We start from the raw sequence: 55,645 nt of genomic DNA, 5'->3' as shown, positions 1-55,645 counted from the left end.
CGCCGCGGCGTACGCGTCGCGGGGCATCAAGATGCGCTTCACCTCGGGCACCGGGTCCGAGGTGCAGATGGGCAACGCCGAGGGCCGCTCCATGCTGTACCTGGAGATCCGCTGCATCCTGGTGGCCAAGGGCGCCGGCGTGCAGGGCCTGCAGAACGGCTCGATCTCGTGCATCGGTGTTCCCGGTGCGGTGCCGGGCGGCATTCGCGCGGTCGCCGCCGAGAACCTCATCGCCTCGGCGGTCGATCTCGAATGCGCGTCGGGCAACGACCAGTCGTTCTCGCATTCCCCGATGCGGCGCACCGCGCGGCTCATGCCGCAACTGATGCCGGGCACCGACTTCGTGTGCTCCGGGTACTCCGCAACGCCGAACTACGACAACATGTTCGCCGGATCCAACGTCGACGCCGAGGATTTCGACGACTTCAACACCCTGCAGCGGGACTTCCAGGTCGACGGCGGCCTGCGCCACGTCAAGGAGTCCGAGATCCTCGCGGTTCGCCACCGTGCGGCCAAGGCCTTGCAGGCGGTGTTCGGCTACCTGGATCTGGCACCGATCAGCGACGACGAGATCGACGCCGCGGTGTACGCCCACGGCAGCAACGACCTGATCCCGCGGGACGTGCTCGAGGACCTCAAGGCCGCCCAGCAGGTGATGGACCGCAACGTGACCGGCCTCGACGTGGTCAAGGCGCTGGAGTCGACCGGGTTCTCCGATATGGCGAACAACGTGCTGGCCGTTCTGCGCCAGCGTGTCTCGGGTGACATGCTGCAGACCTCGGCGATCCTCACCCGCGACCTGCAGCCGCTGTCGGCGATCAACGACCGCAACGACTACGCCGGCCCCGGCACCGGGTATCGGCCGTCCGGCGCGCGGTGGGAGGAAATGAAGCGGCTGCGGCACGTGACCAGCGCGGCCAATCCGGAAGTGGAGGTGGACTGACCATGTCGACAGTCGCGGACACGCAGGGTGCGCGCACCCTGTCCTTCACCGAAATCGGCCCCGCCGAGCGCGGCTCGCGCTCCGATGAGGTCGTGGTCGCCGTCTCGCCGGCGTTCGCCGACTTCTTCAGCAAGACCATCATCGACCTGCCGCATGCGGAGGTGATCCGGCAGATCCTGGCCGGCATCGAGGAGCAGGAGGTCACCGCCCGCTGCATCCGCGTCCGGCACAGTTCGGACCTGGCCGTGGTCGCCCACACCGCGGCCCGGCTGTCCGGGTCGGGCATCGGCATCGGCCTGCTGTCGCGGGGCACCACGATGATCCATCAGCGGGATCTGCCGCGGTTGTCCAGCCTTGAGCTGTTCCCGCAGTGCCCGTTGATGACGCTGGAGACCTACCGCACCATCGGGTCGAACGCGGCCCAGTACGCCAAAGGCGAGTCGCCGCAGCCGGTTCCGACGCTCAACGACCAGATGGCCCGGCCGCGCTGGCAGGCGAAGGCGGCGCTGCTGCACCTCAAGGAGACCGAGCAGATCGTCAAACAGGCGAAGCCGGTCGAGGTGGCGCCGCAGTTCTCCGAGGTGCTGACGGGCTGACGGAGGTCGTGTGGTGATCGTCGTCGGCGTCGACATCGGGAACTCGACCACCGAGGCCAGCGTCGCGCGGGTCGGTGCGGACGGTGCGGTGACGTTCCTGGGCAGCGCGCTCACGCCGACCACCGGGGTGAAGGGCACCGTCAAGAACGTCGACGGCGTCGCCGCCGCGGTCAGCCGGTCCCTCGCCGAGGCCCGCATCGCGCTCACCGAGTTGGACATCGTCCTGCTCAACGAGGCGACGCCGGTGGTCAGCGGCCTGGCGATGGAGACCATCACCGAGACGATCATCACCGAGTCGACGATGATCGGCCACGACCCTCGCACACCGGGCGGCCGCGGCCTGGGCATCGGTGTGGCCGTGGAGTTCTCGGCGCTGTCCGGCATCGCGCCGGGCACCGAGGTGGTGGTCGTGGTCCCGTCGAGCGTCGACTTCGAGGTGGCCGCCCGTACCGTCAACGCGGCCTGCGCGCGCGGGGTCGAGGTCCGCGCGGCGATCCTGGCCAACGACGACGCGGTGCTGGTGGTCAACCGGCTCGACACGCGCATCCCGGTGATCGACGAGGTCTCCCGGATCGATGCGGTGCCGTTGGGGATGCTGACCGCGGTGGAGGTGGCCGGGCCGGGGCAGTCGATCCGCACCCTGTCGAATGCCTATGGGCTGGCGACGATCTTCGGTCTCGACGCCGACGAGACCCGGCTGGTGGCGCCCGTGGCCCGGGCGCTCACGGGCAACCGTTCGGCGGTGGTGGTGCGCACCCCGTCCGGTGACGTCGGTGACCGCATCATCCCGGCCGGCGCGCTGGACCTGATCGGGGAGCGCAGGCGCGCTGTGGTCGACGTCTCCGACGGCGCGGCCGGGATCATGGCCGAGGTGCAGCGGGTCGGCCCGCTGGTCGACGTGCTCGGCGAGTCCGGCACCAACACCGGCGGCATGATCTCCCATGTCCGCCAATCCATGGCCGACCTGTGCGACCACCCCCTGACCGATGTGCGCATCGGTGATCTGCTGGCCGTCGACACCGTGGTGCCGCAGGAGGTCCGGGGCGGGATGGCCGGTGAGGTCGCGCTGGAGAACGCGGTCGCGCTCGCCGCGATGGTGCGCACTGCCCAGAGTGGGATGCAGGCCGTGGCCGACGCCGTGGCGGCCCGGTTACGTGATGCGGGTGCGGCGGGTGTCGACGTGGTGGTCGGCGGCGTGGAGGCCGAGATGGCCGTGCTCGGCGCGCTCACCACGCCGGGCACCGACAAACCGCTGGTCGTGCTGGACCTGGGTGGCGGCTCGACCGACGCGGCGCTCATCACCGCCGCCGACGACGTCGCGACCGTGCACCTGGCCGGGGCCGGTGATCTGGTCACCAAGCTCATCGACGCGGAACTCGGCATCGACAACCTCGAGGTGGCCGAGGAGGTGAAGCGTTCCCCACTGGGCAAGGCGGAGAGCTTCTTCCACGTCCGCCTGGAGAACGGCACCGCGCAGTTCTTCGAGGCCCCACTGCCGACAACGGCGTTCGGCCGCGTCGTGACCCTGGGCGAGGGCGGGATGACCCCGGTGCCCACCCGACACTCGATCGACCGGGTGCGGGCCGTGCGCCGAACCGCCAAGGAGCGGGTCTTCATCGTCAACGCGCTGCGGGCGCTGCGCTGTGTGGCGCCCGACGGGGACCTGCGCCGGATCGGGTTCGTGGTGCTGCTCGGCGGCTGCGCACTGGACTTCGAGATCCCCGAACTCATCGCCGACGCGCTGGCCCCCTACGGAATCGTGTGTGGCACCGGCAATGTGCGGGGCACCGAGGGACCTCGCAACGCCGTCGCCTCCGGCCTCGTCGCCGCCCACGCGGCGCGGTCGACCCCGATGGACGCCGGCGTTGGCGCGTGAGGGCGGACAGCCGGCCAAGCCGGCGATCGTCGTGCTGAGCGCCGCCGACGGGCCGGTCGAGCACGCGGTGCTGGCCGGGATCGAGGAGGAGGGCGTCCCGTACACCGTGCAGCGGGTGACCGACGGCCGGGCCGCCCCGGAGCTCGCCCGCGACGCCGCGGGCCGCGCACCACTGGGGGTGGGCGTGGGAGTGGACACGCGCGGTGGCGTCTGCGCGCACCAGGACAAGCTGCCCGCGCCGGTGCCCGGCCTGATGTCGGACGGTGCCGACCCCGATGTCGCCAGGGCGCTGGGCCACAACGCAGCGCGGATCGTGGTCGGACTGCCGCTCAAGCGGATCGCCGACGGCGGCTGACGTATGTTGTCGTCGTGCTGCGCGTGACGAACGTCGATCTGGGGACTGCGAATCGGGTGGTGGCCGCCGTGCACGCCGAAGCGGCGCGGCGGTCGGTGCTCGTCTCGGCGGCGGTGGTCGATGCGGGCGGGAACCTCGTCGCGTTCGGCCGGATGGACGGCGCCGAGATCGCCGGGCCGGTGCTGGCGGTCGACAAGGCGTTCACCGCGGTCGCCAACCGCCTGGCCACCTCCGAGCTCGGTCACCTGGCCGCGCCGGGCGGTGAACTGTTCGGCCTGCACGCCAACGCCGGCGGCCGGTTCGTCATCTTCGCCGGCGGTGTGCCGCTCGTGGCCGGGGCAGAGATCGTCGGCGGGGTCGGCGTCAGCGGCGCCAGCGCGGACGACGACGAGGCGTGCGCCCGTGCGGGCGCCGCGGCGCTGGCCGACGTCCCTCGCTAATCCCGTTGCTGCACAAGAGCGGTGACCCACCGGGCGGCCAGCGTGACCAGTCCGGACTGAGGGTAGGTCACGTGCGCGTCGAAGTCGCGGCCCGGTGAGCAGATCGGGTCGTTGGTGTTGCACAGATCCGCCGTGCGCGGTCCGAACACCGGGCTCAGGCGGGTGAGGGGCTGACCGACCCGCGCCGACGGGTTGCCGAACACGGTGACCGCGGCGATGTGCGGGACCGCGGCGGCGGGCATCGGTGCGGCATACCCGAGCCCCGCGACCGGCGAGGTCGTGACGATGTCCATCACCGCAGCGCCCTGCGAGTACCCGCCGAGGACGATACGGGTGTCCGGGCACCGGACCGCCGTGGACTGCACCCGCCGGCTCGCGTCGGTGGCGCCCGCGCCGATCTGCAGGAAGTCCCATGACGCGGGGTAACGCACGGCGTAGGTGCCGACCGACATACCGTCGACCATCGGGCGCAGGGTGTCGACCAGCGCCGTGCCCACCGCACCGATGCCGGGCGGTTCGTCGGTGCCGCGGGCGAAGATCACCTCGATGTCCGGGCACGTCGCGGCGGCGGCCGCCGGCGGCCCCGCCACCACGCCCAGGCCCGCGAGGACGGACATCACCGAAGCGAGGATCAGCGCGTGCGCGCGTCGGGTCACGCTGTCGCCGGACACGGCCTCTCCTGGGTGTGGGTCTGTTGCGGGATCGGTGTACCCGTAATCCTCAGACGTCACTCCAGTAACACGACCAGTGGGCGGCGCATTCCGGCTTCAGCGGCGCCGCTCGGGACCGAACAGGCGTCGGAGCACCGACCGGTGGGGATCGGTCCGCTGCTCCTCGAGCAGGAACGCGATGCCCCGCTCGATCGCCGCCTTCGTCTGATCGCGCAGCTGTCCCACGGCGCGGTCGTCGGTGGTCGCGATCGACGCGGTGTCGATCGCTTCACCGAACCAGTAGTACTGCCGCTCCGGGCGGGGAATCGGGGTGGGACCGATGCCCCGGACGATCGGGAACAGGTCCGGGCTGCCCGAGATGCGCTCGAAGAGCCGCTGCGCCGGTGCCAGGACCGGATGGTCGGTGTCGATGAGCACGTCGAGCGCGTCCTCGGCGCCGACGGTGGCGAAGGGGACGACCGGGTAGCCGTGTCGGACGGCCAGCCGCGCGAACCCCATTCGGTTCTCCCAGATCAGCCGGTACTTCTCGCCTTTGCGCTTGGCCACCTCGCGGCCGCCGCCGGGGAAGACGAGCAGGGTCTCGCCGCGTTCCATCAGGACGTCCGCGGTGTCCGGGGTGCCGGGGACGACGCCGGCGGACAGCAGCAGGTTCCGCCACCGGGGCAGCTTGAAGTGGGCGTGGTTGCCGAGCACCCGGACGCCGATCCCGCGCTCCCACAGTTCCGCGCACAGCAGCGGCGCGTCGAGCAGCCCGATCAGCGTGTGGTTACCGACCAGCAGGACGCCGCGGTCGGGCAGGTTCTCGATGCCGTGGACCTTCGGGTTGACCAGCCTGCGGGCCGGTTCGAGCAGTCGCAGCACGCGGGCGAGCGTCTCCGGCGAGGGTGGGGCGGGCACGGCGGCGTCGGTCATATCGCTACGTGCACCCCGCCATCGATTTCTAAACGCCGGTTCGCCCCGGCGCGCGAACGGGTAAAGGTGGCCATGCCCCGTGATGCAGGCCTGCCCACGCCGGACGGCAGCGTGCCCGGTTACCTCGCCGTACCCGCCGGAGCCGGACCGTGGCCGGCGGTGGTCGTACTGCATGAGGTGTTCGGCCTCAACGATGACATCCGGCGCATCACCGACAGGTTCGCCGCCAACGGCTACCTCGCCTTCGCGCCGGCATTGTTCGGCCGCGGGGTGAAACCGGCGTGCATGGTCGGCGTGTTCCGGTCGCTGGCCACCGGGTCGGGTGCGGCGGTCGACGACATCCTCGCCGCGGCCGGGGCCCTGCGGGCCGACGCGCGCACGACCGGCAAGGTCGGCTCGGCCGGGTTCTGCATGGGCGGCGGGTTCTGCCTACTGCTGGCCGGCCGAGGGGTGTTCGACGCGGCCGCACCCAACTACGGTCCGTTCCCGCCGGCCACCGGTGTCCCGGTCCGCTCGTGCCCGATCGTCGCCAGCTACGGCGCGCGCGACCTCCTGCTCCCGGGTGCGGCGGCCAAGCTCGAGAAGAGCCTGGCGCCGAGCGGGGTGGCCCGCGACATCAAGGAGTACCCCGGGGTGGGGCACAGCTTCATGAACCAGTGGGGGATGCCTTCGCCAGTGCGCGTCGTGGAGCGGATTGCGGGAGTACACCATTCATCGCCACAGGCCGAGGACGCCTGGCGCCGGATCCTCACGTTCTTCGACGAGCACCTGCGCTGATCGAGAAGGGGCCGGGCCGCCGGTTTGCCGCCCCTTGGCAAGCGCCACTAAGTTCCGTGAGGTGACGTCCTTCACTGCACGCGCTCTCGCTCGATGGTCCGCGCCCGTCCTGGCGGCGGCCGCCGTCGCCGGCCTCGGTGTCGCCGCCGTCCCCGATCAGGTGGGCCCGGCCCCCGCGGTACAGCTGGCGAGCGATGCGAACCCGCTGGTCGGCCGCCCGTTCTACGTCAACCCGGCGTCGAAGGGTAAGCGCGCCGCCCAGGGCGACCCAGACCCGTTGCTCAACGCGGTGGTCAACACCCCGACCGCGTACTGGATGGACCACCTGTCGACGCCCGCCGTCGACGCGAAGTACATCGCCGACGCGCAGGCCGCGGGCACCATGCCGATCCTGGCGCTGTACGGGATCCCGAACCGCGACTGCGGCAGCTTCGCCGCGGGCGGGTTCGGCTCGGCCGGGGCGTACCGCGGCTGGATCGACGGCGTCGCCGGCGCCATCGGCGGGGGACCGGCCGCCGTCATCCTCGAACCCGACGCGCTGGCCATGGCCGACTGCCTGTCGCCGGGCCAGCAGCAGGAACGGTTCGAGCTCATCCGCTACGCCGTCGACACGCTCACCCGCAACCCCGGCACGGCGGTGTACGTCGACGCCGGCCATCCGCGCTGGGTGGCCGCCGATGTGATCGCGGGCCGGCTCAACCAGGTGGGCATCGAGAAGGCGCGCGGGTTCAGCCTCAACACGGCCAACTTCTTCACCACCGAGGAGTCGATCGGTTACGGCCAGGCCGTCTCCGGGATGACGGGCGGCAAACCCTTCGTCATCGACACCTCACGCAACGGAGCCGGACCGGTCGAGGGCGATCCGCTCTACTGGTGCAATCCGAGTGGCCGCGCGCTGGGCGTCGCACCCACTACGGCCACCGGACACCCGCAGGTCGACGCGTTTCTGTGGGTCAAGCGTCCCGGGGAATCCGACGGGTCGTGCCGCGGGGCGCCCGGCGCGGGCACCTTCGTCAACCAGTACGCGATCGATCTGGCGCGCAACGCGGGCTGGTAGCGCCGGAACACCGGGCACCGGGGTGGGGACAGCCCTACGGGCGCACGCAACATCTTCGCCGAGCTCATGCTCCCGCCCGATGCCGGCCCGCGGATAGCGGGGGTGCGACGATAGGCCCATGTCCGCCACGCTCGTCGCGAAGAACGTGGCGGGCGGATTCGCCCACCGCACCCTGTTCGAGAACGTCGACCTGACGGTGGCGCCGGGTGATGTGGTCGGCGTCGTGGGGGTCAACGGCGCCGGGAAGAGCACCTTACTGCGGATCCTGGCCGGGGACCTCGCCCCGCTCGAGGGGGCGGTCAGCGTGGCGCCGCCGGACGCATTCATCGGGTGGCTGCCCCAGGAGCACGAGCGGGTGCCGGGGGAGACGGTGGCCGCCTACCTCGCGCGCCGCACCGGATGTGCCGCCGCGACGCAGGCGATGGAAGTGGCCGCCGCGGCGCTGGCCGACTCGGACCAGGCTGCCGATGCCTACGCGGCAGCCCTGGAGCACTGGCTGGCCACCGGCGCCGCCGACCTCGAGGAACGCCTCCCCGCGGTGCTGGCCGACCTCGGCCTCGACACCGATGTGGTGGCGCCGGAGTCGACGATGATGACCGCGCTGTCGGGTGGGCAGGCGGCGCGGGTCGGGCTCGCGGCGCTGCTGCTGTCGCGGTTCGACGTCGTCCTGCTCGACGAGCCCACCAACGATCTGGATCTCGACGGGCTGGACCGGCTGGAGCGCTTCGTGCGCGACCTCCGCGGCGGCGTGGTGCTGGTCAGCCACGACCGGGAGTTCCTGTCCCGCAGCGTGACCCGGGTACTGGAACTCGACCTCGCCCAGCACACCTTCACCGTCTTCGGCGGCGGCTACGACAGCTACCTCGAGGAACGCGAGGTGAATCGGCGGCACCGGCGCGCGCAGTACGAGGAGTTCGCCGAGAAGAAGGCGGATCTGGTGGCCCGCGCCCGAACGCAACGGGAATGGTCGAGCCAGGGTGTGCGCAACGCGATGCGCAAGGCGCCCGACAACGACAAGAACCGCCGCCGGGCGCAGACCGAGTCCAGCGAGAAGCAGGCGCAGAAGGTGCGGCAGATGGAGAGCCGCATCGCCCGCCTCGAAGAGGTCGAGGAGCCGCGCAAGGAGTGGACCCTGCAATTCCGCATCGGCACCGCGCCTCGGTCCAGCTCGGTGGTCGCGACGCTCGACAATGTCGTTGCCCGCCAGGGCGGTTTCCGCCTCGGTCCGGTGTCGCTACAGGTCGACGCCGGTGACCGGATCGGGATCACCGGCCCCAACGGGGCCGGAAAATCCACGCTGCTGCGGCTACTGCTGGGACGGCGGCCGCCCGACGAGGGCCGTGCGAGCCTCGGCTCGAGTGTCGCGATCGGCGAGATCGACCAGGCGCGTGCCGAATTCGGCGGCGCCGACCGTCTCGTCGACCGATTCGAGCAACGGGTGCCGTCATGGACCACCGCCGAGGTGCGGACGCTGTTGGCGAAGTTCGGCCTCGGTGCCGACCATGTGGAGCGCGCGGTCGACGAGCTGTCGCCCGGTGAGCGCACCCGCGCCGGCCTGGCTCTGCTGCAGGCCCGGGGGACCAACGTGTTGGTGCTCGACGAGCCGACCAACCATCTCGACCTGCCGGCCATCGAACAGCTCGAGCAGGCGCTCGACTCCTACGACGGTGCGCTGCTGCTGGTTACGCATGACCGCCGGATGCTGCAGAATGTCCGGCTGAACCGCTCGTGGCGGGTGGCCGACGGCCGGGTCACCGAACTGTAGGTCGGCGCGGCGGCCGATCCGGCGGCGCCGCTGTGCGGCTGCGGACCGCGAGCAACGCGAACGCGATCACCGCGGCCCCGCCGAGCACGGTGTCCCAGGTGATGTGCTCACCCAGCAGTACCGCGGCCCAGCAGATCGTCATCACCGGTTGCGAGAGCTGGATCTGGCTCACCTGTGCCATCGGCCCGATCGCCAGCCCGCGGTACCAGGCGAAGAAGCCGAGGTACATGCTGACCGCGGCGAGGTAGGCGAAGGCGGCCCACTGGGCGCCGGTGCCCTGCGGTGGCTGCTGTGCCCACGCGAGGCCGGTGAGAGCGACCATCAGCGGTGCGGCCACGACGAGCGCCCAGGACACCGTCTGCCAGGCGCCGAGCTCGCGGGCGAGCAGCCCTCCTTCGGCGTACCCGACCGCCGCGGCGACGACGGCCGCGAGGAGCAGCAGGTCCGACCCGTGCACACTGCCGAACCCGCCGCCCTGCATCACCGCAAATGTCACGGCCGCAATCGATCCCAGCGCCGCGGCAACCCAGAAGGCCACGGGTGGCCGCTCGTGGGAGCGGAGAACGGCGACGACCGCGGTGGCCGCAGGCAGCAGCGCGATGACGACGGCGCCGTGACTGGCGGATGCGGTGGTCAGCGCGTACGAGGTGAGGACCGGGAATCCGATGACCACGCCGGCGGCGACGACGGCCAGCCGGTACCACTGCCTGCCCCGCGGCAACCGCTGCCGGGTGATCAGGAGCGCCAGACCGGCGAGCCCGGCCGCCACGACCGCGCGACCGGCACCGACGAACAGCGGTGACATGGCGCCGTCGGCGACGACGACCCGGGTCATCGGAACCGTGAACGAGAACGCGAGAACGCCGAGCAGTCCCCACCACAGACCGGCACGCGGGGTGCGCGACGCGCCGGTCCGCACGGTGCTGAGGCGTTGGGTCACGTCGCCCGATGTTAGCCAGCATCGGGCCCGCCAGTTCGGTGCGACTGGCTTTCTTCTCGCCCGCCGCTATCCGGCTGTGTCGGAGCGTTTGTCGCGTGGCGGAGCGGCCCGCAGTGAGCCCGGGTGGGCCTTCGCGGTCGGGTCGCGGCGGGTCTTGATCAGGCTGGCGACCGTGACGACCACCAGGATCGAGATGATGACGCCCAGGCTCAGGTAGGTGTCGATCTCGGGAATCTGCGGGCTGATGTCGACGTGACCCCAGTGCAGGATCAGCTTGATGCCGATGAAGGCCAGGATGATCGACAGTCCGGTGGACAGGTACACCAGCCGGTCCAGCAGACCCTTGACCAGGAAGAACAGTGCGCGCAGACCCAACAGCGCAAAGGCGTTCGCGGCGAACACGATGTAAGGCTCGCTCGTGACACCGAAGACGGCCGGGATCGAGTCGAGCGCGAACAGCAGGTCGACGCTGCCGATGGCGATCAGCACCGCGAGCAGCGGGGTGGCCACGCGACGGCCGCCGGTGTGAGTGAAGAGCTTTCCGCCGTCGTAGTCGTCACTGATCGGCACGAAGCGGCGGGTCGCGCGGATCATCATGTTGTTCTCGACATCGGGATCCTCGTCGCGGTGCCGGAACAGCTGCACGGCGGTGTAGATCAGCAGCAGTCCGAACAGCAGGAACATGAACGAGAACAGCGACAGCAGCGTCGCGCCCACGGCGATGAAGATCGCGCGCATGATGAGCGCCAGGATGATGCCGAAGGTCAGCACCTTGTGCTGGTGTTCCTCGGGCACCGCGAACGTGGCCATGATGATCACGAACACGAACAGGTTGTCGACCGACAGGCTCTTCTCGACGATGTAGCCGGCGAAATACTGTGTGCCGAAGTCACCGCCGTAGGTCGTCGCGAACCACACGCCGAACCCGACCGCGACCAGGATGTAGAAGACCGACCACGCGGTGGCCTCCCGGAAGCCGACCCGGTGCGGCCGCGCCGCGGCCAGGATGAGATCCACTGCCAGCAGGGCGACGATCACGCCGATCGTCACACCCCAGGTCAACCCGCTGATCTCGAGCAACTGTCTGGTCCCCGCCTTGTGAGTAGGTGGCCGTGTGCACTTTCCTGGTTACCAGACGCCGCGGAGTGGAGTCCGGCGCGATACCCACTGAGCTGGTGTTTCCCCGTGTGCCCGTCACGAATTGGGACGCAGCTCACGTCCGGCGGCCGCGGCGGCGGGCAGCCGGTTCGACCGGCGCACCGCCCACACGACCACCACCAGGGCGACCGCCGCCAGCGGATAGCCCATCGCGATCCGCGCGAACGCCAGCCATCCGGTCGCGTCCTCGCCGTACAACCAGTTCTGCACGGCGAAGCGGGCGGCGAAGACGGCGACCAGGGCCAGCGTCGCGAGGTCGAAGGCGAGCCGTGCGCGCCGGTGCGCCCGCCAGGCCGAGCCGCCGGCACTGAGCGCACTCCAGATCACGCCGACCAGCGGCCGGCGCAGCAGCACCGAGGCGAAGAACACCACCGCCAGCACCAGGCTCATCCAGATGCCGATCAGGAAGTAGTCCTTGGCCTCACCCGTCTGGTAGGCGATGAACGCGGCGATCGCCACGCCCAGCAGTCCGGACAGCGCCGGCTGCAGCGGCGCCCTGCGCAGCAGCCGCCACCCGGCGATGCCCGCCCCCGCCCCCACGGCCAGCGTGACCGCGGTGTTGAGCCCGGCGACCGCGTCGGCCACGACGAACACCACGCTCGGCAGACCGGCGTAGACCAGCCCGGCCACGCCGCCCATCTGCGCCAGCGGTGTGGGTCTGGCCGGTGCGTCGGCGCCGGTCACGCCCGGCCCCCGAGGTGCCGCGCGAAGAACCGCTCGATCGTGGTGTACATCTCGATGACGTTCTCGGGGTTGACGGCGCCGTGGCCTTCGGTCGTTTGGACGAGGTACTCGACCTCCACACCGCGGGCGCGCAGCGCATTGACGAGGTTGTCGGACTCGGCCTGCACCACCCGAACGTCGTTGGCACCCTGGATGGTCAGCAGCGGTGTGCGGATCTGATCCACCCGGGTGATGGGCGAGCGGGCCATCATGTCGGCCAACTGCTGGGGATCGTCGGGGTCACCGACGTAGGTGTGCCAGTTGTTGGCGAGATGCGGACGCGCGATCGGCGGCAGCGTCCGCATGAAGTTGGCCAGATCCGAGATGCCGACGTAGTCGACGGCGGCGGCGAAGACGTCGGGGGTGAACGTGACGCCCACCAGGGTGGCGTATCCGCCGTACGAGCCGCCGAAGATCGCGACGCGGTCCGGGTCGGCATAGCCCTGCTCGACCGCCCAGTTCACGCCGTCGATGAGGTCGTCGTGCATCTTGCCCGCGAACTCGCCGACCGCCGCCTTGAGGAACGCCTTGCCGAATCCGAGCGAGCCGCGGAAGTTGACCTGCAGCACCGCGTATCCGCGATTGGCGAGCATCTGGACCCCGGCGTCGAAGCCCCAGCTGTCGCGGTACCACGGCCCGCCGTGGACCGTGAGGACCAGCGGAAGGTTCTTCGGTTCGACCCCGACCGGCAGGGTCAGGTACGACTGCAGCTCCAGGCCGTCGCGCGAGGTGATCGTGACCGGCCGCATCGGTGCCAACGCCTCGGGATCGAGGTGCGGCAGGGGGCGGAACAGCAGGCGGCTCTCGCCGGTGTCGTGGTCGTAGAGGTACGTGGCGCCCGGGTCCCGGTCATGGTTGAAGCCGACCACCCAGCGCCGGCCGGACTCGTCGGACGACAGCCGCCCGAGGTCACCGTCGGAGAGCTTCTCCAGGTTGGCCAGCACGTCGGCGAACGTCGGGTCCAGGGCGCGAATCTCCTGCCGCTCACCGTAGTAGCGCACGCCGAGCAGTTCCCCGGTCCGCCGGTCCTGGATGAGCGGCGCGGGCAGGATGGGGCTCACACTCCCGCGCGGGTCGACGTCGAACTCGGGGTGACTGTCGACCTCGGTCTCCTCACCCGTGGCCAGGTCGACGCGCACCAGGCGGGTGCGATCGGTGTCGCGGTTGGAGCCCATCCACACGCCCGTACCGTCCGGGGTGATCACGATCGGGAAGATGCCCAAGGGGTAGTCGCTGCCGTCGAATACGCCGATGCGAGAGAGGCTTCCGGTTGCGCCGTCCCACCGCGACAGTTCGAGGTCACCGGCGGGGGTCAGCGCGGTGGCGAACAGCGCCCCGGTGTCGCCGGCCAGCCAGCCGCTGACGTGTCCGGGATTCTCCGCGATCAGCGTGAGCGCACCGGTGGCGATGTCGAGGTCGTAGACGTCGAACAGCGTGGCGTCCCTGTTGTTGAGCATGACGGTCGTCGTGCCGTTCTTCACCTCGCGGACGGGTACGGCCATCGCCCCCGGGAACGGGGTGAGGTCGACGACGGCGGCGTCCGGATCGTCGAGGTCGACGCGGTAGACGTGCCAGTTCTCGTCGCCGTTGTTGTCCTGCAGGTAGATCAGCCAACGCGGGTCGTCGGTCCATTCGAAATGCATGACGCTGCGGTTGTCGTCTGCGGTCACGCAGCGGGCCCCACCGGATCCGTCGAGTGCCTCGACCCACACGTTGAGGCGGTTCTTCCACGGAGCGAGGAAGGCGAGCTTGGTGCCGTCGGGCGAGATGGTCGCGGCCGCACGGGTGGGTGGGCTGAAGAAGTCCTCCACCGGAATCAGTTCGGGCAGTGCCATGACGGTCCTTTCGAGTTCAGTGGGTGGCGGGGCCACCGAGGCGGCCGTTGGTGGCGTCCCGGATGGCGCGGTCGACGAGCGCCAGGGCTTCCTGCTGAGAGACCCTCTCCCTCTCGAGGATGACGCGCCGGCCGACGTCCTCGTCGACGACGCGAAACGCCCCGGCGACCGCCGCCGCGCAGAGGCGAACGGTGAGGTCGTCGGCGGGTAGTTGCAGCCGGCGCGCCACGATCGGGACGAAGTCACGCTCCATCGCGTCGTGCACCATCAGGTACGCCGTGCGCAGCGCCGGCTCCGTCGCCGAGAGCGTCAGGATGCGCAGAGCGCTGACCTCGTCGGCGATCTCCTGCTGGGTGAGCGGATGTTCGGCCATGTCGCCGGCCATGTGGTCGGCGAGCGACAGTTCGGCCGGCCACCGGTGTGCCAGAGCGATGAACCGCTGCGCCGACGCCGCCAGGACCGGCTCCACGCAGCTCTCCTTGGTGCGGAAGTAGCGCCAGATCGTGCGCGTCGAAAGCCCTGCCGCGGCGGCGATGTCATCACCGCTCGTCGACGACACCCCGTGCTCCCAGAACAGGGTGCACGCGTGGCGCGACACCTGCAGGCGCGCCTGCGCCTGCCGGTCATTCGTCGCGTTGTGCATGTTGCGGGCCACGGATCGGTTCACCTTCCTGTCACTTAGTGACATCCACACTGTGTCACTAAGTGACAGCTCGGTCAAGTGACGAAGGGTCTTGACAACCTACAACCGGACGGTTGTATGTTTATTACGTGGCCGATGACGAGGACCGGGCGGACGCCCTGTTCCACGCGCTGTCCGACCGCACCCGCCGGGACATCATGCGGCGGGTGCTGGCCGGGGAGCACTCGGTCTCCGCACTCGCGGCGAAGTACGAGATGAGTTTCGCCGCAGTGCAAAAGCACGTCGCCGTGCTCGAGAAAGCCGGCCTGCTCACCAAGCGACGCAACGGTCGTGAGCAGTTGGCCAGTGGCGACGTGTCGGCGGTGCGGTCGGTGGCAGCGATGCTCACCGAGCTGGAACAGGTCTGGCGTGGGCGCATCGCACGCATCGACGAGCTCATCTCATTCGATTCCACCCAGGAGGACTGAACCATGCCCGTCACCGACGTCACGCACGATCTCGACACCCTGACCCTCACGATCACCGCCGACTTCGCCGCGCCGGTGGCGCGGATCTGGCAGGTCTACGCGGATCCGCGGCAGCTCGAGAAGATCTGGGGCCCGCCGACGTATCCGGCCACCGTCGTCGACCACGACCTGACACCGGGCGGTCGCGTCACGTACTTCATGACCGGCCCGGAGGGCGACAAGCACGCCGGCTACTGGCAGATCGAGACCGTCGACGAGCCCAACGGCTTCTCGTTCCTCGACGGTTTCGCCGACGTGGATTTCAACCCGCAGCCCGAAATGCCTGTGTCGAAGAACGAGTTCGCCTTCGCCGAACACGACGGCGGCACCCGCGCAACGTATGTCAGCACCTACGAGTCGGCCGAGGCGCTGCAGCAGGTGCTGGACATGGGTGTGGTCGAGGGCGCCTCGTCGGCGATCAACCAGATCGACGACCTGATCGCCTGACCCCGCCGCTCGCCACGAGGGTGCGGTCGCTTCGGACGAGTGCGGCCCCGGCGCCGACGGATGCGAACAGGACGAATGCGGTTGTCGCGCCATGGGTGTCGATCAATGCGCCCGCGGCGGGGGCGCCGACCGCCTGTCCGATCGCGAGCATGAAGAACGACAGGCCGACCCCGAACGACGTCGAGTCCGGATAGACCTGGGTGCTCCACACCAGCAACAGTCCGGTGAGGCCGATGTACGCCGCGCCGAAGATGCTGACCGACAGGACGATCGCGAACAGGTGCGATGGGGCGAGCGCAAGGAGGGCGGTCGCGCCAGACATCGCCAACGTCGCGACCACCCAGGCGCGCCGAAGTCCGATGCGGTTCACGAGGTCGCCGCCGAGTGCGCCGGCAATGCCCGCGGCGCCCAGGACGGTCCAGGCGAGGGATGCGACGGCCAGGCTCGCACCAGCGGTGCTGATCAGGTCACGGCCGAAACTCCACACCGCGATGCTGCCGAGGCCGGTCAGTGCTGACGCGGCCGCCAGCGCAGCGGTGCCGGGGCGCCACCGGTTGTCCGGCGCCATGCGCGCAGTCGACGTCGATGCGCCGTCGACGCTGACGGCCACCCACGCGGTCGCGGCCACCGCCAGTCCGGCGTAGAGCCCCCAGGCGAGTCGCCACTGGTCGAACAGCGCGAATGCGATCGGCCCGGAAATCAGTACGCCGATGCCGGTTCCGGCGTTGACGATGGTCTGGGCGCGGTCGGCGACGGCGCCCGACATCCGCTGCGAGATCGCCTCGGCCAGGGGCGGCGATGCGATACCCGTGCTGGTGCCCGCCACCAGGACGCCGGCCGCCAGCAGCCACGCGGTCGGAGCGAGCGCGACCACGGTCATGCCGGCCGCCGCGACGGCGCCGGCCCCGATCGCCACCGGACGCGGGCCGAAGCGGCCGGTCAGACCGGCGCTCACCGCGATCGCCACGCAGTAGCCGACGTAACCGCCTGCTGCCATCGCGCCGACGAGGGCGGAACCGAGGCCGAACTCCTCGGCGAGCACCGGCGTGAACAGCCCGTACCCGAACCGGGCGAATCCGTAGCAGCACGCGATGAGCACAGTGCCGGACGCGACGAGGGAGTAGAACGATCGTTGCACTCAACCTATGCTGGCAGCATGGCACCGAATAGGCAACCAGCCCGCGAACGGCTGCTGCGCGCGGCCGACGGGCTGTTCTACGAGAACGGCATCGCGGCCACCGGTGTCGACGCCGTCATCGCCGAGGCGGGCGTGGCGACCGGATCGCTGTACAAGAACTTCCGCGGCAAGGACGACCTCGTCGCCGCGTACCTCACCGACCGCGACCAACGCTTCCGCGCGTTGTGGGACACCCACGTCGCGGCGGCCACCGACCCCGTTGATCGCCTGCTGGCGATCTTCACCGCGACGCAGGACTGGGCCCGGCGGGCCGGCCTGGGCCGGGGCTGCGCGCACGTGGCGGCCGCGGCGCAACTACCGCCCGGCCATGCCGGCGCTGCCGCCGCCGCGGAGCACAAACGCCATGTCATCGCCCGGCTCGCCGAGCTCGCCCAGGATGCCGGGCTGCGTGACCCTGACTGCGCGGCAAGCGATCTCGCCCTCGTCTACGACGGCATGCTCGCCGCGATGGCCGTCGGGGTGGAACCCGACCCGATCGGACGGGGCCGGCGGGTGGCCGAGTACGTCATCGCGCGCCACACGCCCGAGCGGGCGTCGTAGGGCTACCCGACCGCCGGTGGCGTGCCCCAGAGTTCCACCACGTCGCCGAGGTGGCGCAGCATGACGTAGGTGTAGCCCTCGCGTTCGGCCTTACCCGAGTATTCGTCGTACGCGGCCCGCGCGCCGGCCTCGTCGCCGTCGTAGACGGTATCGGGCACCGGCGGCACGCCGGGGTTGTCCGGATCGTCCAGTTCGCCGATCTGCACGGTCCACATATCGTCAGCCATGGCCGCCAACCGTATCGTGTTGCCGAGCGGGCGCCTCGAAGACGTTGCCCGCCGAGGCTTCCGCAGTGCCCGGTGCAAACGCGACCATGCGCAGGAACGGCCCGATCACCGCGTCGTAGACGGCGGGCAGCATCCGGTAGGCGGCGATCGCCGGGCGGTTCATCCAGCCGACCTGCCGTTCGGAGGAGCGGGTCCGGTCGGTGGCCCGCAGAATCGCCGCGACGATCGTCTCCGGGGAGACCGCCGTCGGCGGGACGCGGGGAGTCTGTCCGGTGTAGTTGCCCGCGGTTCCGTACACCGGGGTGTCGACCGGCCCCGGGTACACGCCGTGCACGCGGACGCCGGGCAGGTGCCGGTTCTCCTGCCGCAACAGGCGAACCAGGCCGTTCAACCCGAATTTGCTGACCACATAGGCGGATTGATACGGCACCGCCACCGCGCCCAGCAGTGAGCCGATCAACACCAGGTGACCGCTCCCGGTCGCCTGGAAGTGGGCCAGCGCGCTGCGCGCCACGTTCGCCGCGCCCAGCAGGTTGGTGCGCACGATGCTGTCGAACACCTCGACGGGAATCTCCTCGAACCGGCCGAAGGCGGTGATCGCCGCGCACTGCGCCGCGACGTCCACCCGCCCGAACCGTCCGATCGCCGCATCGAACAACTGCTGCACCTGATCGGCGTCGGCGATGTCGGTGGGCTGCACCAGCACCCCGGTCGCGCCCGCCGACCGGCACTCCTGCGCCACCTCCTGCAGGGTCTCCTCCGAGCGCGATGCCACCACCACACACGCCCCCCGGGCGGCGTAGCCCAGCGCGGTCTCCCGGCCGATGCCCGACGACGCGCCGGTCACCACCACGACGGGCGCGTGGCCGTCAGCCACGGCTCGGCACCCCGGCCTCGGCGATCTGCGTGGGCGCGTCCGCCTCCTGCGGCAGAAGTTCGCGAACCTGCCGGTTGTGCTCGACGGTGTTGAGCAGACGCAGCACCGCGGTCGCCGCCACCGGGGCCCAACCCCCGCGCAGGCTGGCACCCAGCGAAGCGAGAACCGCGACCGGCGCCACGAGCGCGACGGGGTCCCGGCGTTTCTGGCGCACCCGGTCGAGCGCCATCGGGGTGCCCGCGGCGAGGTTGGTGGCGATCACCGCGGCGTCGACCGCACCGGCCCGCCCGACGCCGACCGCGCGGGCCAGTGCGGCGGCGCTCCACAGCAGCAGGCTGACGTCGTGCACGCGCTGGGCCACCCCCCGTACGTCGCGTGAGGGCGCACTGCCATAGCCGGTGGCCGCACTGAGCCCCACCGTGCCCTCGGCGAGGCCTTCGATGAGTTCGCGCGCACTCTCCGTCGACGACCGGGCGGGGATCCACCCCAGGTCGCGACGCGCCTTGGTGGTGTCCATCACCGGGGTGGCGGTGGCCACGTCATACCAACCGGGGGTGAGGGCCAGCAGCCGCATCCGGTACAGCGCGCTGACGGCCGACCGGAACGCCCGCCGACTCACACCGACGGGCCGTCCGCCCACCAGCGCGGCCAGTGCCTGCGCGTCGAGCACGTCGGCGGCGATGTTGAACGACCCCGCCACCCGGCGCGTAATGAGCTTGACCACGGCGTCGCCGACGTCGTCGGCGTGGACGAACTGCAGCGCCAGCCCCTGCGGCAGTGGGACCACCGGCACCAGGCGCCTGCGGAGTGCGCGCAACGCGGCGCGCGGCACCAAGGGGCCCAGATACAGCGCCTTGATCATCCAGGCGGCTTGCCGCTGTACCACAACCGTCGGCCGGAAGCGGCCGACCACCACGTCGGGGCGGTCGGCGACGAACCGGTCCAGCATGCGCTCCACCTGCACCTTGTGGCGGCTGTAGGTGGAGGTGGCCTGTCCGGTGTCGGGCCAGTCCTCCTTCACGGGTCCCGGTGCCGGGCCCGGCGCGTAGATCCCCAGGCTCGACGCGTACACCAGGTGCCCGACCCCCGCCGCGACCATGGCGTCGAGGAGTGCCTGGGTGCCGAGCACATTCGCGCGGTACAGGTAGTCCTCGTCGGCCACCGGCTGGATCGCCAGGGCCAGGTGCACGACCACGTCGGCTCCGGCCAGCGCCGGCGCGAGCTCGGTGGCCGCGGCCGGGGAGGACAGGTCGACGGCGTGCCAGCGGACGCGCGCGTAGACCTCACCGTGTGTCGGTGGGCGCCGGCACACCCCGACGACCTCGGCGTCGGGGAGCTGTGCGGCGAGCGCCCGCAGCACGCCCGTCCCGACGTTGCCCGAGGCGCCGGTGACGACGATGCGCCGTACGTCGGCGCTCATGAGCGCGATGGGGGGGAGGCGGGGAACCGGTGACCGGCGGTGCTGCGCATCGGCCGGGCATACCCGGGCCGGCTCGGCGGAAACGACGCGAAACTGTCGAAGACGTGACGTCCGCCGGCGCGCTGGCATGGTGGGGAGATGACCGATGCACAGGCACCCACCGTCGTCGTCACCGGAGCGAACGGGTTCGTCGGCGCGCGCACCTGCACCGCGCTCGCCGAACGCGGGGCGCGCGTGCGCGCCCTGGTCCGCCGGGCGGGGGCCGCGCCGGCGACCGACGGTGTCGAGGAGTGGGTGGGCGAGTTCGGCGACGCGGATGTCGCGGCCGCGGTGGTCGACGGGGCGGCCGCGGTGGTCACGACCGTGCACCCGATGGGCTCGGACCGGCGCACCCAGCACCGGGTGGCCGTCGAGGGCACCCCGGCGCTGGCGCGGGCGGCCCGCGACGCGGGCGTCGGACGCCTGGTGCACATGTCGACCGCGGGGGTCTACGACCGCTCGCCCGGGATCGGTGACGTCGACGAATCGGCCGCGCTCGTCGGCGACGACGGCGGTGACTATCCCGTCACCAAACGCGACACCGACGCGGCGCTGGCCGCGGTGGACGGCCTGACCCGCGTGTTGGTGCGCCCGCCCGCCATCCTCGGGCCGGGCGAGACGTCGATCTGGAACACCCTGCGTCCCGCCGCCATGGCCGCCGACGAGTCCGCCCGCACTGCCCCGGCACAGAAGACGTTCGCGTGGGTGCACGTGGACGACCTCGCCGCGCTGTTGGCCGACCTCGCGACCGGGCGGATCGCCACGGCGACCGATCTTGGCCGCGGCCCGGCCGACGGCGGCTGCACGGCGGTCAACGTCGCCGGTGGTCCGGCCACCCAGCGGGACTACGTCACCACGGTCGCCGACGCGCTGGGTTTCGCGCCGGTGTGGCTGGACGAACCGGCCTGGACCGGGCAGATCGTCGCCGACCGTGCCCGCGGCTGGGGGTGGACGCCTGCGGTCGAACTGGCCGAGGCGCTCGACGAGCTGCGGGCCGGGCTGCGCGCGGCGAAGTAACAGTTTCAGACCGGGATTCGCGAACCGCCGCAGTGACCTCGCGGTCGATCTAGCCTCGACGCGTGGACGTATCGCATAGCGAATCCAGCGAATATCTCGCCAAGCGCACGCTCAAGCAGGGCACCGCGGGCTGGCTCCTGCTCGCCGGCCTCGGCGTCGGCTACGTGATCTCCGGTGACTACTCGGGGTGGAACTTCGGACTGGCCGAGGGCGGCTTCGGCGGTCTGCTGATCGCGGGCGTCATCATCGCCGGCATGTACCTGGCCATGGTGCTGGGCATGGCCGAGATGTCGTCGGCACTGCCCGCCGCCGGCGGCGGCTACACCTTCGCCCGCCGCGCGCTGGGCCCGTGGGGCGGATTCGCGACCGGCACGGCGATCCTCATCGAGTACGCGATCGCGCCGGCCGCGATCGCGACCTTCATCGGCGCCTACGTCGAATCGCTCGGGCTGTTCGGCATCACCGACGGCTGGTGGGTGTACCTGGCGGTGTACCTGCTGTTCATCGGCATTCACCTCAGCGGTGTCGGTGAAGCGCTCAAGGTCATGTTCGTCATCACCGCGATCGCCCTGGCCGGTCTGGTGATCTTCGCGATCGCGGCGATCGGCAGCTTCGATGCCGCCAACCTGACCGACATCGCGCCCACCGACGCCGCGGGCGCCTCCTCGTTCCTGCCGTTCGGCTACCTCGGGATCTGGGCGGCGGTGCCGTTCGCGATCTGGTTCTTCCTGGCCATCGAGGGGGTGCCGCTGGCCGCCGAGGAGGCCAAAGACCCGTCCCGCAACGTCCCCCGCGGAATCCTCGCCGCCATGGGCGTGCTGCTGATCACCGGGGCATCCGTGCTGGTCCTGGCCGCCGGTTCGGGCGGTGCGGAATTGATCAGCGCGTCGGGCAACCCGCTGGTGGAGGCGCTCGGTGACACCACCATGGCCAAGGTGGTCAACTACATCGGCCTGGCCGGGCTGATCGCCAGCTTCTTCTCGATCATCTACGCCTACTCGCGTCAGCTGTTCGCGCTGTCGCGCGCCGGGTACCTGCCGAAGCGGTTGTCGGTGGTCAACTCCCGCAAGGCGCCGACGCTGGCCCTGGTCGTCCCGGGCATCATCGGCTTCATCCTGTCGCTGACCGGGCAGGGCGCGATGCTGCTCAACATGGCGGTGTTCGGCGCCGCCGTGTCCTACGTGCTGATGATGGTCAGCCACATCACGCTGCGGGTCCGCGAACCCGACATGCCGCGCCCGTACCGCACCCCGGGCGGCATCGTCACCACCAGCTTCGCGCTGGTGATCGCAGCTTTGGCGGTGGTCGCGACGTTCCTCGTGGACAGCACCGCGGCCACCTGGTGCCTGGTCGTCTTCGCCGGGTTCATGGCCTACTTCGGGTTCTACAGCCGCCACCACCTGGTGGCGAACTCGCCCGACGAGGAGTTCGCCGCGCTGGCCGCCGCGGAGAAGGACATCACCTGATCCGCGAAACGAAGTAGCCGCAGTCGGCGATACACCTATGGGTCGGGTCGAAGTGTGACCTGAAAGGGGCGCGACGTGCGTCCAACATGGATTTTCGCGACATCGATCGTCTCGCTGGCGACCGTGCTGTTCGGGCCGGCCGCCGCCGCACAGGCCGAGACACCGCAGGAGACCATCACCCGCCTGCAGCAGGCGGGTTACACGGTGAACATCGACCGGGTCGGCAGCCGGCCGATCGAGGAGTGCGTCGTGACCGGCGTGCGCAATCCGCAGACCGTGATCGAGCGCGTGCGGGTCTACGACGGCAGGGACGACGAGGGCAGCATCGACTGGGACACCGTGCCCGTCGTCAGGAGCAGGTCGATCTCGGTGTCGCTCAACTGCGCGTGACGCCGGTCATCGGCCCGCTCAGTCGGGCAGGGAATCGACCCCGGGTACGACGATCGCGAAGAGGTCGGCGACCGCGGCCAGGCTGGCCGACTGCATCGCCGCGGCGGGCACGGTCGTGTCCACCGCGGGCAGCGGCCGGGTGGCCGTCGTCGAGGCGACGATCGTCGGCGCGTAACCGAGATTGAACGCGCCCCGTGCGGTCGAGTTGACGCACATATGGGTCATGAAGCCGGCCAGCAGCAGGTTTGTGGCGCCAAGGGCCTTGAGTCGCTCGTCGAGGTCGGTCTGGACGAACGAGTTCGGGAAGCCCTTCACGACCACGGGTTCGTCGCCACGCGGCGCGACCTGATCGACGATCGCGCCGGATTCACCGCGGATGTCGTACAGCGAACCGGGCCCCATGTCGTGCTGGATGTGGATCACCGGGATACCCGCGCTGCGGGCCCGGTCCAGCAGGGCCGCGGCCTGATCCAGCGCCGGCTGGACACCTTCGAGTTCCATCTCGCCCCGGGTGTAGGTGACCTGACAGTCGATCATGATCAGGGCGGAGTCCCTGAGGCTGGGCGGCGTGGCGGGCAGCCCTGCCAGGGTGCGAAGCGTTTCGCTCATCAGTCGTTCCTTTCGATGCGGACCGGTCCAGCGTGCCGTCGAAGCGTGGCGGGCAACAGTGGCACGCAGGCATACTTTCGTTGGATCCAGGCCAAGGAGGAGGGCGGTGCGCATCGCGATCTACGCCTTCGACGGCGTGACGACGTTCCACCTGGCGGCGCCGCAGATGGTGTTCGACGAGATCGGACGGCTCGAAATAGCGGGCGACTGGACCACCGAGCTGTGGTCGATCCGGCCGGGAAGTATCCGGACGGCCGAAGGCTATTCACTCGGCCCGGTGGCGGGGCCGGACATCCTCGACTCCGCCGATCTGGTGATCATCCCGGCCTGGCCGGTCGATACGCCGCCGATCACCGACGAACTGAAGACCGTGATCGTCGGGGCCCATGGACGCGGAGCCGCCATCGCCGGTCTGTGCCTGGGCGCCTTCGCCGTGGCGGGCAGCGGATTGCTCGAGGGCCGTAGCGCGGTGACCCACTGGCAGGGCATGTCGCTGTTCGCCGAACGGCACACCGACGTCCATCTCGACAACAACGTCCTCTACATCGACCACGGGGACGTGCTGACCGCTGCCGGAACCGCGTCGGCGATCGATGCGTCGTTACATGTCGTGCGCAAACATTTGGGCGCGGCCGTGGCCAACCGGGTGGCCCGCAGCCTGGTGGTGGCGCCGCACCGCGAGGGAGGACAGGCGCAGTACATCGAGCGGCCGCTGGCCGAATCGGAGGCCACTGATCCGATCACCGGGGCGCTGCAGTGGGCGCTCGCTCGCCTCGACCAACCGCTGTCGGTCGACGAGTTCGCCGCGCAGGTCAACATGAGCCGCCGCAGTTTCGTCCGGAAGTTCCGGCAGAGTACCGGCACGACACCGGCCCGATGGCTTGTCGAGCAACGGCTCCACCACGCCAGGGCGCTGCTGGAGACCACAGAGTGGGACCTCGACCGGATCGCCGGTGCGTGCGGGTTCGGCAGCAGCGTCACGCTCCGGCAGAACTTCGTCGCCGAGTATGCGACCACGCCGTCGGCGTACCGGCGGCGCTTCACCGAGCATTCCGGTTAGCCGCATCGTCGCGGACAATCGGGTGATGACGATGAACTATCACCCGGCGATGCAGAAGGCTCGATTCGCCGACATCCCGGCCGATGTACACGGGCTGATCGCGAAGCGGACGGCGAATCTCGAGGGCGTCGCCGCCACGCAGGTCACGTTCGACGCGGGTGCGCGGTGGTCGACCGACCTCAAACCGCACGCCGGCACGGAGTTGTGCGAGCTGCCGCATGTGGCGGTCGTGATCAGCGGCTCGCTCGGCGTGCGGATGGCCGACGGCTCGGAGGACGTGTTCTCCAGCGGCGACGTGATGCTGCTGCCGCCGGGCCACGATGCCTGGACGGTGGGCGACGAGCCCTGCACATTCGTCGAGATCTCGCGCGGCAACGACTACTACGGCTGAGGCCTTTTCGCGCGCGTAAGCGCCTGACCTGTGAAATCGCTTGCGGCACCGCGATTGACGCACGTGCTACCCAACCGGCGCGCCGCCGAAACGTCAATGTGAGCAACCCCAAGGCGCTCGACACGGCGCGGTCATGATCCGTACGGTCGGGTGCCATGGATGTGCGGATGCTGGCTTTCGAATGGACGGAGACGAACAAGCACTGGCTCATCGAGGTTCCGCTGCGGATCGCGATCTACATCATCGTGGCGCTGATCGCGCGGTACTTCATGCACCGGATGATCGACCGGGCCACCGGCCGGCGGCGGAAGCCCGGCGAGGCGTCGTCGGCGAAGCCGAAACTGCTGAGCCACCTGCGTGAACGCATGCCGGCCACCGCGAGCAGCGTCCAGACCGCCGAGCGGCGACTGCAGCGCGCACAAACCATCGGCTCGGTGCTGAAGTCGACGGTGTCGATCGTCCTGCTGATCTGGATCACGCTGGCGGTCCTCAACGTGGTCGGGGTCAACATCGCGCCGTTCATCGCCTCCGCCGGTGTCATCGGCCTGGCCATCGGCTTCGGTGCGCAGAACCTGGTACGCGATTTCGTGACCGGCGTGTTCATGCTGCTGGAGGACCAGTACGGCGTCGGCGATGTGGTCGACCTCGGCGAGGCCGTCGGCGAGGTGCAGACGGTCGGGTTGCGGATCACGACGGTCCGCGACATCGACGGCACCCTCTGGTATGTCCGCAACGGTGAGATCGCCCGCGTCGGCAACATGAGCCAGGAGTACGCGGTCGCCCGCGTCGAGGTGCCGGTCGCGCTGACCGCCGATGTGGCGCGCGCGGAACGGGTCGCCACCGATGCGGCCGAAGCCGCGCTGACCGACCCGACCCTGGCCGAGAAGGTCCTGGGCGAGCCGGAGATGTTGGGTGTGGAGGAGTTGGCGCCCGACCTGTTGACGTTGCGCATGACCCTCAAGACCCGCCCGAACGCCCAGTGGGCGGTGCAGCGCCGACTCCGTCGCGCGATCCTGCAGGCCTACGACGAACACGGCATCGACCTGCCGTATCCGACCGGACGGGCCTTTGCGGCAGTCGGCGAGTGAGGCCGGACCCTGCACCCGCGGCTCAGGGCGCCACGCGGCGCCACAGGTCGTCGAAGGCGATCGAATCGAAGAACGCCGTCGCCCGGACGATCCGGTCGTCAGCCAGCTGCAGAATCCACGAGTAGGTGTTGCGGTAGGGGACGCCGTCGGTGGCGGTGCCCTCCGCGTCGAACACGGCCACCACCGTGTCACCGTCGGCGTACATGTCCCGCACGGTGGGGGTCAACCGCTGCGACATCCGGGCGTTGAAGGGCCGGATGACGTTGGCGAGGAAATCCTCCTTTCCGGTATAGGTCCTGGCGGCCAGTGAATTGCCGGTGATCTCCCACGTCGCGTCGTCGGCGAGGACGTCGTAGGGGCTGCCGGTGCCGTCGGTCCAGGCCTGGAAGCCGCGCTGCACGGTGGCGAGGTTGCGCGCTTCGAGGTCATCGTGGGTGGTGGCATGGGCGGTGGTCGCGGGCAGCGCCAGGATCAACCCCACCGTGACCCCCGCCAGGCGGGCCGCTGTGGACAGGTGACGGCGAAGTGCCATGTGCGTGCTCACTTCTCGTCGTAGACGATGACGGCGCGGCCGAGGACGTCGCCGCGCGCCATGGCGTCGATCGTGTCGTTGACGTCGTCGAAGCGCACCCGTGTGACGGTGTGCTTGATCTGGCCGGCGCGGGCCAGCGCGAGCACCTCGGTGAGGTCGTTGTAGTTCCCCCAGAACGATCCGTAATAGGTGAATTCCCGCGACACCAGCGGGAACAGCGGGATGTCGATGCGGTTGCCGATCAGGCCGACCGATGCGACGGCGCCCTCGGTGGCCAACAGGGAGAAGGCCAGCCGGATGGCGTCCTCGGAGCCGGCACATTCGATGACGGCGGCCAACTCCGGCCTACCGGTGAGGCTCTCGAGCTCCGCGGCGACGGCTGCGGCGTCCTTGTCGCGCACGTTGATCGCGTGATCTGCGCCGTTGTCGAGGGCGATCTTGAGCTTCTCCTCGCTTCGGGCGAACGCCACCACGTCCGCCCCCGCGCCGAGCAGCTTCGCGTACTGGGTCGCGTAACTGCCGAGGCCGCCCACACCGCTGACGGCGACCGTGCCGCCGGCGGCCAGGTGCCCCGACTCCCGCAACTTCTTGATGCCGCGGTACGGCGTGAGGCCCGCGTCGGTGAGCGGGGCCAGCGTCGCGGGGGACAGCTCCCCGGTGGACGGCATCTTGATCAGGTACCGGTAGGGGACGGGCAGGTACTCGGCGTAGCCGCCGTGTGGCCCGAAGCCGGCCCAGACGCCGTGGGCGCACAGCTGTTCGTTACCGCCGTGGCACTGGCGGCAGGCGCCGTCACCCCAACTGCCGTAGACGACGATCTGATCGCCCTCGGACAACCCCGCCGCCGCAGGTACCTCCGAGCCGACCCGGTCGACCCAGCCCGCGATCTCGTGGCCGGGAGTGATGGGGAAGTTCATCGGCAGGCCGGTGTCGAAATATCCGTCGATCAGCTGGAAGTCGGTGCGGCACATGCCCGCCGCGCCGACCTTGACCAGCACCTCGTCGGGGGCGATCGCGGGGACGTCGATCTCCTCGAGGCGCAGGGGCTGCTTGTAGCCGTACATGCGGGCTGCCCGCATCTTCATGACGGTTCCTCCTGGGTGCTCGCGCAGCGGGGCGTTACACGCACATCTTGGGGAAACGCGGCGTGGTTCGTATCCGCCACTGCACAGTCGACGCCGCGTCGGTCACCGGGCGTCGTCGAGGACGTGCGCGAGCTGGCTGCGCGACCGGATCCCGAGCTTGGCGAAGACCTTGCTGAGGTGGTACTGGACCGTGCGGGCGCTGATGAACAGCCGGGCGCTGATCTCCGGATTCGACAATCCGTCGCGGGCCATCCGGGCGATCTGCGCCTCCTGCGCGGTGAGCTGCCTGCCGTCGGCGGGCGAGGACCGCTTGCGGGCGGACTCACCGGTGGCGAGCAGTTCGCGGCGCGCCCGCTCGCCGAACGCCTGCAACCCGATCTCCTCGCACATGGTGTATGCGGTCCGCAGTTGGGCCCGTGCCTCGGTGCGGCGCCGCCGTCGCCGCAGCCACTCGCCGTACACCAGGTGGGCCCGGGCCAGGTCGGGCCGGAACCCGGTGCGGGACAGCCGGTCCACCGCGTCGCGGTAGTGATCCTCGGCTGCGGCGTCGGTGCTGACCAACGCGCGGCAGCGGGCCTCGATGCCCAGCGACCAGTCCGTGCCGCTCGGTGTGGTCATCGCGGCCAGCCGCGCGAGGGTGTCGCGGGCCGTCTGCAGTTCGCCGAGTCGCGCGGCCGCCTCGATCTGCTCGATCATCGCCCAGGTCGACGAGGTGCACCCGCCCCGATCGTCGATGCCCAGGCGACTGCAGTCCAGCGCGGTCCGGTAGTCGCCCAATCCGTTGTGCAGCAGCGCGTTCGCCCAGTACGCGACGTTGAGACCGACGCCTTCGCCGCGGCGGGTGGCGCCGGCGATCGCCTCCTTGATCAGCACCTCGGCGTGGGGCCGATCGCCGCGCCAGCCCGCCAGTCCGATGGCGGTGTGCGGCGTGCTGCTGGTGCCGGTGGCATCGAGCACCGTGTGGAACTCCGCGAGCAGCGCGTCGGCGGCGTCGAAGTCGCCGCACACCATCAGCGAATACGAGTGGGCGTTGAGCGCCATCGGCAGCTCGCCCAGCGCCCCCATCTCCCGGGCCAACTCGACGTAGCGTCGCGACATCGCGGCGAGGCGGTGCTCGTCCCACACGTGCGCGGCGGTGACGCAGGCCAGCCACAGCCACCGCAGTTCCTGTTCCGGCGGCATGGCGTCGCCGAATCCCGCGAGCGCGGCGCGTAACAACGGCAGCCCGTCGGTGAAGCCGACGTGGTGGTTACGTGCCATCCCGTCGAGCAGTAGGTCGATCGGCAGCGGCGGATCCGGTGCCGGGGGCGCCCCGACCGCTGCGCGCGCGACGTCGAGGACATCGCAGCCCTGGGCCAGCCGTCCGGCCAGCAGCGCCGCCGCCAGCGCCTCGAGATACGTGCCGCGGGCCATGCGGACGTCGATGTCCTCGAACCGCGCCGCGGCCTGCAGCAGCAGGGGCGCCGCGTCATTGCCGCGGTGGGTGATGAACGCCAGCTGGGCCCGGACGAGGTCGGCGCGGGCCTGCTGTGCGGGGTCGAGGGGCAGCGCTTCGGCGACGCCCAGCAGGGCCGCGGTCTCACCGGTGGCGCCGGAGTGCGCCATCGCCGAGGCCGCCGCGATGGCCCGGTCGGCGCGCCTGCCCTGGTCCACCGACAGCGCGGTGGCGCGCTGCAGGAACGCGGCGGCCGCGGCGAGTCCGCCCCGGTTCTGTGCGCGGGCGGCGCAGCGCTCCAGCTCGGCGGCCACCGATTCGTCCGGTCCGGCGGCGGCGTGGCCGAGATGCCAGGCCCGTCGGTCCGGTTCGAGATCGGCGTCGGTGACCGTGGCGAGTGCCCGGTGGATCGCGCGCCGGTCATGGGTGGACGCCGACCGGTAGGCCAGTGAGCGGATCAGAGGGTGGCGGAACGTGATTCGCTGGTCGAGCTCGACCAGGCCCGCATCCACCGCGGGGGCGACCACGGATGTCCTGATGCCGAGCAGCTCGGCGCCGCGCCACACCGCGGACGGTTCGCCGGCCGGTTCGGCCGCGGCGAGCGCAAGCAGGCGGCGGGTCTGATACGGCAGCTCGGCGACCCGCGCGCGCAGGGTCTCCTCGGCGGTGCCGGGGCTGTCGAACCGGGCGGGCAGCCCGAAACCGCCGGCGAGCTGGGCGGGCGTCAGGGCGCGCGGCAGTTCGAGCAGGGCCAGCGGGTTGCCGCGACATTCGGCGATGATCTGATCGCGCACCCGGTCGTCGAGCCGGCCGGGCACCGCGGCGTCGAGCAGCCGGTGGGAGTCGGTGTCGGCCAGGCCGGTGACCTCGAGCTGGGGCAGCCCGGTGAAGTCCGGACCCAGTGTGCGGGTGGCGAAGAGCAGGCCGACCGGTTCGGCGGCGAGGCGACGGGCGACAAAGGTGAGGATCTGGGCCGACGCCCGGTCGAGCCACTGGTGGTCGTCGACGACGCAGAGCAGGGGGCGCGTCGCCGCGACCTCCGAGAGCAGACCCAGCACGGCCAGCCCGATCAGGAACCGGTCCGGCGGCGGACCGTGGCTGATGCCGAACGCGATCCGCAGCGCGTCGGCCTGTGGGCGGGGCAGGGCCTCGACGGCGTCCAGGACGGGGCCGCAGAGCTGGTGGAGCGCCGCGAAGGCGAAGTCCTGCTCCGCCTCGACGCCCACCACCCGCACGACGTCGCAGTCGGCGGCCCGGTCGGCGGCGTACCTCAGTAAGGCGGTCTTGCCGACCCCGGCCTCGCCGTGCACCACGAGAACCTGGCTGCTGCCTGCGCGCAGTCCGTGCAGGAGCGCATCGAGTGTTTCGCACTCGTGCCGGCGGCCCACCAGATCCATCACGACCCCTTGATCACTGCCCCCGGGAGAAGCGTAGGGCGTCAACGGCCCATCATCGACCCGGATCGGCCGGTCAGATGCTCGCCCGCCGCACGTGCCCGGCGATGTGGGCGTACGTCCGGCGTGTGACGTCGGCGGCCGCGCTCATGATGTTGTACCCGTGATCGACGCCGGCCACCTCGTGGTATTCCATCAGCGCGCCGACGGCGTCGAGCCTGGCCGCATACGTCCGCGCCTCGTCACGCAACCGATCGTGCTCGGCCGCCACCACCAGCGCGGGTGCGATTCCCGTCAGCGCGTCGGCGTTACCGCTCCAGGCGGGCGACGCCAGACGATTGCGCCGCTGCGCCGGGTCGGGAATGTAGGCGGTGTCGAAGACCTCGCCCATCCACGGTCTCATGACGGCGCGGCGACCGAGCGCGGATGCCTTGGCACGGGTGGGGGTCACCAGGTCGAGCGGCGCGTAGTGCAGTACCTGCAGGGCGATGCGGGGCCCGCCGTGCTCGAGGGCGAGCCGTGCCGCCGCGGCGCTCAGATTGCCGCCGGCGCTCTGACCGCCGACACACAGGCGGGTGCCGTCCCAGTCGCGCTGTGCCTCTGCCGCCCAGCACACGATGTCGTAGACCTGTTGTGGCGCCGCCGGAAAGCGGTGCCGCGGGGCGAGCACGTAGTCGGTGTTGACCACCACCACCCCCGCGGTCACCGCCAGGTACCGGCACCACGGGTCATCCTGTTCGCGATGGCCGACCACGAATCCGCCGCCGTGGACGTTGACATACACCGGCGGTCTGCCCGCGGGCTCCGGCGGGTGGTAGACCGTGGCCGTGGTGGCGCCGTACCGCGTCGGTATCGCGACCTCGTCTGCCGCACACCGGTGTTCCGGGAACCGTACGGCGGGCTTCGGGGCCGGGTTGACCGTCGCGGCGAATGCCCGCGCCAGCGTGTCGGCCACCCGCGGCGTCGAGAGGAAAGACATGTCGGAGTTCCTTTCTCGCCGGCAGGCGGTCAGGGCGTGCCCAGGGGATCGAGTTGCGCCGGCGTGACGTCATCGGCCGCGGTCGAGATGCTGAGCGCCGCCCACGTCTCGTCCGCGGCCAGCAGCTCCCGTCCGGCGGCGGTGGCGTAACGATAGGCATCCGGGCCGACGAGCAGGCGGGCCGGCGGGTCGGGCATGTCGATCACCTGCAGCAGGAGCGCCGCCACTTTCGCGGGGTCACTGGCCCCGAGGTGCTCGGGCTTGCTCAGCGACGCCGCGACGCCGACGGTACCGGCGTATTCGTCGCGGACCCGTGCGATCTGCATCGAGGAACCGGCCCACTCGGTGCGCATTCCGCCCGGCTCCAGCACGGTGACCTTGATGCCCAGCGGCGCGACCTCCGCGGCGAGCACACCGGAGAACCCGGTGACCGCCCATTTGGCGGACTGGTAGGCCGCCAGTCCAGGCCGGACCAGGCGCCCGCCCACCGACGAGATCTGCAGGATGTGCCCGGCGCGTTGGGTGCGCAGCACCGGCAGTGCGGCACGGGTCATCCGGACCACCCCGAGGAAGTCGGTGTCGACCTGGGCGCAGAAGTCGTCGAAGTCGACGTCCTCGATGGCGGCCATGTTGGCATAGCCGGCGTTGTTGACCAGCACGTCGATCCGGCCGAACCGGGTGATCGCGGTGTCGACGGCGGCGCGAACCTGATCGTCGTCGGTGACGTCGAGGGCGACGACGGCCAGGTGTTGCGGGTGGCGGGCGGCGAGGTCGGCCAGCGCGGACGGCGTCCGGGCGCCGGCCACGACGCGGTGTCCGGCGGTCAGGGCGGCGTCGGTGATCGCGCGACCGAGGCCGCGGGAGGCCCCGGTCACGAGGAGAACTCTGGACATGGCAGTCGCCTTTCGTTGTGGTGATGGGCAATTCGTCATCATCGGGGCTTGGTCGCCATCCGGCTGACGTCGTGGACGGCGGCGGCGAACTCGGCGGGCGCCTCCTGCGGCACGTCGTGGCCGATGCCGTCGAGGATGCGGTGTTGATACGGGCCGGTGTAGACGCCGCGGTAGGCGGCCCCGTCCTTGGCCGCACCGTCGAAGTCACTGGCGATCGTGACGGTGGGCGCCGCGATCGGTGGTCTGGTGGCCAGACGGCGTTCGTCGGCGTCGTAGCGCGCCTCGCCGGCGGCCAGGCTGAGTCGCCATCGGTAGTTGTGGATCACGATGTCGGCGTGGTCGGGATTGTCGAACGCGGTCGCGGACAGTTCGTAGGTCGCGTCGTCGAACTGCCACCGCGGGGAGGCGTTCTGCCAGATGAGCCGGTTGAACTCCCTGGTGTTGCTGCGGTATCCGGACTCGCCGCGCGGGGTGGCGAAGTAGTACTGATACCACCAGCCGTACTCGGCGCGCGGCGGCAGCGGCAGCCGGTTGGCGGCCAGGTCGACCACGATGTAGCCGCTCACCGCGACCAGCCCGGCGCAGCGCTGTGGCGACAGCGAGGCCACCACGTTGGCGGTGCGACCGCCCCAGTCGTATCCGCCGAGGATCGCGCGGGGAACGTGCAGGGCGTCCATCAACGCGACCACATCGGCGGCCAGGGCCGCCTGCTGACCGTTGCGGAAGGTGTCGGCCGACAGGAACCGGGTGGACCCGAACCCGCGCAGATACGGCACGATCACGCGAAAACCCTGCCGTGTCAGCGCCTCCGAGACGTCGGCGTAGCTGTGGATGTCGTAGGGCCAGCCGTGCAGCAGGATGACCGGCGGTCCGTCGGCGGGGCCGGCGTCGGTGTACCCCACGTCGAGCAGTCCGGCCCTGATCTGCTTGACCGGCGGTAGCTGATGCCGGGGTGCGCGAGGCGGTCCGGCGTCGGCGCGCGGCGCACACGCGGCCACCGCCGCCGCGCCCGCCGCCAGTGCGGTGAATCGGCCGAGATCCCTCCGGGTCATCGTCATGGGTTCATTGCACCGGCCTTCGCCCATCGAGTCCAACGATGATCATCGATCGTTGTCATCGATGAGAGAGATAGGGTGGCCGGGTGGAGTTGCGGCAGATCGAGCACTTCGTCGCGGTCGCGGGGGAGTTGAGCTTCACCCGCGCCGCCGAACGGGTCCACGTCGTGCAGTCGGCGCTGTCGGCCTCGATCGCCAAGTTGGAACGCGAACTGGGCGTGTCGCTGTTCGACCGGTCCCGACAGCGCATCCGGCTCACTCCGGCCGGGGAACGGTTCCACACGCACGCCCATGAGGTGCTGCGCGCGGCCCGCGCGGCGAGCGGATCGGTCGGCGAGTTCCGCGGACACCTCTCGGGGACAGTCGACTTCGGGTCGCTGATCGCGTTCGGGCCGTTGGACGTGGCGGGCGCGCTGGGCGACTTCCACCGCGCGCACCCGTTCGTCCGGCTGCGGCTGCGGCTCAGTCAGGCGGGCGCATCGGCCTACCTGCCCGCCCTGATCGAGGGGTCGCTGGACCTGGCGCTGGTGTCGGTGCCCGACCGGTTCCCCCCGCAGCTGGACATGCGGATGCTGTTCGAGGAGCCGATGGTTTTCGTGTGCCGCGACGACCATCGGCTGGCGCGGCGCCGTCGCATCGGCCTCACCGACGTTGCCGGTGACGATCTGGTCGGCTTCCCACCGGGCTTCGGCCTACGACGACTGATGGACACCGCGTTTCACGCCGCGGGAGTCGCCCCCGTCACGCAGTACGAGGTGCCCGCCGGATTCGCCGTCGCGGCCGATCTGGTCGGCAACGGGCTGGGTACGGCGTTCATGCCGGCCTCGGAGGCGCGCCGCTACCCCGACCTGCGGGCCATTCGGCTGACTGACCGGATCTCCTGGCAGGTGTACCTGGCCTCGGCGACGTCGGATCAGATGACTGCTCCGGCAGCAAGTTTGGCGCAGCACCTTCTCGGCGCCGCCGCCCGGATCACGTCCTGAGCCGGGCTCAGGCGGTCATCAGGTAGTGCGCGCCGCCCACGAACACCATGCCCGACGGGTGCTTGGCGTTGGTCGCGGTGGCGATCGAGTCCGCGAGGCCCGGGTCGGCCATGTCGCCGGAGACCACGGTCAGATGCACACCGACGCGCGCCAGCTCCGAGCGGATGGCATAGAGCGCGGTCTCGCCGGCCCGCATGCTCGCCGCGACCGCGGCGTACCCCTTCGGCACGGCCTTGTCGGGATAGAAGTGGGCCTGGTGGCTGGTCGCGTAGACGATGCGGCCACCGTGCGGCATCAGGGGCAGGGCGAGCCGGGCGAGGTGACGCTGTGCATCGCGGTTGAGGCGCATCGCATGGCGCAGGTCGGCACCGAGATGAGTGCTGCCCGACGCGTTGAGGACCAGGGCGTCCAGCCGGCCGAATTGCGTCGCGATGTGGTCGATCATCGCGGTGGCGTCGGCGTCCTCGCAGATGTCCGCGCCGAGGGTGGACGCGTACCCGCCCGCGGCGCGGACGGCGTCGGCGACGGCATTGGCGCGGTCGGAGTCTTCCCGGTAGTGGACGATGACGTGGGTGCCGCGGCCGGCGAGCCGCTGTGCCACCTGCGCGCCGATCCCCTTCGAGGCACCGGTCACCAAGACGATTCGGTCAGGTCCGTGGTCCATCTGTCGTTCCTTCCGCCACTGGTGGTCGCCGAGCGATGGAAGCCACCGTACACCGAGATTAAGAAAAATAAGACCTCTTTAAGGTCACAATGAGGTGGCGCCGGCGCCTCGCTTCAGTACTCCGATCAGCACTCCACGACATTGACCGGGACGTTGACCGCGAGGCCGCCCGTCGAGGTCTCCTTGTACTTGCTGCTCATGTCCGCGCCGGTGGTGCGCATGGTCTCGATGACCTGATCGAGGCTGACCCGGTGCGTGCCGTCGCCCCGCAGCGCCATCCGGGCGGCGTTGATGGCCTTGCCGGCCGAGATGGCGTTGCGCTCGATACAGGGAATCTGCACCAGGCCACCGATCGGGTCGCAGGTCAGCCCCAGGCTGTGCTCCATCGCGATCTCGGCGGCGTTCTCCACCTGGTTCGGGGTGCCGCCGAGGATCTCGGCGAGCCCGCCGGCGGCCATCGACGCGGCGCTGCCCACCTCACCCTGACAACCCACCTCGGCGCCCGAGATCGACGCCCGTTCCTTGTACAGCGAGCCGATGGCGCCGGCGGCGAGCAGGAAGCGGACGCACGTCTCGTCCGGGTCGGCAGCGCCGGCGGGAGTGTAGTGCCGGGCGTAGTACATGACCGCGGGGATGATGCCGGCCGCCCCGTTGGTCGGGGCCGTCACGACCCGTCCGCCCGCGGCGTTCTCCTCGTTGACCGACAGCGCGACCAGGTTGACCCACTCCTGCGCGAAGGCCGGCGCACGGTCGGGGTCCTCGGCCTGCAGGCGCTCATACCACTCCGGGGCTCGGCGGCGGACCCGCAGCGCGCCCGGCAGAAAACCGTCCCGGGTGATGCCGCGCTCATGGCAGGCGAACATGACATCGCGGATGTGCAGCAGCCCCGCGCGGACGTCGTGCGCATGGCGGGTGCGCAGCTCATTGCGCAGCATGACCTCACTGATCGGCACGCCGAGGGCCTGCGCAAGACCGAGCAGGTCGCTCGCGGAGTGGAATGACACCGGGTTTCCGGCGTCGTCGCCGCCGGCGTCGGTGGAGGTCTCCCCGGCCGACACCACGAAGCCCCCGCCCACCGAGAAGTACGTCTGGGAGTAGAGCTCGGCTCCGGACCGATCGGCCGCCGCCAGCGTCATGGCGTTGGGATGGCGGTCCAGGGTGGTCGCGGGCTCGAGGGCGATGTCCTCTTCGGTGAGCGCGATGCTGATCTCGCCGCCGAGCCGGATGCTCCGGTCGGCCCGCATCTCTGCGAGGCGGTTCTCCATCTCGTCGGTCTCGATGGTCTCCGGGCGGAAGCCCTCGAGGCCGAGCAGGATCGCCGGCATGGTGCCGTGGCCGGCGCCGGTGGCGGCCAGCGATCCGAACAGCCGCACGCGCACGTCCGCGACATCGGACAGCGGCGTCGCGGTGCGAAGTTCGCGCACGAAGCGTTCGGCGGCGCGCATCGGGCCCACGGTGTGCGAGCTCGACGGTCCGACACCGATGCTGAACAGATCGAAGACGCTGACGGTCATGAGGTCTCCAGGTGGCTAGCGCTCGACTGGGAACACCTCCCCGCTCTGTCCTGGTACCTGAGAGTTTGCGCGGCCCGCGTGGTCCGCTCTGCCCCTTCGGTAAGTCCCGGTCATGACCGGCACTGTTCTCCAGAGTCGCCTCGGCGCGGTGGTACATGGGCCTGAGAGATTCCCGGGGAGGACGTTGCTCCTACGGCACCCCGTTCGGGGTTCTCCCACCGCTCATCGACGGCATCTTCAGTTATGCCGCCGACCCTACTCCGGACGCTGTGACTTGACACACCAAGCCGATGATCGACGATGGTCAACGCACTGCTTCACGTGGTGACGAAGATGAGTGGTGTCCCGTTCGGCCGGCTGGGCAGGGCGGTGCTGCCCTTTAGGCTGCCCGAATTCGGATCCTGACGAAGGAGGCCCACCGTGACTGTGTCCATCGGTGAACTGCGAGGCACCAGCCTGATCGGATCCGACGACGCGGCCGACGGCCCGGAGTTCCGAGCGGTGGACCCGGCGACCGGGGAGCAGTTGGAGCCGGTGTACCACGATGCGGGCGCCGGCGACGTGGAGCGCGCCGCGGCCTTGGCGGCGCGCGACTTCGACGCCTACCGGCACACCACGCCGGCCCGGCGCGCGGAGTTCCTCGAGGCGATCGCCGACGAGGTCGACGCGCTGGGGGACGCGCTGACCGACCGCGTCACCGCGGAGACCGGCATTCCCGCCGCCCGCGCCAAGGGTGAGCTGGCGCGCACCACCGGCCAGTTGCGGTTGTTCGCGTCGGTGCTGCGCACCGGGGACTGGGCGCAGGTCCGGCTGGACACTCCGGACCCGCAGCGCAGCCCGCTGCCCAAGCCGGATCTGCGGCAGCGTTCCGTGCCGCTGGGTCCGGTCGCGGTGTTCGCCGCGAGCAACTTCCCACTGGCCTTCTCGGTGGCCGGCGGCGACACCGCCTCCGCGCTGGCCGCCGGGTGTCCGGTGATCGTCAAGGCCCACCCCGGCCACCCGGGCACGTCGGAGATGGTCGGCCGCGCGGTGCGCAACGCCGTTGTCGCGCAGAACCTTCCGGAGGGAGTGTTCTCGCTGCTCATCAGTTCCGGGGTCGAGGTGGGCGTGCAACTGGTGAAGGATCCGCGGATCGCCGCGGTCGGGTTCACCGGCTCGCGCCGCGGTGGGCTGGCGCTCGCCGAAATCGCGGCCGCCCGCCCGGTGCCGATTCCGGTGTATGCGGAGATGTCGAGCATCAACCCGGTGTTCCTGCTGCCGCAGGCGCTCGCCGAGCGCGCCGCCGACCTGGGCCGCGACTACGTCGCGTCGATGATGACCGGCGTCGGCCAGCTGTGCACCAGCCCCGGCCTGGTGTTCGTCGCCGAGACCCCGGACGCCGACACCTTCATCGCCGCCGCGTCCGAGGCGCTGGGCGCCGCGGCGAGCGGTCCGATGCTCAACGCCGGCATCGCCGGTGCGTTCCGCGACCTGAGCGGGCGGGCGTCGGGCATCACCGGTGTGGAGCTGGTCGCCCAGGGCGCAGAGCAGACGTCGTCCTGCGGGGCACGCGCCCAGCTGCTGGTCACCACGGTGGATCAGCTGCTGGCCGACCCGGCCCTGGCCGACGAGGTGTTCGGGCCGTCGTCGCTGATCGTGCGGACTCCGGCCGACCGGCTGCCGGCCGCCGTCGACGCGCTGGAGGGGCAGCTCACAGCCAGCGTGCACGCCGCCCGAGAGGACTACCCGGTGGCGGCTGACCTGATCCGCGGACTGGAGATGATCGTCGGCCGTATCGTGTTCAACGGCTGGCCCACCGGCGTCGAGGTCGGCCACGCGATGGTGCACGGCGGGCCCTTCCCGGCCACCTCCGCGCCCGCCACGACGTCCGTGGGCAGCCGCGCGATCGAGCGGTTCCTGCGGCCGGTGGCCTACCAGAACCTGCCCGAGGAACTCGCGCCCGCGGAGGTCCGCCGCGACAACCCGCTCGGTGTGCCGCAGCGCATCGACGGCGGCCTGCCCAGCTGACGGCGCGGGCCCGGCTCACCCGGTGACGGGCTGCTGCTGGGTGATGCAGTGGATCCCGCCGCCGCGGGAGAACAGCGGGCGCGCATCGACCGTGATCACCTCACGGCCGGGATACGCCTCGGCGAGGATCGCCCGGGCGCGGGCGTCGGCGGCCTCTTCACCGAAGCCGCAGGCGACCACACCGTCGTTGACGACGAGGTGGTTGACGTAGCTCCAGTCGACGTAGCCGTCGTCGTCGCGCAGAGTGGCCGGGGCGGGCAGATCGATGATCTCCAGCCGCCGGCCGGCCGCATCGGTCTCATCGGCGAGGCGTGCCCGCAGCTCCTGCATCACCGCGTGATCCGGGTGGGCGGGGTCGGTCTGCTGGTGCAGGAGCACCCGGCCCGGGCCGGCGAAGGTGGCGACGATGTCGACGTGACCCTTGGTGCCGAACTCGTCGTAGTCACGGGTCAGCCCGCGGGAGAGCCAGATCGACCGGTCGGCGCCGAGAGTCCGGGCCATCTCGGCCTCGACCCGCGCGCGGTCGGCGTACGGGTTGCGATGCGGGTCCAGTTGCACGGTGTCCGTGAGCAATACGGTGCCTTCGCCGTCGACGTGGATGCCGCCACCCTCGTTGACCAGGACCGAGCTGATGAGCTCGGCGCCGAGATGCGCGGCCACCACGCGGGCGATCTCCGCGGACAGACGCCACTGCGCCCACTCCGGCGCGCCCCACCCGTTGAAGATCCAGTCCACCGCGCCCAGCACCCCGGGCCGGTCGTCGTCGACGACGAACGTCGGGCCCATGTCGCGCATCCAGAACTCGTCGAGCGGGGCATCGAGAGTCTCGATGCCCGATCCGAGCATGCGCCGGGCCCTGGCCGTCTCGCTCGGATCGACCACCATCGTGACCGGCGCGAATCGCGAGACCGCCTGCGCGACGGCCGTCCACGCCGCGTATCCCTCGTCACGTTCGGCGTGGGGGGCGCCCAGCGTGTAGCCCTCCCGGGGAAACGCCATCCACACGCGTTCCTGCGGGGCTGTCTCCGCCGGCATCCGCCACGCCATCGCCGCTCCTTCGCTCACCGGTCCTGGCAGCGTACTGAACGCGTCAGGCGACGTCGTAGTCCTCGACCGACACGGTGAGCATCGCCGCGCTCTGTTCGGCGTCCGGTCCGCTGCCGCGAAAGGCGGCGAGCGCCGCCGGCGACTCCCAGCGTTCGTAGACGTTGACGCGTCCGGCCTCGAGGAGATCCGCCGAGATCGCGAAGTCGAGGCATCCGGCGGTCCGGCGGGCCTGGGCTACGACGTCCACGCACCCGGCGAGGTAGGCCCCGCGCTGCCCCGGGTCGACGGTGAGATGTCCGGCGACGATGACCATGTTCTGCTCCCTGGCTCGGTTGTCCAGGAGTGGACCGCCCCCGCGGCCGGTACTCATCGCGGCCTGACGAATTCCTTGACCGGCCCCGCTCGACGAGCTCAGCCGGCTGACGTCTCGTCGTCCCCGTCGCCCTCGGTGCTCGGCAACGCCTCCGCACCGGGGGTGGCCGGGGTGGTCAGCACGTCGTCGGCGTCCTTGGCGGGTTCCTGCGATGTCATCGGGCGACTCCTCATCTCGAATCGGTGCCGTGACATTCCGCGAGAGAAATGTAACGGCGTCCAAGCGCTGATACCCAGGACGGGGCCGCGGTAATCGTGCCGCCCGGCGGTCGTCAGTGCGCGGCGCCGAGCTGTCCGGAGAGCCGATCGTGGCGGTCCGCGGAGTCGCGGTTGAGTCCGGTGATCTCGACGCGTTTGCCCTTCGCCTGGTACTTGGTGGTGATGGCGTCGAGCGCCGCGACCGTGGAGGCGTCCCAGACGTGCGAGTCGGACAGGTCGATGGTCACCACGGACGGGTCGCCGGTGTAGTCGAACTGGTAGACCAGGTCGTTGCTCGAGGCGAAGAACAGCGCGCCGCTGACCCGGTACACGACGCGGTCGATCGTGCCGTCCCGGTCCTCCGTGATTCTCTCGACGGTCACCAGGTGCGCGACCCGGCGGGCGAACAGCACCATCGCGGTGAGCGCGCCCACGATCACCCCGTAGGCCAGGTTGTGGCTGGCCACCGTCACCACCACCGTGACGGCCATGACCAGGGTTTCGCTGCGCGGCATGCGGCGCAGGGTGGCCGGGGCGATGCTGTGCCAGTCCATGGTCGCGACCGACACCATGACCATGACCGCGACCAGTGCCGCCATCGGGATGAGCCCGACGATGTCGCCGAGGCCGACCACCAGCGCCAGTAGGAACATGCCGGCCAGAAACGTCGAGATCCGGGTGCGGGCACCGGAGACCTTCACGTTGATCATCGTCTGGCCGATCATCGCGCAGCCGCCCATACCGCCGAAGAACCCGGTCACCACGTTGGCCACGCCCTGACCCCAGCCTTCGCGGGTCTTGTCGGAGTGGGTGTCGGTGATGTCGTCGACGAGCTTGGCGGTCATCAGCGATTCGAGCAGGCCGACCAGGGCCATCGCCAGCGCATACGGGGCGATGATCGAGAACGTCTCCATGGTGAACGGGACGTCGGGGAAGATCAGGCTCGGCAGGCTCGACGGCAACTCGCCCTGATCGGAGACCGTCGGCACATCGAGGTGCATCGCCACGGCGGCGATGGTCAGCAGGACGATGGCCACCAGCGGCGCCGGGACCGCCGTGGTGAGCTTCGGCAGGAACACCATGATCAGCAGGCCGGCCGCCACCAGCGGATACACCAGCCACGGCACGCCCAGCAGGTGCGGCAACTGGGAGGTGAAGATGAGGATGGCCAGCGCGTTGACGAAGCCCACCATGACGCTGCGGGGGATGAACCGCATCAACCGGGCGACGCCGAAGAGGCTCAACGCGATCTGGAACGCCCCGGCGAGGATCACCGCCGCGATGAGGTAGTTGACGCCGTGATCCCGCACGAGCGGCGCGATCACGAGCGCGATCGCGCCGGTCGCCGCCGAGATCATGGCGGGTCGGCCGCCGACGATCGCGATGGTCACGGCCATGGTGAACGACGCGAACAGGCCCACACTCGGATCGACACCGGCGATGATCGAGAACGAGATCGCCTCCGGGATCAGGGCCAGCGCGACGACGAGGCCGGAGAGCACCTCGGTGCGCAGCCGCCGCGGCGACCGCAGCGCCGCCCGGACCGACGTGCTCGGATCGCCGGCTTCGCGCACGGTCGATCCGGTTGATTCCGCACGTGTGCCCACGGGACTCCGTTCACGTCGCAGCATGACGGCGCCCGGATGGGCCGGCCGTCGGTGGAAGTAGGGGGCAGATGTCGCGGGGCGGTGCATGCTGCCGCGCGGAACACTACCCTTACCGAAGGGAAGAGTTCGACTTCGGTGGCGGAACTCACGCCGATGGGTGGGCGCCTACGTCCGGTCCATCGCCAGCCCGCGAAGGACGCGATCGTCCACCGTCGCCTCCGCCCGCCCGCGCCGGCGTGCGACCACCACAGCTGCGATGAAGAGACCCGTCGCGGCGAGGGATTGAGCGTTGCCGCCGATCTGCATCGCCAGACTCTGCCACCGCGGGAGCCCGTCGAGCTTCTCCAGCAAGAAGTGGGGGCCGATGCCGAACGCGACGAACGCGACGGCCAAGGCCGGTCGCCAGGACCGGTACTGACCGGCGATGATCAGCGGGACCAGCAGCAGGCAGTACACCCAGTGATGGTTGACCGCGAACGGCGAGGCCAGCAGCACGGCCAGGGCGACCACGCCCAATGCCAGGACGGGTTCCCCGCTGTGGGCGAACCGTCGGGCGGCCCAGTACGCCGTCGCGGCGATGACAAGGGCGAGCGTCAGCCAGATCACGTCCTTGACGAACCCGTCGAGCCCCGATCTGGTCAGCACGCCGGTGAGTGCCTGGTTGCGGCTGAACTCGTGGCCGCCCGCGCGGTCGACCTTGAAGAACTCCCTGAGCCAGAACCACAGCGAATCGACCGGTCGAACCAGGAAGCCCAGTGCGATGGTGGCGGCGAAGACCGCCGCGGCCTTGACCACCGCCGCGGTGTCGCGTCGCGCGAGCAGCACGAGTGCGTGACCGGCAGGCGTGAGCTTGATGGCCGCGGCCAATCCCAGGCACACGCCCTGCAACCGCCGCGGAACCGCACGGAGGCAGTCGGCGACGACCAGCGCCATGAGCACGATGTTGATCTGACCGAACCCGAAGGTGGTGCGCACCGGTTCCAGCAGCAGCGCGGGTCCGAGGGCGAGCAGCGCCAGGCGGCCGGGCCGGCCGAGACCCAGGCGGTCGAGGCAGATCCGCAGGATCCACCAGACCAGCGCCAGATTGAGAAGGGCCCAGAGCACCTGCGTCACCGGAGCCGGCACCCACGCCAGAGGGATGAAGACCACCGCCGCGAACGGCGGATAGATGAAGCGGAAACCCGAGGTGCTCGGGAAGTCCGCGGAGTACAGCGGCGCTCCGTTGAGCAGCGCCGCGCCGGCATCGCGGAACACCGACAGATCCAGCTGATAGCCGGTGACTGTGTGCTTGATCAGCACACCGGACACCACCACGCCGCACAGCGCCGCGCAGGCCGAGAGCGCGACCGGCCACCGCGCGTGACGGCGGCGCGTCGTCAGGCGGCGCATGCCATGGGGGTCCTCCCTTACCGGCCGGCGTAGACGTTCGCCATACCCGATTCCCGAACCGCTCAATCTATTCACCCGTCAGAGTAGGGTCGCGACGGAACGCATCGGGCGGTGTGACGGCCGCGAAGCGACCTCCACGCGACGGGTAAACTCCGGGCACGTAAGAGTACTTACTTCCAGGACGCGCGGCGTTTTTTCCCTCGACGAACGGTTCACGACGGCTCATGACTTCTGATCTCGCGACACCGGCGAATGCGACGGGGTCGCGGGTGACCGCCGAGGCGGCCCGCCGACGGACCTTCGCCGTGATCAGCCACCCCGACGCCGGAAAATCCACGCTCACCGAGGCGTTGGCGCTGCACGCCAGGGTGATCGCCGAGGCCGGCGCCATCCACGGCAAGTCCGGCCGCAAATCCACCGTGTCGGACTGGATGGACATGGAGAAGGCGCGCGGCATCTCCATCACCTCGACCGCGCTGCAGTTCGCCTACCACGGCGCCGACGGCGACGAACGCGTGATCAACCTGCTCGACACCCCCGGGCACGCCGACTTCTCCGAGGACACCTACCGGGTGCTCACCGCCGTCGACTGCGCGGTGATGCTGATCGACGCCGCCAAGGGCCTGGAACCGCAGACGCTCAAGCTGTTCCAGGTGTGCCGGCAGGGCGGCATCCCGATCATCACGGTGATCAACAAGTGGGACCGCCCGGGCCGCGACGCACTCGAACTGCTCGACGAGATCGACCAGCGCATCGGGCTGCGTCCGACGCCGCTGACCTGGCCGGTCGGTATCGCCGGCGACTTCCACGGCGTCCTGGACCGGCGCACCGGACGGTTCATCCGCTTCACCCGCACCGCCGGTGGCGCGAAGGCCGCCCCCGAGGAGCACCTCGACGCCGAGGAGGCGTTGCGCGTGGCCGGTGAGGACTGGGTCCGTGCCGCCGAGGAGTCCGAACTGCTCAGCGCCGACGGCGCCGACTTCGACACCGAGACGTTCCTGGCGGGCGCCAGCACTCCCGTGCTGTTCACCTCCGCGGTGCTCAACTTCGGGGTGAACCAGCTGCTCGACACCCTGGTGCAGCACGCGCCGTCCCCGGCCGCCAAACCCGACGTCGACGGACGCCCGCGCGACCTGGACGGAGAGTTCAGCGCGTTCGTGTTCAAGGTGCAGGCCGGGATGGACAGCGCCCACCGCGACCGGCTGGCCTATGCGCGGGTCTGTTCGGGCGTGTTCCACCGCGGCGACGTCGTCACCCACGCGCCGACCGGTCGGCCGTTCGCCACGAAGTACGCCCAGGCGGTGTTCGGCCAACAGCGCGCCACCATCGACACGGCCTATCCCGGTGATGTGGTCGGGCTGGTGAACGCCGCCGCGCTGCGGGTCGGCGACACGCTCTACACCGGTCCGCGCGTCGAGTTCAGCCCGATCCCGCAGTTCGCGCCCGAGCACTTCGCGGTGGCCCGGGCCGCCGACCCCAGCAAGCACAAGTCGTTCCGGCGGGGCATCACCCAGCTCGAGCAGGAGGGCGTCATCCAGGTGCTGCGGTCGGACCGCCGCGGTGAACAGGCACCCGTGCTCGCCGCCGTCGGCCCCATGCAGTTCGAGGTCACCAGCCACCGGATGGCCGGTGAGCTCAACACCACGATCACGCTCGAGAAGCTGCGCTACACCGTCGTGCGGCGGACCACCGCGGCCGACGTCGACGTGCTCAACGCCCAGTCGGGCGTCGAGGTGCTCGAACGCACCGACGGCGCCCTGCTGGCGCTGTTCACCGACCGCTGGCTGATGGACATGGTGGTGCGCCACCACAAGGGCCTGACGCTCGAGCCGCTGACCGGGGATGCCACCGACACCTGACGTGATGTCGAGATCGTGCCCGCAGCTCCGTCCCCGGGGTGAGCGACCAACTGGGGTCGCGAACCCGAGAGGAGAACGATATGGCCAAGTACCTGCTGCTCAAGCACTATCGGGGCGCGCCCGCGGCGGTCAACGACGTGCCGATGGACCAGTGGGCGCCCGCCGAGATCGAGGCGCACATCAGGTACATGGAGGACTTCGCGGACCGTCTCAAGGACACGGGCGAATTCGTCACCAGCCAGGCCCTGTCCGCCGACGGCGCGTGGGTGCGCCATGACGGGGCGGGCCGGCCGCCGGTCACCGACGGACCGTTCGCGGAGACCAAGGACCTGATCGCCGGGTTCATGATCATCGACGTGGACTCCTACGAGCGCGCCGTGGAGCTGGCCGGTGAGCTGTCGGCCGCCCCCGGCGCCGGTGGCCGGCCGATCCACGAGTGGCTCGAGGTCCGGCCGGTGATGGGCGCCCAGGACACGTTCCACGAATGAGCGCGCCGGTGGACGAGGGCCGACTGCGGGAGCTGATTCCCGGAGTGCTGGCGGCCCTCGTCCGGCGCGGCGCCGACTTCCCGACCGCCGAGGACGCGGTGCAGGAGGCGTTGATCCGGGCGGTCGAGGCGTGGCCGCGCGAGCGCCCCGATGATCCGCGGGCCTGGCTGATCACCACGGCCTGGCGGCGCTTCCTCGACCTCAGTCGGTCCGATGCGGCGCGCCGCGACCGGGAGCGCCGGGTGTCCGACGAGCCGGCGCCGGGACCGACGGAGACGGTCGACGACACCCTGCAGCTGTACTTCCTGTGCGCGCATCCCGACCTGAGCCCGGCCTCGGCCGTCGCGCTGACCCTGCGGGCGGTCGGCGGCCTGACCACACGCCAGATCGCGCAGGCCTACCTGGTGCCGGAATCGACGATGGCGCAGCGGATCAGCCGCGCCAAACGGACGGTCAGCCAGACGCGGCTCAACCGGCCCGGCGATCTGCGCACGGTGCTGAGGGTGCTCTACCTGGTGTTCAACGAGGGCTACACCGGCGATGTCGACCTCGCCGCCGAGGCGATCCGGCTGGCCCGGCAGCTCGCCGCGATCTCCGACGACCCGGAGATCGCGGGACTGCTCGCGCTGTTCCTGCTCCACCACGCCCGGCGGCCGGCCCGCGCTCACGCCGACGGCAGTCTGGTCCCGCTCGTCGAGCAGGACCGCCGCCTGTGGCGGCGTGAGTTGATCGCCGAGGGCGTCGCGGTGTTGCAGGCCGCGCTGGGCCGGGACCGGTTGGGCGAGTACCAGGCGCAGGCGGCGATCGCCGCGCTGCACGCCGACGCCCAGCGCGCCGAGGAGACCGACTGGGTGCAGATCGTGGAGTGGTACGACGAACTCGTCCGGCTCACCGACAGCCCGGTGGTGCGGCTCAACCGCGCGGTCGCGCTCGGCGAGGCCGACGGCCCGCACGCCGGGCTCGCGGCGCTGGCCGACCTGGACCCCGCACTACCGCGCCACACCGCGGCGCTGGCCTATCTGCACGAGAAGGCGAACGACTTCGCCGTTGCCGCAGACCTCTACGCCGCGGCCGCGGCGCACGCGCAGACCGTCGCCGAGCGCAACCACCTCACGATGCGTGCGGCCGCGCTACGGCATCGGACGGACTTCTAGCCGGCGAGACCAGGTGACATACTTCGCGAGTGGATGTCACCGATGTCCGCACGCGGAACAACGTCAACGTCATCGGTCCCCTCGATGGTCCGGTGGTCATGCTGGCGCACGGCTTCGGGTGCGACCAGAACCTCTGGCGCCTGGTCGCGGCTTCCCTGGCCGCCACCCACCGGGTGGTGTTGTTCGACCATGTCGGCTCGGGGAACGCCGACCCGGCGGCGTGGGATCCGCAGCGGTACGCGTCGCTGGACGGCTACGCCGACGACATCGTCGACATCGTGCGCGAGCTCGACCTGCGTGAGGTCACCTTCGTCGGGCACTCGGTGGCCGCCATGATGGGCGTCCTGGCCGTCACGCGGGAACCGCAGCGTTTCACCGGACTCGTCCTAGTGGCGCCCTCACCGCGCTACATCGACGACGACGGCTACCGGGGAGGGTTCTCCCGGGCGGACATCGACGAGTTGCTGGCGTCGCTGGACAGCAACTACCTGGGATGGTCGGCCGCGATGGCGCCGGTCATCATGGGCGCCCCCGAGCGCCCGGAGCTCGCGGCCGAACTGACCGAGAGCTTCTGCCGCACCGACCCGGAGTGTGCGCGTGTCTTCGCCCGCACCACCTTCCTCTCCGACAACCGCGCAGACCTGGGCGGCGTTGCGGTGCCGACGCTGGTGATCGACTGCGCCCACGATGCGATCGCGCCGCGGGAAGTGGGCCGGTACGTGGCCGAACACGTCCCGGGCTGCCGGTTGGTGACCATCGACACCGACGGACACTGTCCGCAGCTGTCCGCCCCGGAGGACACCGCAGGCGCGATCGCGGCGTTCCTTCGGACGTGACCGCCGACGACCTCTTCGAGCACGCCCCGTGCGGATACGCCGTCGTCGGGCCGGACCGGCGCATCGTGCAGGCGAACGCGACGCTGGCCGGCTGGCTGGGACAGGACCGCGGCCGGCTGGTCGGCAGTCGGTTCACCGACCTGCTGGCGGTCGGCAGCCGGATCCACTTCGAGACGCACTTCGCCCCGCTGCTGCTGGCGCGCCACGCGCTGAGCGGTGTGGCGGTCGACCTGATCACCGCGGACGGCGGCCGCATGCCGGTGTTCCTGGCGGCCAACGTACGGGCCACGGCCGATGGCCGGCCGGAGGTCTTCCGCTTCACGTTCGACGACGCCACCGACCGCCGGTCCTACGAGCGGGAACTGCTCATGGCCCAACAACGGGCCGAGGAGCAACGGCGCCGGGCCGAGGCGCTGGCGGGCACCCTGCAGCGCTCGCTGCTCCCGCCGTCGCTGTCACCGCCACCGGGTATCGAGGCGTCCGCCCTGTTCCATCCGGCGTCGGTCGACGACGTCGCCGGGGACTTCTACGACCTGTTCCCGCTGTCACCCGACTGCTGGGGATTCTTCCTCGGCGACGTCTGCGGCAAGGGCCCGAAAGCCGCGGCCATCACGTCGCTGACGCGGTACACGCTGCGTGCCGCCGCCGTGTTCGACGATGATCCGGTCGCGGTGCTGCAGAACCTCAACGCCATCCTCCACGACGAGTTCCGTCGCGATTCGTCGTCGTTCTGCACGGTGATCTTCGGTGTGCTGAGCCGCAACGGCACGGACTTCGATGTCCACCTGGCCTCCGGCGGCCACCCGCCCCCCATCCTGCTGCGCGGTGACGGCCGCGCCGGACAGCTCGACACCGTGGGTGGGCAGGCCGTGGGCATCTTCGCCGCGCCCCGATTCCGCACGGTGAAGCTGCGGCTGAGCGCGGGTGACGTCCTCATGGTCCACAGCGACGGGCTCACCGAGGCGCGCATCGACGGCGGCGCCGGCCGGCTCGACGAAACCGGGCTCCTCGACTTCGCCGGTCACCACGCGCCCAACACGCCCGCGGGGATCGTCGCCGCGCTCGAGGACCTGCTCGCCCGATTGGGAGCCGGGGTAGAGGACGACGTCGCGGTGCTCGCCTTCGGGCCACCGGCGACCCCCTGACCTCAGTGCACCGGGGTGCTCACGGACGGCGCGGGTTTGCGGCCGGTGAACAGGGCCGTGAACACCACGACCACGCCGACGACGGCCGCGACGGTGAACGCGGCGCGCACGCCCGGCAGATCCGGTGCACCGCCGGACGCCGACGCGTTCGTCATCACGGTGATGAACAGCGCGGTGCCGGCCGCGCCCGCCACCTGCTGCAGCGTGGTGAGGATCGCGCTGCCGTGGGAGTACAGCCAGTCCGGCAGCACCCCGAGCGCATCGGTCATCAGCGGCGTGAACATCAGCGACAGGCCCAACATCATGACCGTCTGCAGCGCCACCACCTCCCAGATGGGGGAGTCGGCCGAGAGGATCGCGAACCCCCACAGCGCCGCGCACAGCAGCAACGCGCCGGGGATGACCAGCCGGCGGGCGCCGTGACGGTCGTAGGCCCGGCCGACGAACGGGCCGACCAGGCCCATCAGCAGACCGCCCGGGAACACCGTCAGCCCGGCGACCAGTGCGCTGCGGCCCAGCACGTCCTGTACGTAGAGCGGCAGCATGATGATCGCGCCGAACAGGCCCATGAAGCCGAGGATCACCAGCAGCAGCGAGACGGTGAATCGGCGGTGGGTGAACGGACGCAGGTCGAGCAGGGCGCCGTCGCTCCGCTGCAACCGGCGCTGACGCCACACGAACAGCACCATCGCGACCGAGCCGAGCGCCAGCGGCACCCACGGCGGCAGGCCGCCGGGGGCGTGCCCGGACTCACCCAGCAGCGACAGCCCGAACACCAGCCCGGCGAACGCCACCGCCGAGAGCGGCACGGACACGACGTCGATGGGCGTCGACCGGCGCTGCTCCTCGGGCACCCGCAACCACCGGGCCCCCGCGGCCAGCGCGGTGAGCGCGATCGGCAGCACGATCCAGAACATCCAGCGCCACCCGAGCGCGCCGAGGATCAGCCCCGACACGGTGGGTCCGACGGCGGGGGCCACCGCGATGACGATCGAGATGGTGCCCATCGTCTGACCGCGCCGTTCGGCGGGCACGAGTTTCATGATCGTGGTCATCAGCAGCGGCACCATGACGGCCGTTCCGAACGCCTGCACCACCCGGCCGGCCAGCAGCACCGGGAACCCGGGGGCCACCGCGCACAGCAGGGTGCCGAGGCTGAACAGCACCATCGAGGTCAGGTAGATCGCGCGCGCCGGATACCGCTGGATCAGGAAGCCGGTGGTCGGGATCACCACCGCCATGGTGAGCAGGAAGCCACTGGTCAGCCACTGCGCCGTGCCGGCCGAGACCTGCAGGTCCGCGATCAGCGCGGGCAGCGCCACACTCATGATCGTCTCGTTGAGGATCATGACGAATGCGGACCCGACCAGCAGCCCGATGATCAGCGTGGCGCCGGACGTGGTCTGCCGCGTCACCGCCGGGTCTTCGGCGGTGACGGTCGGCTCGGTGGTCATAGACATCCCCTGGTTCGTTGTGCGGCCCTCCAGGGTAGACACTCAGAACCGGTGAGGCATCGGGGTTTTCGGCGGGGGAGCGGTGAGCGGGTGTGAGGATCAGCGGCTTCCGGCCGCGCGGTGGGATCGCTCACGTACCGAGGCGACGACGCCGCCGTCGTTGAGGATGTCGGTACCGGTGAGGTATCCCGCCCGGTCGCTCGCGCAGAACGCGAGCAGCTCGGCCATCTCCTCGGGCGTGCCCCACCGCGGCACCGCGGCGTCTGCCAGCATGGCGCCGGCGCCCGCCTCGGCTTCGAGCCGACCCATCTCGGTATCGACGGAGCCGGGGGACACCGACAGGATCCGCAGACCGCGCGCGCCGAAGCGTTCGGACTGTGCGGTGCTGTACCACCGCACGAAGCCCTTGCTCACCGCGTACGCGTAACCGGGGCGCGCCTCCTCGGGGGCGATGCCGCACGCGGTCGCCATCTCGGCGAGGAACCCGCCGGGATCGGTCAGCGCCAGCGGGAAGTGGTGCGCCGGCATGACCTCGTCGGGCAGCAGATGCGCGGCCATCGAGGCGACGTTGACGACGGCCGCACCCTCCCGGGCGCCGTCGAAGAACACCTCGCCGACGTTCGCGGTGCCGAGGGCGTTGGTGCGCATGATGAGGTCGGCGGGGCCCATGCTGGGACTGACTCCCGCGGTGTGGATCACCGAGGCGATGCGGCCGAGGTCCGCCGCGCGGGCGAACAGCTCGGTGACCGCAGACCGGTCGGTGACGTCGCAGTGCACGGTGTGCGCCGTGACGCCGAGCGGTTCGAGGATCGAGGTGGCCGTCTCCAGGCGGTCGGCCCGGATGTCGGCGAGGACCACAGTGTGGTCACGCCCGACCAGCTTCGCCGTGGCGAGGCCCATGCCGCCGGCACCTCCGGTGATGACTGCAACGTCGCCCATGGGCGCCGAGGGTAGTCACGTCACCGGGTGCCCGGGCCGTTACGGGTGACGAATATCGGTGGATTCGTAACGCCGGGCTCGGCGCCCCAGATGTGCAGGGCGGCCGTCCACCCGGCCCGGTCCGAGGAGGGCCCCGCCCAGGCGGCGTAGCCGTCGGGGCGCACCAGGACGGCCGGCCCGGCGTCGGTCCGCTCGGCGTGTCGCAGCCCCGGGGCGTCGACCGGTGCCGCGTCGCGTTCGCGGATCAGGACGAAGCCGGGGGTGCGCTGCAGTTCGGTGAGGCGGGCGCCGCGCAGCGGGATCTGCGTGCCGCGGGTCCCGACGAGCGGGCTCTCGCCCCGGCGGTGCGGATAGCGCAGCGCGGTGCCGGCGAAGCTCCCGGCCACCCCGTCGCGGACCCGCGGGATGCGAAGAAGGCGGCGCGCCAGCAGGTTTCGCATCGCGCGGGCGCCGCGGGGGTGCAACGTGATGCCGCGTGCCATCAGGCCGGATTGACGCAAGACCCGCGCACCGATCGGATGGCGTTCGTCGTGATAGGTGTCGAGCACCGCGTCGCCGGCGCCGGCCAGCACGGCGTCGAGCTTCCACGCGAGGTTCGCCGCGTCCTGGATTCCGGTGTTCATGCCCTGCCCGCCCATGGGGGAGTGGACGTGGGCGGCGTCCCCGGCCAGGAACACCCGGCCGTACCGGTAGCGGGTGACCTGCCGTTCGTCGCAATGGAACCGGGAGTTCCACCCGACCTCGACCAGCCCGGGGTCGGCACCGGTCGCGCGGGTGATGACGTCGGCGATCTCGGCGCGGTCGGGCGGAACGTCGTCGGGCAGCTGCCGATGCCGGTCCCAGACCATGGTGCGGTACCACGAGCCGTCGGCGTCGTGGCGGCCGTAGGACACGAAGAAGGCAAAGATGTCACGGGTGCTGTACAGCCGAAGGCCGTCACCACTGGGCTTCCCGGAGAGCTTCACATCGGCCAGTACGAGCGACGACATCAGGGTGCGGCCGGGGAAGTCGGCGCCCACGAGATCGCGTACGGTGCTGTGGGCACCGTCAGCGCCGATGACATACGCTGCGCGCCAGATGGTTTCGTCACCGCCGCCCCGCGGGCGCGCCGTCACCGTCGCGCCGTCGCGGTCCTGGGCCAGGCCGGTGACCTCGACACCGCGCCGCACATCCGCGCCGTGGGTCCGGGCGTACCCGGCCAGGGCGTGTTCCACCCGGGTCTGCGGGGTCACCGTGATGAACGGGTAGCGGATGTCGAGGTGGCTCAGGTCGATACGCGCGCCGGCGAAGATCGTCACACCGGGCGCGCGGTGGGCGTGCGCGAGGAGATCGTCGGCCAGTCCGCGGGCGTCGAGGAGCTCGAGGGTGCGCGCCATGGTGGCGAAGGCGCGGCTGGACGGGTTCATCGTGGGCCAGCGTTCCAGGACGGCCACCGAGCGACCCGCGCGGGCGAGGTCCCCGGCCGCGGTCAGGCCGGTCGGCCCGGCGCCGACCACCAGGACGTCGACCTCGTGGGTGCTCATCGGGCGACCGCCTCGGGATGCGGGAACCACCGGCGGATGTCGTCGGGGCTCGCCACCGCCGCGCGGTTGAACACGAAGCGGCAGTGCGGCTGTGCGGTGTGGGCGGCGTTGACTATCGCCTCGAAGAGCAGGGTGTTGGCCGCGACCAGCCGGATGCCCGCGCCGATCAGCACCGCGTCGTAGTGGCCGGCCTGCAGCGACTCGCGGGCGGTCTCCGCGCCGTCCGCGCCGGTGCCGACCAGGCAGTTGTCGACGCGGTAGCCGGCGGCCCGCAGCGCCGCGACGTTGTCGTCGTTGGCCCGACGCAGCGTCTCTCGGGTGAGCCCGGGGAACCGGGCGAACTCCGGTGAGTCGTAGTCGACGGCGTCGGGGTGAAGCCCGATCTGAATGGCGGTGACGGTCATGACGCCCTCCTCGCGGGTGTGTTCAACAGTTGTTGAAGTCGACGGTACGAGTGCGCGGTGGCTATGTCAACAGTTGTTGAATACACTGTCGGCATGACTGCGAAGGCGCGCGACGCCGAGGCGACCCGCGCCACCATCCTGTCCACCGCCCGCACCCAGTTCGGCGACCAGGGATTCGAGCGCACCACCATCCGCTCCGTGGCGGCCGCAGCCGGCGTCGATCCGGCGCTGGTCATGCACTACTTCGGCAGTAAGGCCGAATTGTTCGCGGCTGCATCGCGATTCGACATCACCTTCCCCGATCTGTCCGGCGTCGCCCCCGATCGCATCGCCGACGTGCTGGTGCCGCTGTTCGTCGGCGTGTGGGGACCGCAGGGTCCGTTCCTGCCGCTGCTGCGCGCGGCGGCGACCAACCGGGCCGCGGCCGATGCGCTGCTCGGGGTGTTCGTGGACCGGGTGAGCCCGGCGCTGGCCGTCGTCGTCCCCGACCGGGCGCCCGAGCGTGCCGCGCTGGTCGGCTCCCAAGTGCTCGGCCTGGCCGTGGCCCGCTACGTCCTCGGCATCCCGCCGCTGGCCGAGATGGACGACACCCGGTTGGTCGCGTGGCTACGTCCGGTACTCGCGCACTACCTGACCGCACCGGCACCGGACTGACCCGGTGACCCGCGGCGCGCCCACCGGGACCCGGCGTCGCGCAGCCGCTGGCTGAGGCGGAACGAGAACAGCCCGTTGAACGCGTCCTCGCGCAGCCTCGTCAGCGTCGAGGTCGCGATCCGCCACTGCCCGTCGATCTTGACGTACGTCTCGTGATAGTGGCCGTACCCGTTGAGATTCAGCCCCGGCCCCAGGTGCACGATGTCGTTGAGCGCCCACACCCCGCGCGCGGCGGTCGCGCTCAGTACCTCGATCTCGGGGGCGTGCACCTGGTGCACCGTCGGCTGCGACGGCTTGCCGATGTTGGCGCGGGTGAACGCGACGAACGCGTCGGCGCCGGTGATCACCGCACCGCCGGACCGGGACGTGTCGCTGACGAAGTCGTCGGTGAACAGGTCCCGCCACGACGCCCAGTCCTTGGTGTCGAGCAGGCGGCAGTACCGGGCCTTGAGCGTCTTGATCGCCTCGATCTCCACCAGCACGGCCGAGTCGTCCATCACAGTCCTTCGCCGGTAGCCACACGCCCGCGGTGTGACGATGCCCACAAGATTGGTGCCGATCGTCGCACAGTCCCGCGTAACGTTTCGCTGCGACCCACGTCGGACGGGGTGCCTTGGCTTCATGGGCGCCGGTCTGCCGATCGGAGCCGTGTTGTCGACCGCGCACGGGGCGGGTACGAAGGCCTTGGCGTCGTCCGCACGCCGAGTGGCATGTACCTCCAATGACCAAGGACCGCATCTTGATCCGCGACAGCAGGCGCTTCGTCGGCGGCCCCCAGGGCCACCTCCTGCACCGCCGGGCGGCGCTGAAACTGCCGCTGATGGCGACGGCCGCGGTGACGCTGTCCGCCGCACCGCGCGCCCGCGCCGCGACCGCACGATGGTCGGCCGACCGCGCGCACACCTGGTACGGAGCGCAGGGTTGGCTGGTCGGCGCGAACTTCATCACCTCGAACGCGGTCAATCAGCTCGAGATGTTCCAACCCGACACCTGGGACCCGCACCGCGTCCACGCCGAGCTGCGCACGGCCCGGCGGATCGGGCTCAACACGGTCCGCGTGTTCCTGCACGACCAGCTGTGGGTGCAGGATCGCAGGGGTTTTCAACGCCGGCTCGGGCAGTTCGTCGGCATCGCCGCCCGCCACGGCATCAAACCGCTGTTCGTGCTGTTCGACTCCTGCTGGGATCCGCATCCGAAGCTGGGGCGGCAGCGTCCGCCGCGGCCGGGTGTGCACAATTCGGGGTGGGTGCAGAGCCCCGGCGCCGAACGCCTCGGCGACCGTCGGTACCACGGTGTGTTGCAGGAGTACGTCGCCGGCGTGCTGACCCAGTTCCGCGGTGACCGCCGGATCCTGGGGTGGGACCTGTGGAACGAACCCGACAACCCGGCGAACACCTACCGCGACGTCGAACGCCCGGACAAGATCGAGCTGGTGGCCGACCTACTCCCTCAGGTGTTCGGGTGGGCGCGGGCCGCCGACCCGGGGCAGCCGCTGACCAGCGGGGTGTGGCAAGGCGTGTGGGGCGACCCGGCCCGGCGCAGCGAGATCAGCACGCTGCAGCTCGACCTGTCGGACGTGATCACCTTCCACAGCTACGAGAGACCCCGCGAGTTCGAAGGCCGCATCGATGAATTGTCGCCGTGGGGCCGGCCGATCATGTGCACCGAGTACCTGGCCCGTAGCGAGGACAGCACGGTCGAGGGCATTCTGCCGCTGGCGCGCCGGCGGCACGTCGGCGCGTACAACTGGGGCTTGGTGGCGGGCAAGACGCAGACGTTCCTGCCGTGGGATTCCTGGGACCGGCCCTACCCACAGGGGCCGGAGGTGTGGTTCCACGACCTGGTCGAGCCCGGCGGAAAGCCCTACCGGGACACCGAGGTGCACACGATTCGCAGCCTCACCAAACGCCGTCCCCGTTGAGTCGCTGTCGCAAGCCTCGGCTCAGAACGGTGGTTGGTCGGGGGTGTCGGGTTGGGGTGGGGGTTGCCAGTCCGGTGGGAGGTCTTCGGGTTCGAAGGGGTCGTTGACCCAGGTGCACAGGGGGCTTGTGCTGTGTTGGATGCCTTTG

55 protein-coding genes and 1 riboswitch (1 of these 56 cut by a window edge) are annotated in these 55,645 nt (G+C 70.7%); of the genes, 26 read left to right on the top strand and 29 right to left on the bottom strand.

The window, feature by feature from the left end:
• The 5 genes in view from E4P42_RS20575 to E4P42_RS20555 are tightly spaced (at most 14 nt apart) and all read left to right on the top strand, a layout consistent with a single transcriptional unit that may run on beyond the window.
• Nucleotides 1–943: the 3' portion of a propanediol/glycerol family dehydratase large subunit gene (locus tag E4P42_RS20575; protein WP_245234143.1), read on the top strand. It extends 776 nt beyond the left edge of the window; the window shows 943 of its 1,719 coding nt (coding positions 777–1,719); its start codon lies off the left edge, out of view; the stop codon is at nucleotides 941–943.
• 2 nt (nucleotides 944–945) lie between these two features.
• Nucleotides 946–1,539, top strand: a complete 594-nt coding sequence (locus E4P42_RS20570; RefSeq protein WP_135127921.1) for a propanediol/glycerol family dehydratase medium subunit — start codon at nucleotides 946–948, stop codon at nucleotides 1,537–1,539.
• A gap of 10 nt (nucleotides 1,540–1,549) precedes the next feature.
• Entirely contained in the window at nucleotides 1,550–3,415 is a 1,866-nt protein-coding gene (locus E4P42_RS20565) for a diol dehydratase reactivase subunit alpha (RefSeq protein WP_135127920.1), read from the top strand.
• The gene (locus E4P42_RS20560; protein ID WP_245234142.1) at nucleotides 3,405–3,770 is read left to right on the top strand and encodes a glycerol dehydratase reactivase beta/small subunit family protein; all 366 of its coding nucleotides are present in this window, start codon (nucleotides 3,405–3,407) and stop codon (nucleotides 3,768–3,770) included. Before E4P42_RS20565 ends, E4P42_RS20560 begins: the two co-directional genes overlap by 11 nt.
• Nucleotides 3,771–3,784: 14 nt before the next feature.
• Complete coding sequence (locus E4P42_RS20555) at nucleotides 3,785–4,210, top strand: heme-binding protein (RefSeq protein WP_245234141.1); 426 nt, start codon at nucleotides 3,785–3,787, stop codon at nucleotides 4,208–4,210.
• Here the strand turns inward: E4P42_RS20555 and E4P42_RS20550 are convergent.
• Both E4P42_RS20550 and E4P42_RS20545 read right to left on the bottom strand, forming a co-directional pair.
• On the bottom strand, nucleotides 4,207–4,881 hold the full coding sequence (locus tag E4P42_RS20550; RefSeq protein ID WP_135127919.1) for a cutinase family protein: 675 nt from the start codon (nucleotides 4,879–4,881) through the stop codon (nucleotides 4,207–4,209). The genes E4P42_RS20555 and E4P42_RS20550 overlap by 4 nt on opposite strands.
• 96 nt (nucleotides 4,882–4,977) lie before the next feature.
• Nucleotides 4,978–5,793, bottom strand: coding sequence for a lysophospholipid acyltransferase family protein (locus E4P42_RS20545; protein WP_135127918.1), 816 nt, complete (start codon nucleotides 5,791–5,793; stop codon nucleotides 4,978–4,980).
• A 72-nt stretch (nucleotides 5,794–5,865) separates the two neighbouring features.
• Between E4P42_RS20545 and E4P42_RS20540 the strand changes: the two genes are divergently transcribed.
• The 3 genes from E4P42_RS20540 (at nucleotide 5,866) to abc-f (ending at nucleotide 9,392) form a co-directional block, all read left to right on the top strand.
• Nucleotides 5,866–6,570, top strand: a complete 705-nt coding sequence (locus E4P42_RS20540) for a dienelactone hydrolase family protein (protein ID WP_135127917.1) — start codon at nucleotides 5,866–5,868, stop codon at nucleotides 6,568–6,570.
• A 34-nt stretch (nucleotides 6,571–6,604) separates the two neighbouring features.
• Nucleotides 6,605–7,627 carry a glycoside hydrolase family 6 protein gene (locus E4P42_RS20535; protein WP_371287057.1) on the top strand — a complete coding sequence of 341 codons (1,023 nt, stop codon included), beginning with the start codon at nucleotides 6,605–6,607 and terminating at the stop codon, nucleotides 7,625–7,627.
• A gap of 118 nt (nucleotides 7,628–7,745) precedes the next feature.
• A complete protein-coding gene (abc-f, locus tag E4P42_RS20530; RefSeq protein ID WP_135127915.1) occupies nucleotides 7,746–9,392 on the top strand; it encodes a ribosomal protection-like ABC-F family protein in 1,647 nt (548 codons plus the stop codon).
• Here abc-f and E4P42_RS20525 read toward each other — a convergent pair.
• The 5 genes from E4P42_RS20525 to E4P42_RS20505 form a co-directional block, all read right to left on the bottom strand.
• A complete protein-coding gene (locus tag E4P42_RS20525) occupies nucleotides 9,379–10,332 on the bottom strand; it encodes a DMT family transporter (RefSeq protein ID WP_256371167.1) in 954 nt (317 codons plus the stop codon). The genes abc-f and E4P42_RS20525 overlap by 14 nt on opposite strands.
• A gap of 66 nt (nucleotides 10,333–10,398) precedes the next feature.
• Nucleotides 10,399–11,412: a TerC family protein gene (locus E4P42_RS20520; RefSeq protein WP_135127914.1), complete on the bottom strand. Its 1,014-nt coding sequence runs from the start codon at nucleotides 11,410–11,412 to the stop codon at nucleotides 10,399–10,401.
• A gap of 114 nt (nucleotides 11,413–11,526) precedes the next feature.
• Nucleotides 11,527–12,129, bottom strand: coding sequence for a DUF3159 domain-containing protein (locus E4P42_RS20515; RefSeq protein ID WP_135127932.1), 603 nt, complete (start codon nucleotides 12,127–12,129; stop codon nucleotides 11,527–11,529).
• Nucleotides 12,130–12,170: 41 nt separating this feature from the next.
• The gene (locus E4P42_RS20510) at nucleotides 12,171–14,048 is read right to left on the bottom strand and encodes a S9 family peptidase (RefSeq protein ID WP_135127913.1); all 1,878 of its coding nucleotides are present in this window, start codon (nucleotides 14,046–14,048) and stop codon (nucleotides 12,171–12,173) included.
• A 16-nt stretch (nucleotides 14,049–14,064) separates the two neighbouring features.
• Nucleotides 14,065–14,691 carry a TetR/AcrR family transcriptional regulator gene (locus tag E4P42_RS20505; protein WP_209305829.1) on the bottom strand — a complete coding sequence of 209 codons (627 nt, stop codon included), beginning with the start codon at nucleotides 14,689–14,691 and terminating at the stop codon, nucleotides 14,065–14,067.
• Between the two features lie 128 nt (nucleotides 14,692–14,819).
• Here E4P42_RS20505 and E4P42_RS20500 point away from each other — a divergent pair, with 128 nt between their 5' ends.
• On the top strand, nucleotides 14,820–15,158 hold the full coding sequence (locus E4P42_RS20500) for a helix-turn-helix transcriptional regulator (RefSeq protein ID WP_209305828.1): 339 nt from the start codon (nucleotides 14,820–14,822) through the stop codon (nucleotides 15,156–15,158).
• A gap of 3 nt (nucleotides 15,159–15,161) precedes the next feature.
• Complete coding sequence (locus tag E4P42_RS20495; protein WP_135127911.1) at nucleotides 15,162–15,644, top strand: SRPBCC domain-containing protein; 483 nt, start codon at nucleotides 15,162–15,164, stop codon at nucleotides 15,642–15,644.
• Here E4P42_RS20495 and E4P42_RS20490 read toward each other — a convergent pair.
• On the bottom strand, nucleotides 15,616–16,782 hold the full coding sequence (locus E4P42_RS20490) for a YbfB/YjiJ family MFS transporter (RefSeq protein WP_135127910.1): 1,167 nt from the start codon (nucleotides 16,780–16,782) through the stop codon (nucleotides 15,616–15,618). The genes E4P42_RS20495 and E4P42_RS20490 overlap by 29 nt on opposite strands.
• A gap of 18 nt (nucleotides 16,783–16,800) precedes the next feature.
• Between E4P42_RS20490 and E4P42_RS20485 the strand changes: the two genes are divergently transcribed.
• Nucleotides 16,801–17,382: a TetR/AcrR family transcriptional regulator gene (locus E4P42_RS20485; RefSeq protein ID WP_135127909.1), complete on the top strand. Its 582-nt coding sequence runs from the start codon at nucleotides 16,801–16,803 to the stop codon at nucleotides 17,380–17,382.
• 2 nt (nucleotides 17,383–17,384) lie between these two features.
• On the opposite strand, the gene E4P42_RS20480 is transcribed toward E4P42_RS20485, so the two are convergent.
• Genes E4P42_RS20480 through E4P42_RS20470 form a run of 3 tightly spaced genes read right to left on the bottom strand, consistent with a single transcriptional unit; the run spans nucleotide 17,385 to nucleotide 19,906 of the window.
• A complete protein-coding gene (locus E4P42_RS20480) occupies nucleotides 17,385–17,609 on the bottom strand; it encodes a hypothetical protein (protein ID WP_135127908.1) in 225 nt (74 codons plus the stop codon).
• Nucleotides 17,602–18,486, bottom strand: a complete 885-nt coding sequence (locus E4P42_RS20475) for an SDR family oxidoreductase (RefSeq protein WP_135127907.1) — start codon at nucleotides 18,484–18,486, stop codon at nucleotides 17,602–17,604. Before E4P42_RS20475 ends, E4P42_RS20480 begins: the two co-directional genes overlap by 8 nt.
• Nucleotides 18,479–19,906 (bottom strand): NAD-dependent epimerase/dehydratase family protein, encoded by a 1,428-nt coding sequence (locus tag E4P42_RS20470; protein WP_135127906.1) that lies wholly within the window; start codon nucleotides 19,904–19,906, stop codon nucleotides 18,479–18,481. Before E4P42_RS20470 ends, E4P42_RS20475 begins: the two co-directional genes overlap by 8 nt.
• A gap of 138 nt (nucleotides 19,907–20,044) precedes the next feature.
• Between E4P42_RS20470 and E4P42_RS20465 the strand changes: the two genes are divergently transcribed.
• The 3 genes from E4P42_RS20465 to E4P42_RS20455 all read left to right on the top strand — a co-directional run bounded on the left by E4P42_RS20465 (nucleotide 20,045) and on the right by E4P42_RS20455 (nucleotide 22,818).
• Nucleotides 20,045–20,962, top strand: coding sequence for an NAD(P)-dependent oxidoreductase (locus tag E4P42_RS20465; RefSeq protein ID WP_135127905.1), 918 nt, complete (start codon nucleotides 20,045–20,047; stop codon nucleotides 20,960–20,962).
• A gap of 62 nt (nucleotides 20,963–21,024) precedes the next feature.
• Entirely contained in the window at nucleotides 21,025–22,428 is a 1,404-nt protein-coding gene (eat, locus tag E4P42_RS20460; protein ID WP_135127904.1) for an ethanolamine permease, read from the top strand.
• Between the two features lie 75 nt (nucleotides 22,429–22,503).
• Entirely contained in the window at nucleotides 22,504–22,818 is a 315-nt protein-coding gene (locus E4P42_RS20455; protein WP_135127903.1) for a hypothetical protein, read from the top strand.
• 18 nt (nucleotides 22,819–22,836) lie between these two features.
• On the opposite strand, the gene E4P42_RS20450 is transcribed toward E4P42_RS20455, so the two are convergent.
• Nucleotides 22,837–23,430 carry a cysteine hydrolase family protein gene (locus E4P42_RS20450; protein WP_371287058.1) on the bottom strand — a complete coding sequence of 198 codons (594 nt, stop codon included), beginning with the start codon at nucleotides 23,428–23,430 and terminating at the stop codon, nucleotides 22,837–22,839.
• Between the two features lie 103 nt (nucleotides 23,431–23,533).
• Here E4P42_RS20450 and E4P42_RS20445 point away from each other — a divergent pair, with 103 nt between their 5' ends.
• The 3 genes from E4P42_RS20445 (at nucleotide 23,534) to E4P42_RS20435 (ending at nucleotide 25,966) form a co-directional block, all read left to right on the top strand.
• On the top strand, nucleotides 23,534–24,487 hold the full coding sequence (locus E4P42_RS20445) for a GlxA family transcriptional regulator (RefSeq protein ID WP_135127901.1): 954 nt from the start codon (nucleotides 23,534–23,536) through the stop codon (nucleotides 24,485–24,487).
• 25 nt (nucleotides 24,488–24,512) lie between these two features.
• On the top strand, nucleotides 24,513–24,878 hold the full coding sequence (locus tag E4P42_RS20440; protein ID WP_245234139.1) for a cupin domain-containing protein: 366 nt from the start codon (nucleotides 24,513–24,515) through the stop codon (nucleotides 24,876–24,878).
• Nucleotides 24,879–25,033: 155 nt separating this feature from the next.
• Complete coding sequence (locus E4P42_RS20435; protein ID WP_135127900.1) at nucleotides 25,034–25,966, top strand: mechanosensitive ion channel family protein; 933 nt, start codon at nucleotides 25,034–25,036, stop codon at nucleotides 25,964–25,966.
• Nucleotides 25,967–25,988: 22 nt separating this feature from the next.
• Here the strand turns inward: E4P42_RS20435 and E4P42_RS20430 are convergent, their stop codons facing one another.
• The 6 genes from E4P42_RS20430 to E4P42_RS20405 form a co-directional block, all read right to left on the bottom strand.
• Nucleotides 25,989–26,498 carry a nuclear transport factor 2 family protein gene (locus E4P42_RS20430; protein ID WP_135127899.1) on the bottom strand — a complete coding sequence of 170 codons (510 nt, stop codon included), beginning with the start codon at nucleotides 26,496–26,498 and terminating at the stop codon, nucleotides 25,989–25,991.
• A gap of 8 nt (nucleotides 26,499–26,506) precedes the next feature.
• The gene (locus tag E4P42_RS20425; protein WP_135127898.1) at nucleotides 26,507–27,583 is read right to left on the bottom strand and encodes an NAD(P)-dependent alcohol dehydrogenase; all 1,077 of its coding nucleotides are present in this window, start codon (nucleotides 27,581–27,583) and stop codon (nucleotides 26,507–26,509) included.
• A 102-nt stretch (nucleotides 27,584–27,685) separates the two neighbouring features.
• Complete coding sequence (locus tag E4P42_RS20420; protein WP_135127897.1) at nucleotides 27,686–30,415, bottom strand: AAA family ATPase; 2,730 nt, start codon at nucleotides 30,413–30,415, stop codon at nucleotides 27,686–27,688.
• Nucleotides 30,416–30,488: 73 nt separating this feature from the next.
• Nucleotides 30,489–31,391, bottom strand: coding sequence for an alpha/beta hydrolase (locus E4P42_RS20415; RefSeq protein WP_135127896.1), 903 nt, complete (start codon nucleotides 31,389–31,391; stop codon nucleotides 30,489–30,491).
• A 29-nt stretch (nucleotides 31,392–31,420) separates the two neighbouring features.
• Complete coding sequence (locus tag E4P42_RS20410; RefSeq protein WP_135127895.1) at nucleotides 31,421–32,284, bottom strand: SDR family NAD(P)-dependent oxidoreductase; 864 nt, start codon at nucleotides 32,282–32,284, stop codon at nucleotides 31,421–31,423.
• 38 nt (nucleotides 32,285–32,322) lie between these two features.
• On the bottom strand, nucleotides 32,323–33,342 hold the full coding sequence (locus E4P42_RS20405; RefSeq protein ID WP_245234136.1) for an alpha/beta fold hydrolase: 1,020 nt from the start codon (nucleotides 33,340–33,342) through the stop codon (nucleotides 32,323–32,325).
• 83 nt (nucleotides 33,343–33,425) lie between these two features.
• On the opposite strand from E4P42_RS20405, the gene E4P42_RS20400 reads away from it, so the two are divergent.
• On the top strand, nucleotides 33,426–34,322 hold the full coding sequence (locus E4P42_RS20400) for a LysR family transcriptional regulator (protein ID WP_135127894.1): 897 nt from the start codon (nucleotides 33,426–33,428) through the stop codon (nucleotides 34,320–34,322).
• A 7-nt stretch (nucleotides 34,323–34,329) separates the two neighbouring features.
• Here the strand turns inward: E4P42_RS20400 and E4P42_RS20395 are convergent, their stop codons facing one another.
• Nucleotides 34,330–34,986 (bottom strand): SDR family oxidoreductase, encoded by a 657-nt coding sequence (locus E4P42_RS20395; protein WP_135127893.1) that lies wholly within the window; start codon nucleotides 34,984–34,986, stop codon nucleotides 34,330–34,332.
• A 125-nt stretch (nucleotides 34,987–35,111) separates the two neighbouring features.
• Nucleotides 35,112–36,500, bottom strand: coding sequence for an L-serine ammonia-lyase (locus E4P42_RS20390; protein WP_135127892.1), 1,389 nt, complete (start codon nucleotides 36,498–36,500; stop codon nucleotides 35,112–35,114).
• A gap of 139 nt (nucleotides 36,501–36,639) precedes the next feature.
• A riboswitch (glycine riboswitch) is annotated at nucleotides 36,640–36,728 on the bottom strand.
• Between the two features lie 192 nt (nucleotides 36,729–36,920).
• On the opposite strand from E4P42_RS20390, the gene E4P42_RS20385 reads away from it, so the two are divergent.
• On the top strand, nucleotides 36,921–38,507 hold the full coding sequence (locus E4P42_RS20385) for an aldehyde dehydrogenase (NADP(+)) (protein ID WP_135127891.1): 1,587 nt from the start codon (nucleotides 36,921–36,923) through the stop codon (nucleotides 38,505–38,507).
• A 15-nt stretch (nucleotides 38,508–38,522) separates the two neighbouring features.
• Here E4P42_RS20385 and E4P42_RS20380 read toward each other — a convergent pair whose 3' ends face one another.
• From E4P42_RS20380 to E4P42_RS20365, 4 genes are all read right to left on the bottom strand, one after another.
• On the bottom strand, nucleotides 38,523–39,554 hold the full coding sequence (locus E4P42_RS20380) for an agmatine/peptidylarginine deiminase (protein WP_135127928.1): 1,032 nt from the start codon (nucleotides 39,552–39,554) through the stop codon (nucleotides 38,523–38,525).
• Between the two features lie 43 nt (nucleotides 39,555–39,597).
• Nucleotides 39,598–39,867, bottom strand: coding sequence for a putative quinol monooxygenase (locus tag E4P42_RS20375; RefSeq protein WP_135127890.1), 270 nt, complete (start codon nucleotides 39,865–39,867; stop codon nucleotides 39,598–39,600).
• A gap of 331 nt (nucleotides 39,868–40,198) precedes the next feature.
• Nucleotides 40,199–41,755 carry a SulP family inorganic anion transporter gene (locus E4P42_RS20370; RefSeq protein WP_135127889.1) on the bottom strand — a complete coding sequence of 519 codons (1,557 nt, stop codon included), beginning with the start codon at nucleotides 41,753–41,755 and terminating at the stop codon, nucleotides 40,199–40,201.
• A 141-nt stretch (nucleotides 41,756–41,896) separates the two neighbouring features.
• Nucleotides 41,897–43,120, bottom strand: coding sequence for a glycosyltransferase 87 family protein (locus E4P42_RS20365; protein ID WP_135127888.1), 1,224 nt, complete (start codon nucleotides 43,118–43,120; stop codon nucleotides 41,897–41,899).
• A 224-nt stretch (nucleotides 43,121–43,344) separates the two neighbouring features.
• Here E4P42_RS20365 and E4P42_RS20360 point away from each other — a divergent pair, with 224 nt between their 5' ends.
• From E4P42_RS20360 to E4P42_RS20340, 5 genes are all read left to right on the top strand, one after another.
• Complete coding sequence (locus tag E4P42_RS20360) at nucleotides 43,345–44,979, top strand: peptide chain release factor 3 (protein WP_135127887.1); 1,635 nt, start codon at nucleotides 43,345–43,347, stop codon at nucleotides 44,977–44,979.
• An 80-nt stretch (nucleotides 44,980–45,059) separates the two neighbouring features.
• On the top strand, nucleotides 45,060–45,467 hold the full coding sequence (locus E4P42_RS20355) for a YciI family protein (protein WP_135127886.1): 408 nt from the start codon (nucleotides 45,060–45,062) through the stop codon (nucleotides 45,465–45,467).
• Complete coding sequence (locus E4P42_RS20350; RefSeq protein WP_135127885.1) at nucleotides 45,464–46,621, top strand: RNA polymerase sigma factor; 1,158 nt, start codon at nucleotides 45,464–45,466, stop codon at nucleotides 46,619–46,621. Before E4P42_RS20355 ends, E4P42_RS20350 begins: the two co-directional genes overlap by 4 nt.
• Nucleotides 46,622–46,719: 98 nt before the next feature.
• Complete coding sequence (locus E4P42_RS20345) at nucleotides 46,720–47,457, top strand: alpha/beta fold hydrolase (RefSeq protein WP_135127927.1); 738 nt, start codon at nucleotides 46,720–46,722, stop codon at nucleotides 47,455–47,457.
• Nucleotides 47,454–48,602, top strand: a complete 1,149-nt coding sequence (locus tag E4P42_RS20340) for a PP2C family protein-serine/threonine phosphatase (protein ID WP_135127884.1) — start codon at nucleotides 47,454–47,456, stop codon at nucleotides 48,600–48,602. Before E4P42_RS20345 ends, E4P42_RS20340 begins: the two co-directional genes overlap by 4 nt.
• A 2-nt stretch (nucleotides 48,603–48,604) precedes the next feature.
• Here the strand turns inward: E4P42_RS20340 and E4P42_RS20335 are convergent, their stop codons facing one another.
• The 4 genes from E4P42_RS20335 to E4P42_RS20320 all read right to left on the bottom strand — a co-directional run bounded on the left by E4P42_RS20335 (nucleotide 48,605) and on the right by E4P42_RS20320 (nucleotide 52,922).
• On the bottom strand, nucleotides 48,605–50,056 hold the full coding sequence (locus tag E4P42_RS20335; RefSeq protein WP_135127883.1) for an MDR family MFS transporter: 1,452 nt from the start codon (nucleotides 50,054–50,056) through the stop codon (nucleotides 48,605–48,607).
• Between the two features lie 99 nt (nucleotides 50,057–50,155).
• A complete protein-coding gene (locus E4P42_RS20330) occupies nucleotides 50,156–50,995 on the bottom strand; it encodes an SDR family oxidoreductase (protein ID WP_135127882.1) in 840 nt (279 codons plus the stop codon).
• Nucleotides 50,996–51,015: 20 nt separating this feature from the next.
• Nucleotides 51,016–52,518, bottom strand: a complete 1,503-nt coding sequence (locus E4P42_RS20325) for an FAD-dependent oxidoreductase (RefSeq protein ID WP_135127881.1) — start codon at nucleotides 52,516–52,518, stop codon at nucleotides 51,016–51,018.
• The gene (locus E4P42_RS20320; RefSeq protein ID WP_135127880.1) at nucleotides 52,515–52,922 is read right to left on the bottom strand and encodes a hypothetical protein; all 408 of its coding nucleotides are present in this window, start codon (nucleotides 52,920–52,922) and stop codon (nucleotides 52,515–52,517) included. Before E4P42_RS20320 ends, E4P42_RS20325 begins: the two co-directional genes overlap by 4 nt.
• 93 nt (nucleotides 52,923–53,015) lie before the next feature.
• Between E4P42_RS20320 and E4P42_RS20315 the strand changes: the two genes are divergently transcribed.
• Complete coding sequence (locus E4P42_RS20315; protein WP_135127879.1) at nucleotides 53,016–53,576, top strand: TetR family transcriptional regulator; 561 nt, start codon at nucleotides 53,016–53,018, stop codon at nucleotides 53,574–53,576.
• Here the strand turns inward: E4P42_RS20315 and E4P42_RS20310 are convergent.
• Nucleotides 53,549–54,073, bottom strand: a complete 525-nt coding sequence (locus E4P42_RS20310) for a nuclear transport factor 2 family protein (protein WP_135127878.1) — start codon at nucleotides 54,071–54,073, stop codon at nucleotides 53,549–53,551. The genes E4P42_RS20315 and E4P42_RS20310 overlap by 28 nt on opposite strands.
• Nucleotides 54,074–54,363: 290 nt before the next feature.
• Here E4P42_RS20310 and E4P42_RS20305 point away from each other — a divergent pair, with 290 nt between their 5' ends.
• Nucleotides 54,364–55,497 carry a 1,4-beta-xylanase gene (locus tag E4P42_RS20305; protein ID WP_135127926.1) on the top strand — a complete coding sequence of 378 codons (1,134 nt, stop codon included), beginning with the start codon at nucleotides 54,364–54,366 and terminating at the stop codon, nucleotides 55,495–55,497.
• The last annotated feature ends 148 nt before the right edge of the window (nucleotides 55,498–55,645 follow it).

The sequence above is a fragment of the Mycobacterium sp. PS03-16 genome, from assembly GCF_004570325.1.
Taxonomy (GTDB): Bacteria; Actinomycetota; Actinomycetes; order Mycobacteriales; family Mycobacteriaceae; genus Mycobacterium.
Note: the sequence above shows the minus strand (reverse complement) of the source record. Positions and strands in the feature narration are given on the sequence as shown.

Excerpts from the sequence above, each read along its gene's own strand:
- E4P42_RS20570 (WP_135127921.1), top strand. The coding sequence starts at position 946 with ATGTCGACAGTCGCGGACACGCAGGGTGCGCGCACCCTGTCCTTCACC.
- E4P42_RS20545 (WP_135127918.1), bottom strand. The coding sequence starts at position 5,793 with ATGACCGACGCCGCCGTGCCCGCCCCACCCTCGCCGGAGACGCTCGCC.
- E4P42_RS20540 (WP_135127917.1), top strand. The coding sequence starts at position 5,866 with ATGCCCCGTGATGCAGGCCTGCCCACGCCGGACGGCAGCGTGCCCGGT.
- abc-f (WP_135127915.1), top strand. The coding sequence starts at position 7,746 with ATGTCCGCCACGCTCGTCGCGAAGAACGTGGCGGGCGGATTCGCCCAC.
- E4P42_RS20515 (WP_135127932.1), bottom strand. The coding sequence starts at position 12,129 with ATGGGCGGCGTGGCCGGGCTGGTCTACGCCGGTCTGCCGAGCGTGGTG.
- E4P42_RS20510 (WP_135127913.1), bottom strand. The coding sequence starts at position 14,048 with ATGGCACTGCCCGAACTGATTCCGGTGGAGGACTTCTTCAGCCCACCC.
- E4P42_RS20505 (WP_209305829.1), bottom strand. The coding sequence starts at position 14,691 with ATGCACAACGCGACGAATGACCGGCAGGCGCAGGCGCGCCTGCAGGTG.
- E4P42_RS20495 (WP_135127911.1), top strand. The coding sequence starts at position 15,162 with ATGCCCGTCACCGACGTCACGCACGATCTCGACACCCTGACCCTCACG.
- E4P42_RS20485 (WP_135127909.1), top strand. The coding sequence starts at position 16,801 with ATGGCACCGAATAGGCAACCAGCCCGCGAACGGCTGCTGCGCGCGGCC.
- E4P42_RS20480 (WP_135127908.1), bottom strand. The coding sequence starts at position 17,609 with ATGGCTGACGATATGTGGACCGTGCAGATCGGCGAACTGGACGATCCG.
- E4P42_RS20470 (WP_135127906.1), bottom strand. The coding sequence starts at position 19,906 with ATGAGCGCCGACGTACGGCGCATCGTCGTCACCGGCGCCTCGGGCAAC.
- E4P42_RS20465 (WP_135127905.1), top strand. The coding sequence starts at position 20,045 with ATGACCGATGCACAGGCACCCACCGTCGTCGTCACCGGAGCGAACGGG.
- E4P42_RS20440 (WP_245234139.1), top strand. The coding sequence starts at position 24,513 with ATGACGATGAACTATCACCCGGCGATGCAGAAGGCTCGATTCGCCGAC.
- E4P42_RS20435 (WP_135127900.1), top strand. The coding sequence starts at position 25,034 with ATGGATGTGCGGATGCTGGCTTTCGAATGGACGGAGACGAACAAGCAC.
- E4P42_RS20430 (WP_135127899.1), bottom strand. The coding sequence starts at position 26,498 with ATGGCACTTCGCCGTCACCTGTCCACAGCGGCCCGCCTGGCGGGGGTC.
- E4P42_RS20425 (WP_135127898.1), bottom strand. The coding sequence starts at position 27,583 with ATGAAGATGCGGGCAGCCCGCATGTACGGCTACAAGCAGCCCCTGCGC.
- E4P42_RS20420 (WP_135127897.1), bottom strand. The coding sequence starts at position 30,415 with ATGGATCTGGTGGGCCGCCGGCACGAGTGCGAAACACTCGATGCGCTC.
- E4P42_RS20415 (WP_135127896.1), bottom strand. The coding sequence starts at position 31,391 with ATGTCTTTCCTCTCGACGCCGCGGGTGGCCGACACGCTGGCGCGGGCA.
- E4P42_RS20410 (WP_135127895.1), bottom strand. The coding sequence starts at position 32,284 with ATGTCCAGAGTTCTCCTCGTGACCGGGGCCTCCCGCGGCCTCGGTCGC.
- E4P42_RS20405 (WP_245234136.1), bottom strand. The coding sequence starts at position 33,342 with ATGACGATGACCCGGAGGGATCTCGGCCGATTCACCGCACTGGCGGCG.
- E4P42_RS20395 (WP_135127893.1), bottom strand. The coding sequence starts at position 34,986 with ATGGACCACGGACCTGACCGAATCGTCTTGGTGACCGGTGCCTCGAAG.
- E4P42_RS20390 (WP_135127892.1), bottom strand. The coding sequence starts at position 36,500 with ATGACCGTCAGCGTCTTCGATCTGTTCAGCATCGGTGTCGGACCGTCG.
- E4P42_RS20380 (WP_135127928.1), bottom strand. The coding sequence starts at position 39,554 with ATGGCGTGGCGGATGCCGGCGGAGACAGCCCCGCAGGAACGCGTGTGG.
- E4P42_RS20375 (WP_135127890.1), bottom strand. The coding sequence starts at position 39,867 with ATGGTCATCGTCGCCGGACATCTCACCGTCGACCCGGGGCAGCGCGGG.
- E4P42_RS20370 (WP_135127889.1), bottom strand. The coding sequence starts at position 41,755 with ATGCTGCGACGTGAACGGAGTCCCGTGGGCACACGTGCGGAATCAACC.
- E4P42_RS20365 (WP_135127888.1), bottom strand. The coding sequence starts at position 43,120 with ATGCGCCGCCTGACGACGCGCCGCCGTCACGCGCGGTGGCCGGTCGCG.
- E4P42_RS20360 (WP_135127887.1), top strand. The coding sequence starts at position 43,345 with ATGACTTCTGATCTCGCGACACCGGCGAATGCGACGGGGTCGCGGGTG.
- E4P42_RS20355 (WP_135127886.1), top strand. The coding sequence starts at position 45,060 with ATGGCCAAGTACCTGCTGCTCAAGCACTATCGGGGCGCGCCCGCGGCG.
- E4P42_RS20350 (WP_135127885.1), top strand. The coding sequence starts at position 45,464 with ATGAGCGCGCCGGTGGACGAGGGCCGACTGCGGGAGCTGATTCCCGGA.
- E4P42_RS20345 (WP_135127927.1), top strand. The coding sequence starts at position 46,720 with ATGCTGGCGCACGGCTTCGGGTGCGACCAGAACCTCTGGCGCCTGGTC.
- E4P42_RS20335 (WP_135127883.1), bottom strand. The coding sequence starts at position 50,056 with ATGACCACCGAGCCGACCGTCACCGCCGAAGACCCGGCGGTGACGCGG.
- E4P42_RS20330 (WP_135127882.1), bottom strand. The coding sequence starts at position 50,995 with ATGGGCGACGTTGCAGTCATCACCGGAGGTGCCGGCGGCATGGGCCTC.
- E4P42_RS20325 (WP_135127881.1), bottom strand. The coding sequence starts at position 52,518 with ATGAGCACCCACGAGGTCGACGTCCTGGTGGTCGGCGCCGGGCCGACC.
- E4P42_RS20320 (WP_135127880.1), bottom strand. The coding sequence starts at position 52,922 with ATGACCGTCACCGCCATTCAGATCGGGCTTCACCCCGACGCCGTCGAC.
- E4P42_RS20315 (WP_135127879.1), top strand. The coding sequence starts at position 53,016 with ATGACTGCGAAGGCGCGCGACGCCGAGGCGACCCGCGCCACCATCCTG.
- E4P42_RS20310 (WP_135127878.1), bottom strand. The coding sequence starts at position 54,073 with ATGGACGACTCGGCCGTGCTGGTGGAGATCGAGGCGATCAAGACGCTC.